This is a genomic window from uncultured Tateyamaria sp. (genome assembly GCF_947487805.1).
Classification (GTDB): Bacteria; Pseudomonadota; Alphaproteobacteria; order Rhodobacterales; family Rhodobacteraceae; genus Tateyamaria.
In genome coordinates this window covers 1-56208 of the sequence record NZ_CANKXW010000002.1, presented here as the reverse complement: position 1 = coordinate 56208, position 56208 = coordinate 1, and the positions used below count along the sequence as shown (strand labels likewise).

Below are 56208 nucleotides of genomic sequence, written 5' to 3'. Positions count from 1 at the left end.
TTTGCCGAACAGCCGATGGACGGCATGGGCTTTGGCATCGGCGGAGCGGTCGTGCTTGACCCCGCGCGCAGCCGCGTGCCTTCCTCGGTCGGGGATTTCAGCTGGGGTGGTATGGCGTCCACCTTTTTCTGGATCGACCGGGTACACGACATCAGCGTCGTCTTTTTCACCCAGCTCAGCCCATCCTCCAGCTATCCCGCACGGGCCGAGCTCAAGGCGCTGGTACATGGTGCGTTGATGTGAGAGGCAAAGGTCAAAGAGGCCGGATCGGAACAGCACAATGACAGATGCACACCAGACATTGATGAACCTCCTCGCGGTCGAACGCCTTGAGGTCGACATGTTCCGCGGCACCGGGCAGGGGGGCGAGACGCCCACCCGCATCTTTGGCGGGCAGGTGATCGGACAGGCGCTGGCGGCGGCATACCAAACGGTCGAGGACCGCTTGTGTCACAGTCTGCACGCCTATTTCATCCGCCCCGGTGATCCTGAAATTCCGGTGATCTATCAGGTCGACCGTGCCCGCGACGGGGGCAGTTTCACAACCCGCCGCGTGGTGGCGATCCAGCATGGGCGGCAGATCCTGAACATGTCAGCCTCGTTCCACGTGCAGGAAGACGGCTGGCATCACCAGCATCCCATGCCCGACGTCGAGGGCCCCGAGGACCTGGCCGACCGGACGGCGCTGCGGCAAACCGTGGTGGACCGTATCCCGGAGAAATACCACACCGAATTCCTGCGCCCCCGTCCCATCGACATCCGCGAAGTGGCGCCGCGCGACTTCTTTACCCCCGAGCCTACGGATGATCGCAGCCACTTGTGGTTCCGTATGGCGGCCGCGCGGGGCATCAGCCCGCAATTGCAGCATTGCCTGTTGGCCTATGCCTCGGACCTCAACCTGCTGGGCACAGCGCTGCGCCCGCATGGGCAAACGTGGTTCACGGGGCGCGTGATGGCCGCCAGCCTCGATCACGCGATGTGGTTCCATGCGCCAGCCGAATTTTGCGACTGGCACCTCTATGCGATGGATAGTCCCTGGTCGGGCGGCGGGCGCGGGTTCAACCGGGGCATGATCTATGATCGCCACGGCCAGCTTGTTGCCTCGGTCGCGCAAGAGGGCCTGATCCGGCCCGTGACGCCCAAGCCAGAGGCCTAGCTGCCGTAGACGCGGTTGAGCTTGCGCATGCCCCCGATCCAGCGGTCGTAATCCGCGGTCTTGAGGCGCATGTAGTCCAGAACATTTGCGTGCGGCAGCACAAGGAAGGTTTCGGCCTTGATCGCGTCCACGCACGCGCGCGCGGCGTCGTCCGGCTCCAACATGCCATCGATGGCCGCGACGTGGTCTTCGAACCCTTCGGTCATGGCCGTCCGCACGGCCTGGGGGCACAGAACCGACACCTTGATCCCGTCATCGCCATGGGTCATTGCCAGCCACTCGGCAAGGCCCACCGCGGCATGTTTGGTCACACCATAGGGCGCCGATCCGATCTGGTTCAGCAGACCTGCGGCCGATGCAGTGTTTAACAGGTATCCCCCGCCGCGGGCGATCATCCGGGGCACAACGTGGCGAGCCGCCCAGACATGGGCCATCACGTTGATCTCCCACAGCCGCTGCCACGCATCATTGGGCGCATCAACGCCGCCTTCGACCAGAACGCCAGCGTTTGAACAAAAGAGGTCGATGGGGCCTATGGTATCCTCAACCTCTTTCACGAGGTCTGCGATCTGATCTTCATGCGACACATCAACCGCCTTGGGTATCCCATTGATTTCCTTAGCGGTAGACGCCGCGCCATCTGCATCAAGATCAGCACAGACCACATGTTTCGCCCCTTGGGCGGCAAAGGCCAGACACAGCGCGCGCCCGATCCCGCTGGCTGCCCCCGTCACCACGACTGTCTTGTCCCTGATCTCCATATGCGGCCTCCCTGGGGCATGTGCCACAACTTGAACACCGCCCGCCGCCCGGTGCAAGAAAATGCGATGCCGGACCGCAGATGCTCTTGCGTACGCCAAGCCTGCGGTGACAATGGCACGGAAGGCACCCGCATTCAGGAGACCCACATGAGCAACAGCGCCTATGACCCCGGGGCCGAAGGGGCGAAGATGCAGTTCGGGGATGCGATGTCTTATGGCGACTACTTGCATCTTGACCGGGTGTTGTCCGCCCAGCATCCGCAAAGTCGCGCGCATGATGAATTGCTGTTCATCATCCAGCACCAGACGAGCGAACTGTGGATGAAACTGGCCATTCACGAGATGAACGCCGCCCGCGATGCGCTGATCCGGGGAGACATGAGCCACATGTTCAAGATGCTCGCACGGGTCAGCCGGATATTTGAGCAGCTCAACAGCGCGTGGGATGTATTGCGCACAATGACGCCCGCGGATTACACAACATTTCGCGCGGCTCTTGGCCCGTCGTCGGGATTTCAGTCACACCAGTACCGCATGATCGAATACGTGCTGGGCAACCGCAATTCCAACATGATCAAGCCGCACGCCCATGTGCCCGAAGCAGTTGCCGCACTCGAGGCGGAACTGGCGCGGCCCAGCCTTTATGACGAGGTCGTGCGGCGGCTGTTCCATGATCTGGACGGGTCAGAGGGCACAGCACCTGCGCCGGTGCTGGATGCGCCGCACCCGCATGACCCGGAGATCCAGGCGCGCTGGAAAACCGTCTACGAAGACGTGGACAGGTATTGGACCCTTTATGAACTGGGCGAAAAGCTGGTCGATCTTGAGGACTATTTCCGCCGCTGGCGGTTCAATCACGTCACTACCGTGGAACGGATCATCGGCTTCAAACGCGGCACGGGTGGTACATCCGGCGTGCAATATCTGCGCCGCATGCTAGAGGTCGAACTGTTTCCTGAACTTTGGCACCTGCGCGGAGAGCTTTGACATGACCACATCCCTTCCCAAGCGGGCGCTATTCGATATCCCGGAGGACATCATCTATCTCGACGGCAACTCGTTGGGCCCGTTGCCGAAAGGGGCGGCCGCGCGTGCCAATCAGGTCATCACCGAGGAATGGGGCGGACAGTTGATCCGCGCCTGGAACAGCGCCGGGTGGATGGCATTGCCCACAAAGGTGGGCGACCGGATCGCGCATCTGATCGGCGCGCCCGACGGGTCCGTGGCCACGGGCGACACGTTGTCCATCAAGGTCTACCAGGCGCTGGCCGCAGCGCTCAAGATGCGCCCGGATCGGCGGGTGATCCTGTCCGATGACGGCAACTTTCCCACCGACCTTTACATGGCCGAAGGCCTGATCAAGACGATCGACAAGGGATATGAGCTGCGCACACCTGCGCCCGGCGATGTGCTGGCCGCGATAGATACGGATGTGGCTGTGGTGATGCTGACTCATGTGGATTACCGCACGGGCCGCTTGCACGATATGGAGACGATCACCCGCGCCGCACATGCCGCCGGTGCAGTGATAATCTGGGATCTGGCGCACAGCGCTGGCGCGCTTGCGCTGGACATCGCGGGCAGCAACGCGGAATTTGCCGTCGGCTGCACCTATAAATACCTGAACGGCGGGCCGGGTGCACCTGCGTTCATCTATGCGCGGCCCGATCTGACGCTTGATCTCGAACCGGCGCTGGCGGGCTGGCTGGGGCATGACGCGCCCTTTGCGATGGAGCGGCATTACCGTCCTGCAATGTCTGCCGAACGGCTGCGTGTGGGCACGCCGTCCGTGGTGCAACTGTCCATCCTGGACACGGCGCTGGACGTCTGGGACGGAGTGGACATGAACGACATTCGGGCCGCATCCATTGCGCTGTCGGATCTGTTCATCACAGAGGTAGAGGCGCGGTGCCCCGATCTCGCGCTTGCGTCGCCGCGGGATGCGCAGGCACGCGGGTCGCAAGTGTCGTTTGGCTTCGAACACGGGTATGCCGCGATGCAGGCGTTGATCGATCACGGTGTGATCGGTGATTTCCGCCAGCCCAACATCATGCGGTTCGGTTTCACGCCGCTCTATATCGACCGGGGCGACGTGGTCCGTGCCGCCGAAATTCTGGAAACCGTGATCCGCGACCGGCTGTGGGATGACCCCAAATACCAGACCATGTCGCGGGTGACCTGACCCTGTCAGAAGGTCACGTTCACCTTGATCGCCTGGCTGCGGTCCGAGGCGAGTTCAAAGGCCGATGTCGCATCGTCGATGCCGATCCGGTGCGTGATCAGCGGTTTCACATCCAACCTGCCGCAACGCATCATGTCGACGGCGGTTGTGAACTCCTCGTGAAAGCGGAACGACCCTTTGAGCTGTAGCTCTTTTGCGGTCATCGCCTGCATCGGCAGGGTCATGTCGCCACCCAGGCCAAGCTGCACGATGGTGGCCGCAGGGCGCAGGGCAGGAACCGCCGAGGCAAGCGCCGAGGCCACGCCGGAGCATTCGAACAGAACGTCAAAGTACCCCTTGTCCGCAGCATATGCGCCCAGCGGGTCAGTTTCGGTCGCGACATTGATCCCGCGATCCGCGCCCACTTGCCGTGCCTTGCGGAGCGTAAAGTCGGCAATGTCCGTCGCCACGATATCTACGGCCCCGGCGGCACGTGCAACCAGCACGGCAAGCAGACCGATAGGGCCGCACCCCGTTACCAACACGCGTTTGCCCATCAGATCGCCCGCATGGCGCGCGCCATGCAGAACCACGGACAAGGGTTCGGCCATCGCCGCCTCTCCGGCGGTCAGGTCGCCCGCATCGGCACATTGGGCAAGATCGGCAACAATGAATTCACGAAATGCGCCCTGAATGTGTGGGAATGGCATGGCTGAGCCGTAAAACCGCATGTTGAGACAGTGATTCTGTTGCCCCTTGGCGCAATAGGCGCAGTGCCCGCATGGTCGCGACGGCGACACAGCCACCAAGGCTCCAACCGACAGGCTATCGACGCCAGCGCCCAACGCATCCACGTGGCCCGCAACCTCGTGCCCGAGGATCATCGGTTCACGCAGCCGGATGGCACCAAAGCCGCCATGGTTGTAGTAGTGCAGGTCGGATCCGCATATCCCGCCAGCGGCCATCTTGACCCGCACCTGACCTGGCCCCGGTTCCGGCATCTCTCGGGTTTCGACGCGCAAATCCTTGGCTGCGTGGGCGACGATGACTTTCATTGTTGGGCCTTTCGGAACTGTAAGGGTGCGCAGGTTCACGCTGGGTCATGGCTTAGACTGGGCCGTGTCCTACCGAATGTCACCTTTTGATTGCCGGCGTTTCACATTCTGTACGATTCCACGATTGACAGCCGATGTTATCGGTATCATGTTATCGATACCATTCGGGTGCCGTCAATCCCGCACCCCTCAATTCTCGGAGTGTTTCATGTCCAGCCTCTTCTCCCTTACCGGCCGTCGCGCGCTGATCACCGGATCGTCCCAGGGCATCGGCTTTGCCCTTGCAAGCGGGCTGGCAGAAGCCGGGGCAGAAATCGTTCTGAACGGGCGGGATGCGGCCAAACTCGACGCGGCGGCTGCGGCACTGCGCGAAAAGGGCGCCAAAGTGTACACTTTGGCCTTTGATGCGACCGACCACGATGGCGTCCGTGCCGCCGTCGACGCGTTCGAGGCGGATACCGGCCCGATTGATATCCTGATCAACAACGCGGGCATGCAGCACCGCACCGAGTTGGAAAATTTCCCCGCCGACGCGTTCGAGCGACTGTTGCAGACCAATGTGGCAAGTGTCTTTCACGTCGGGCAAGCCGTGGCGCGGCACATGATTGGCCGCGGGGGCGGCAAGATCATCAATATTGCCAGCGTCCAGACCGCGCTGGCCCGACCGGGTATCGCGCCCTACACCGCAACCAAAGGTGCCGTGGCGAACCTGACCAAGGGGATGGCGACGGACTGGGCCAAACACGGGTTGCAATGCAACGCCATTGCGCCCGGATATTTCGATACGCCTTTGAACGCGGCCCTGGTCGCAGATCCGGAGTTCTCTGCCTGGCTCGAAAAACGTACGCCAGCAGGCCGCTGGGGGCAGGTCGAGGAACTGGTGGGCGCGGCGGTGTTCCTGTCTTCGGCAGCTTCAAGCTTTGTCAACGGCCATACGCTTTATGTGGATGGCGGCATTACGGCGTCCCTGTGATGCGGTGCTATGTCCTTATGGGGGTTTCGGGCTGCGGCAAGTCATCGGTGGGCACGGCCCTGTCGGCGATTTGCCAGATGGATTTCGTGGACGGGGACGATCTGCACCCGCGCGAAAACATCGCCAAGATGACCAGTGGCGCACCGCTTGATGACAATGACCGTGCACCCTGGCTTGCGGATGTGGGCCGTTGTCTTGCCAACCATGGCGGACCAATCGTGATCGGGTGTTCCGCACTCAAGGTCAAATACCGTGATTTGATCCGCGCGCAGGTCCCGGAACCTGTGCACTTCCTCCATCTGGACGCACCGCGCGACGTCTTGGCACGCCGGGTTGCGCTGCGTCCGGGGCATTTCATGCCGACCCAACTGCTCGACAGCCAATTCGACGCGTTGGAGCGGTTGCAGGACGATGAGTGGGGCGGTGAGATCGACATCTCGCGCCCGTACGGGGACGTGGTTGCGCAATCGGAAAACTATGTCAGGGAAACGATGATATGAGCGAAAAGATCGCATTGGTCGGCGCAGGCGCCATGGGCGGCGCCATCGGCGCGCGCCTGCTTGAGACCGGCAATTCCCTGAAAGTGTTCGATCTGGACGCGGACCGGGTGGCGGACATGGTCGCGCTTGGTGCTGTTGCCGCGCCCACCGCTGCTGATGCAGCACGAGATGTGGATTTCGTGATCACCAGCCTCAACGCCTCGCGCATCGTGGGCCTTGCCGCCTTTGGCAAGGACGGGATCGTCGAAGGCGCGGCCCCGGGCACGGTGATCATCGACATGTCCTCGATCGAACCCGATGCCACGCGGAAATTTGCGAAGATGGCTGCGGAACGCGGACTGGCATGGGTCGACAGCCCGCTGTCGGGCGGCGCGCCCAAGGCGCTCTTGGGAGAGCTCACGCTGATGGCCGGCGGTGCGCCCGAAGATGTCGACCGCGCGCATGTTGCGCTCAAACATGTGGCGTCGAACTATACGCATATGGGGCCATCCGGCGCGGGACAGACAACCAAGCTGATCAATCAGGTGCTGTGTGGTCTGGGCTTTCTTGCCGTGGCAGAAGCCACACAGCTGGCGCTGGATGCCGGGGTGGATGCGGAAAAGATCCCGCTGGCGCTTAAAGGAGGCAGGGCGGATTCTGCACTGTTGCAGGAATACCTCCCGCGCTTCGCCACCAAGGATTACCGGCGCACGGGCCGGATCGATAACATGGTCAAGGATCTGAACGCGGTCAACGATCTGGCCCGGCAAACGGGGACATCCATGCCCATGACCGCGCTCTGCGCCGAAATCCACCGCATGCTGACCGCTGCGGGACTGGGTGGCGAGGACCAGGCGGCCGTCATGGAATTTTTCAAAGGCGCTCAAGAGGAGATCACAGCATGATCACGCGTTTCGCACTGTTCGAAGGTTCGGTGAAACCGGGGCAGGAACCGGCCTTTCGTGCCGCGGTTCTGGACCGTCTGGTGCCCTTGTGGCGGCAGTTTCCGGGCAATTCCGATGTCCGCGTGATGTTCAGCGATGACCGCGATCCCGGCGCGCCGGAATTCCCGCTGATCCTTGCCATCAGCTATCCAGACGAGGCGGCGATGACCGCAGCGCTCGACAGCCCGTTTCGCGCCCAGTCGCGCGATGTGACGGGCGAGATCGTGGCGGAACATTTTGACGGTCGCATCCACCACCACGTGACCGAACGGCACGAATTCGTGGGCTGAGCGATGGGTAACGCGCGCATCACCATGCGGGATGTCGCACAGGCCGTGGGCATGTCGCCCATGACGGTCAGCCGCGCATTGCGCGACGACAACACCGTCAGCGCCCAGACGCGCGCGCGCGTGCGGCAGGTGGCGCAGGAACTGGGCTATGTCTATGACAGCACGGCGCAGGCGTTCCGCACCCAGAAAAGCGGGTTTGTCGCCGTAACCCTGCCATCGGTCAACAACGCCAACTTTGCAGAGACGTTTCGCGCGCTGAGCAACGGCTTGGGGCAGGCGGGGGTGCAACTGCTGTTGGGCAGCACGAATTACCGCGTTGACAAGGAAGAAGAATTGGCGCGCCAGTTGCTGACGCGCAATCCCGAGGCGCTGATCCTGACCGGGGGGCATCACACGGACGCGACGCGGCAGTTGATCCGGGGCAGGGGTCTGCCGGTGATCGAGATGTGGGACCTGCCCGCCGATCCGCTGGGTCACGTGGTGGGGTTCTCGAACGCGGATGCCATGGGCCATATCGTGGATCACCTTGTGCAGACGGGCCGGCGCAAGCTCGCCTTTGTCGGTGCGTCCGAAGGGGCGGACATGCGCGGGGTCGTGCGGCGCTCAGGTGCTGTGGACCGTGCGCGTCATCACGGATTGCCCGAGATCGATTTCATTGACGCAGGCCCCGCCCCGGTGTCGATGCGCCACGGCCATGCCGCAATCGAGGCCTTTGGTCGGGACATCGCGCGCTATGACGCGCTTGTATGCGTGTCGGATCCGGTGGCGTTCGGCTGTCTCAGCGCCCTGCAACGCCTGGGTCTGACCGTTCCGGACGATCTGGCGGTCACGGGCTTTGGTCATTTCGAGGTGGCCAAGATCTCGAACCCGCGGATCACGACCGTCAATGTGCGCGCCGAGGACATCGGACATCAGGTCGTGGCGCTTTTGCAGGATATTTTTGCCGGAGCAGTCGCCGATCAACGCAGTGTCGATGTCGGATCCGAACTCGTTATCGGCGAGACAAGCTAGGCCGAACGGTCGCGCACTGTAGATCCGGGGATCAACCGAAACCCGATGTCGACGCAAGCGGGCACGGGCTCGTCCGTGAGACGGCCCATCATCACTTCGGCGGCTTTCTGTCCCAGTTTCAGATGCGACACGTGGCAGGACGTCATGCGACGTTTCATCACCGAGGCAATCGGCAAATCCCCCCAGCCTGCGATGCCGATGTCGTCCGGCACCTTCAGCCCCTTGCCGGTACAATATTGCAGTCCGCCAAAGGCCATCGCGTCATTCTGATAGTAGATACACTCGACACCACGCGCCGCGGCCAGCAACTGTTCGGTCCCATAAAACCCGGGGTAGTAGGTGGCGGTGTCGTGCAGGCAGAGCTGCTTCACGACCTGTCCGCCTGCGCCCTCAACCGCCTTGCAAAACCCGTTCAGCCGCTCTGTTGCGGCGTTCGCCGTGTCGTGGGACGTGCCGACATAGCCAAGGTTGCGGTAGCCCAAGTTGGTCAGATATCGCCCCATGTCAAAGCCACAGTCAAAGTGGTTGATACCCACGCTCATGTCGAGCGGGCTGGAGTTCAGATCCCAGATCTCGACAACCGGAATTCCAGCGTTGCGCAGCATCTCGGTGGCGCGCGGAGAGTGGTAGCGCCCTGTCAGGATAAGCCCCGCAGGCTGCCAGGATAGGACAGTCCTGATCCAGTTCTCTTCCTCGTTCAATGTGTGCTGCGTAAGCCCCAGAACCGACTGGTATCCGAAGGTCCCGAGCTTGCGATCTATGCCCTCCAGAACCTGTGCAAACACCTCGTTACCGAGGTCCGGGATCGACACGCCGATGAAGGTGGAGCTTTGATCGCCCGCAAAAACCGTCGCCAAGCGATTCGGCAGGTAGCCTAGTGCGTCGACCTGCGCCATGACCTTGATGCGCGTTTGTTCGGAATACCCGCCCTCGTCGCGCAAAACACGGCTCGCAGTCATTTTGGACACGCCCGCCGCCCGAGCGACTTGTGACAGGCTTACCTTGTTGTTTTTATTCTGTTTATCCACGGTCTACGCCATCTTACGTTACGGGTAACTTATGCCTTGACAGTACATGCGATCTGACCCGATGCTAGCGTAACGTTACGGGTAACTCAACGGGGAGGTTGAGACGCGTAACAGGGAGGATATGCCATGCCAGACCTGCAGTCAGGTTTGTTCTTTGACAGCATCGACAAGCACTTTGGGGGCACATACGCGCTCAAGGATGTGTCGCTGACTGTGGGCCGCGGCGAGATCGTCGCACTGCTCGGAGAGAACGGCGCAGGCAAGTCCACATTGATCAAGGTTCTGGGCGGCATCCACACCCCGGACGCGGGCCGGGTTCTGATTGACGGTGTCCCTTATCAACACAAGACCGCAGGTTTTGGCGAACGGCAGAAGGTCGCGTTCATCCATCAGGATCTCGGGCTGATCGAATGGATGACAGTGGCCGAAAACATCAGCCTTGCGCTTGGGTTTTCGCGCAAGAATGGCCTGATCCGCTGGGACAATGTGGAACGGTTTGCGGCGGATGCGTTGGCCAAGGTGGATTGCGCATTCGATCCCACGACCCGCGTCGAGGACTTGTCGCGCACGGAAAAATCGCTTGTTGCCATTGCCCGCGCCTTGGCCGTCGACAGCGAATTCCTCGTGCTGGACGAACCGACTGCCTCCTTGCCCGCGGACGAGGTCGAACGGCTCTTTGCCGCGATCCGCCCGTTGCGGCAAAAGGGCGTGGGCATGATCTATGTCTCGCACCGGCTGGATGAGATTTTCCAGATCGCGGACCGGGTCGCGGTATTGCGTGATGGTGCCATGGTTGGGGTGCGCAGCATCGATCACACCACACCCGAAGAACTGGTGCAAAAGATCGTGGGGCGCAAGACGCGCGAAACGGTCAAGGCACCGGGCGATGCAGGTGCGCCTGTTTTGTCCTTGCGCGACTTCGAAGTGCCGGGGGTTCAGCCGCTGAACCTCGATCTGCAAAAGAATGAGGTTCTGGGCCTTGTCGGGCTGCGCGGGGCAGGGCACGAGGCAATCTCGCGCGCGCTGTTCGGGTTGGTTCCGTTCGAAGGGTCGGTGACACTGGCGGGCAACACCCCCGATCTGTCCTCGCCGCAAGCGGCACTTCATTCCGGCGTCGGCCTCGTGGCAAAGGACCGGACGGAGGAATCGGTGGCGATGAGCCTCAGCATCCGTGAGAACACGTTCCTGAACCCCGACGGCATTGGCCGCAAACTGTTCCACATCCTGTCGCCCAAGACCGAGGCGGATCAGGCGGCCATCATCGGTGCCGAACTGGGTCTGTCGCCCAATGATCCCAGCCTCGCCATCGAGGCCCTGTCGGGGGGCAACCAGCAAAAAGTGGTCATCGGCCGCTGGCTCGCCACCAAGCGCCAACTGCTGATCTGCGAAGATCCAACGGCCGGTGTCGATGTCGGGGCCAAGTCCGAGATCTATGCGCTGCTGAACCGCGCACTGGCAGACGGCGTCGCGATCCTGATTATGTCCACGGATTTTGAAGAAATCGCAACGATCTGTCACCGCGCCATCGTGTTTAGCCAGGGCGCGATTGTCGATGAGCTGACAGGCACGCGGCTGACCACAGAAAACCTGATCCAGTCGGCATCCGCCGGGAATATCAAGACAGAAGGGAGCGGTGCGAATGCAGTCGCTTGAATCCAGTGCACTCGAGCCGACCAAGGCCGAACTTAAAGGCTTGCCAATGAGCAGACGCGTGATGCGGTTCCTTCCTGTCTATGGGTTGGTGATCCTGACCGTGTTTCTGATCGGTCTGTTTTCTGTCCTCCTGCCCAACACATTTCCGACGATGCTGAACCTGCGGTCGATTATCTCGGACAAGGCGATCATCGCGCTTTTGTCGCTGGGGGCAATGATCCCGATGGCGGCGGGTCGGATCGACCTGACCGTCGGCTACGGGATCGTGCTGTGGCACATTCTGGCGATCAGCTTGCAGACGATGCTGGGTCTGCCGTGGCCGATTGCGGTTGCCATCGTGCTCTTGCTGGGCGCAGTCACCGGGTTTTTGAACGGCTTGCTGGTGGAAGTCGCCAAGATCGACAGCTTTATCGCCACACTTGGCACCGGCACGGTGCTGTACGCGCTGGCTCTGTGGCACACTGGCGGGCGGCAGATGGTCGGGCTTTTGCCGGATGGGTTTTACGCGCTCAACACCACCTTTGTCTTTGGCCTGCCCATCACCGCCTATTACCTGGTCGTCATCACGGTCGTGATGTGGATCGTTCTCGAATACACGCCGGTGGGCCGGTACCTCTATGCCATCGGAGCGAACCAGCGGGCCGCGCAGCTGAACGGTATTCCCACACGGAAATACGTGATCGGCGCCTTTGTCGCATCCGGAACAATGACGGCTTTGGCCGGCGTGCTGCTGGCCGCGAAACTGCGGATCGGGCAGGCGTCTGTTGGGCTCGAGTTCCTGCTGCCTGCTCTTGTTGGCGCATTCCTCGGTTCCACCACGATCAAGCCCGGACGGGTCAATGTGTGGGGCACTGTCGTGGGTGTCGTCATCCTCGCGGTCGGCATTTCAGGCATTCAACAATTCGGTGGCTCCTTCTGGGTCGAGCCGCTGTTCAACGGAGTTACCCTGCTGGTTGCCATCGGCATCGCAGGCTACGCGCAGCGCAAAAAAGGTGCAGACAAGCGCTGAGCAATCACGATTGCAAAGGGAGGATACTATGCAAAAACGTACATTTCTGGCCGGGTTGATCGCCACAACGATGATGACCGCGGTCCCGGCTTTGGCCGAATGGGACGGCCCCACAGCCGGACCTACGGCGGCCGAAGGCAAGTCCATCGTCGTCGTCGCGGGCGACCTGAAAAACGGCGGCATCCTGGGGGTGACCACGGGGGTCGAAGAAGCGGCTGAAAAGATCGGCTGGGACGTGCGCGTTCTGGACGGCGCCGGATCCATTCAGGGCCGTACGGCTGCGATTGGTCAGGCGCTGGCGCTGAAGGCCGACGGTATCATCATCAACGGCTTTGACGCTGTGGAACAGCAAGCCGCACTGGAAGGTGTGGTCGCTGCTGACGTGCCCATGGTTGCTTGGCATTCAGGGCCGAAGATCGGATGTGACGCGCCCGGCGGTATCTTTGCCAACGTGTCGACAGATGCGATGACAGTGTCCGAAGTGGCCGCCGAATGGGCCATCGAAGATGGTGGCACGGACATCGGCGTCGTCATTTTCACCGACAGCACCTACCAGATTGCCATCGACAAGGCCGACCGCCTGAAAGAAACGGTCGAAGCGGCGGGCGGCAAGGTTCTGGAATATGTGGACACACCCATTGCCGATACATCGACACGCATGGGGCCGCTGACAACGTCGCTGTTGCAGAAATACGGGGAAAGCTGGACGCATGCGCTGGCGATCAACGACCTCTATTTCGACTTTATGGGTCCATCTCTGGCCGCGGCCGGACTGGCACCCGATGCGGGACCTCAGGCGGGCTCTGCCGGGGATGGGTCAGAGGCCGCGTTCCAGCGCATCCGGTCGAATGGCTACCAGGCCATTACCGTGGCCGAGCCGCTGAACCTGCAAGGCTGGCAGCTTGTAGACGAGCTGAACCGCGCCATTCAGGGCGAGGCCTGTTCGGGCTATGTCACGTCGCCTGCGCTGGTCACACCCGAAGGGCTGGCCAAGATGGGCGACAGCAACGCGTTTGACCCCGACATTCCCTACCGCGACGCCTACGCGACGATCTGGGGCAAATAAGGGTTTCTCCCCGCAGGGTCCCGGAGTGAGTGACGGGGCCCTGCATTAATCGACCTATCGATCCGGCGCAAAGCGCCACCCATCCGAGTTGGCGGAGGATAACGCCATGGCACAGACACCGCTTGTCCAGATGACAGGCATCACCAAACGGTTCGGCGGCGTGACCGCCCTGCAGAATGTCGATCTTGCTGCCTATGGCGGAGAAGTCCTTGCCATCGTGGGCGACAACGGCGCCGGAAAATCGACCCTAATCAAGGTCCTGACGGGCGTTTATCAACCGACTGAGGGGGACATTTACCTCGATGGTGAAAGGATCGAATTTTCGAACCATGCTGACGCCGCACGGTCAGGTATCGACGCCGTCTATCAGACACTTGCGCTGGCTGATCACCTTGATCCCGCAGCCAACATGTTTCTGGGCAACGAGCTGACCAAGAAAGTGTTCGGCATCACTGTGCTCGACAACAAAAAGATGCGGTCCGAGACCGAGCGGGTGCTGATGGAACGCCTTGGCGTGCGCCTGAAATCACTGGATGCCCCCACCGACAGCCTGTCGGGCGGGCAGCGACAGGCCGTGGCCATTGCGCGCGCCGTATATCACGAAGGCCTGCGGGTGCTGGTGATGGATGAACCCACCGCCGCCTTGGGTCCGCAGGAAACAGCGCGCACCCTGAAACTGATCAAGGCGCTCAAGGCTCAGGGCCTCGCCGTGATCCTGATCAGCCACTCGCTGGATGACGTATTCGAAGTGGCCGACCGCGTTCACGTGCAGCGCCGGGGACAATGCGTTGGCGTGGTGCTGACCTCTGAAAGCTCGACCCAGGACGTGCTGGGCATGATCGTTGGCGCCAAGGAGGACGCAGCATGAACACCGCAGTTGACGCAGACTATAAGCCGCCGCTGAGCGAACGGCTTGAGCCGTACATGGCTGTCATCGCGCCGATGGCGATGATTGCCGCCATTTTCCTGTTCATGGCCGTGGCCTCGCCCGAACGGTTCTACCGGATCAGCAATCTTGAGCTGATCCTGCAGGACGCGGCCCTCTATATGCCGATGGCGATGGCGATGACCTTTGTGATCACCCAGCGCGGCATTGACCTGTCTGTCGGATCGGTTGCCGTTCTGTCGGCCATCATCATGGCGTTTCTGGTCAAGCAATTCGGATTCTCGATCTATGTCGGCATTCCGATTGCGCTGTCGATTGGCGCTCTTCTGGGCCTGATCAACGGTCTGATCATCACGCGCCTGAACGTACCTGATCTGATCGGAACGCTCGCGATGGATCTGGTTTACAAGGGCCTCGCGCTGCTCTTGGCCAAGGGTCTGGTGCTGGCGCGTTTTCCGGACGTGTTGACGGAAATGGGGCGCGGTCAAACGCCGTTCTTTATCCCCACGCCTGCCGTGATCGGGATTCTGACGATGATTGCGGGCTATTACATCCTGCAGCGCACGCATTTTGGCCGCTACACCGTCGCCATCGGGTCCAGCCCGGAATCGGCGGAACTGACCGGCATCGGTGTAAAACGTCACAAGGTCTATGCCTATGTGTTGTGTGGTGCCTGTGCAGCGCTGGCGGGTCTGATGCTGACCGGTAAACAAAACGCCATTCAAGCGACGATGGCCCCATTCTTTAACCTGCACGTCATTGCGGCGGTAGTTGTGGGGGGCACGTCGCTGTTTGGTGGGCGGGCATCCATTATCGGGTCGTTCTCGGGCGTCCTGCTGCTCGCCATGATGCTGAATGCACTGGTGACACTGCGGATCGAGTTCTTCTGGCAGCCGGTGGCGTCGGGCTTTGTGATCATCAGCTCTGTGGCGCTCTATGCCTGGATCCAGAAAAAGGATCGTGACGGCGGGGGCGGCTGGTTTGCCGACCTCAAAACGGCCGAAGGCCAGAAACTGGTGCGGTTTTCCGCACTCATAATTGGCGTGCTGATTGCCTTGCTCGCAATCGGTGGCGTCTTTGCCGGGGACACCGTGAACAGCGGGTAAACGGCCAAATGCGGGGTGGTCGGGCCGGGGGTGCAGCCCCAGCCCAACCGATGGCTCCGCTCTCATTGCAAAGGGAGGAACCAAGATGAGACTTTTAGCAACCACAGCCCTCGTGGCAACCGCCGTAACAGGCATGGCACTGGCGGATGGCCATGCAACCCTGCCACTGAAGGAACTGCCCGGTATCGAAGATCGCGATTACTGGGTGCCGCTTGAGGTAAATGCCGAGGGCAAGCTGGAGGCCATGCAAGCGGTCGTCGGCGGTGACGCCGTGAAATTCAGCGGCACGCAGGACGGGCCCATTCAGATCGCGCTGATCTATCCGTCGTCGGATACCTCGGATTTCTGGGCCCGCAACTATCTGGCCATGACCAAGCGTCTGGATCAGTTGGGCATCGAATACGAAACGACCGAATTCGCATCGCGTCAGGTCGAACACTCGTTGCAGACGACCTATGCAAACCAGGTGGTTCTGGACAAGGACATCTATGACTACGTCATCTTTGGCCCCTCGGAACTGGCCATTCAGGCTGACAACATCTCGAAACTGGCGGCGGAGACCGACGACCTGACCACATATGTTTGGGCGTTTCACACACCGCTCAAGGATCTTGAGCACCAGCCCGCCGCATGGTTCGACTTTTCGTCGGCCGCCGGTGCGTTGACCATGTGCGACTATATGATCGGTCGTCTGGGCGAAGGCGTCACAATGGCGATGAACCGGGGTATTCCGGGCATCACCGACAACCAGCGCTCGGGCGATTTCAAAGCCTGCGTCGAGGAAAAAGCAGGCTGGACCACCGTTTATGAACACTACGGTGAGTATCAACGCGAAGGCGGCTTTGCCGGCACATCGCTGATCCTGCAATCCTATCCGGAGGCCAAGATCATCCACAACGCCAACACCGCCATGGCGATGGGCAGCGTTGAGGCACAAGTGTCGGTCGGCAAAGAGAAGGAGATCTTCTCGACCGGTTGGGGCGGCACAGGGCTGGAACTGGATGCCATCCGCCGCGGCGAACTGGACGCCACACCCATGCGCATGGGTGATGACGTGGGCGCGGCAACAGCCGAAGCGATCAAGGCTGATCTTGAGGACCGCGCAGACGAGCTGCCCTTTGTCTTCCTAGGTCGGATCACGGTCGCCCATGACCAGATGAGCGCCGAGGAAATCGATGCGCTGGAGCAGGAAGCATTCCGCTTCTCGGGCGTTGGCGCGCTTGATCGCTGAACAATGCGGACGTCACCCTTGTATTGGGGGTGACGTCACCCTGCCTGTGCTATCTGACCGTCATGCCGCAGGCGGCCAACAACGTTTCGGCAAAATCACGGCGAAAGGTGCGGATTGCATCGAAATACGGCCCCTTGGCATGGTGGGCAAAGACCACCGACGCACCATCACCGTGATCAAGCCAGCCGACATACCACCCCTCGAACGCGCCTGAATACCGCCGCTCCCTGCCAGGTCCGGCACCGGTTTTTCCATGAAGCACGGATGCCCCCAGCGTTCCGGCGCGGGCCGCCATCGACAGGTCATCAATGTGGTGGCGTGCGACATCCAACCGACCCGTCAGCAGCCTTTCCAGAAACGCCACCTGTTCGGTCACTGACACCATGAGCGGACCGCCGAGCCAAAACGTATCGGATCCATTCGGGACGATGGCATTGCCATACTCCCAAGCCGTCAGAGTTGTGCGGTACTGCTCTGCCCCCACATCCTGCGCAACATCCTGAAAATACCACACCGCCGACCGCTGAAACGCGGTTTTCAGCGTCTGCCCCTGCTTCCATGCGTCCGGCCAGAACGCGGCCTCGGGGCGGCGCGCGCGATCCCAATCGCGCCAATCATCAATGCCTTTGGCAGTGTTTGTGCGCAGCGCGATCAGCGTGTTCGGTATCTTGAAGGTGGACCACGGCGCGTGCCGTGTTTCCAGGTCACTGCCTTCGAGAATGCAGGTTTGCCCAGTGCTGAGATCACGCGCCAGAAAACTGGACTGACGGGTGCCAATCTGGGCCGAAAAGGCGTCGCGTTGCAGAATCGTATCCGCAACAGATGCCGTGGTGCGCATGAACAGCAGGCCCAGAAAAACAGCGGAAACCAGAGCAAAGCGCAGCAATGAATTTCCCGACACCATGCTTGGCCCCCTGACTGAGCATCTGGCGTAAACTTAGGCGCGGGCAGCCGGTTGTGCAATTCGCCGCGCGTCGTCTCGTTGACGACCAAATGAATTTAGCGCCTTGACGCGCGCTGTGACCGGGCACAACCTGCGGCACATGTCCCAATCGCCTTCCAAGTCCTCTGGTCCAGTCACCATGCGCGACGTTGCCCGCGCTGCGGGCGTGTCACGCATGACGGTCAGCCGGGCTTTGAAGAAAGACAGCCCCATTTCGCAGGAAACCCGCGAGCGGATTCTGAAGGTCGTGCGCGACATGAACTATGTGCCCGACCACATGGCGGGCAGTCTTACAACCAAGCGGTCCGGGTTTGTCGCCGTCCTCGTGCCATCGCTGAACAACTTGCATTTTGCGGAAACCGTACAGGCGCTGACCGAAGAGCTGGAGCAGATTGGCCAGCAAATCCTGCTGGGCCATACGGATTACTCGATCGAGCGAGAGGAACAGCTTGTCGAAGACATGCTCAAGCGGCGACCCGAGGCGATCGTGCTGTCCTATGACGGGCATTCGGACCGCACTATCGCATTGCTGAGCGATGCGCATGTGCCTGTGGTTGAGCTTTGGGAACGCCCCGAGGACCCTATTGGCCACACAATCGGCTTTTCCAACCGACAAGCGGCGGCAGACATGACCCGCGCGCTGATCGCCAAGGGCTATCGCAACATCACCTTTCTGGGCGAGGCGGACGATGATTGGACGCGGGGGGCGGCACGGCGCAAGGGCTATATCGATGCGATGAAAGAGGCCGGCCTGCCCACCGACCGCGTTCTGAAAATCGGTAAACCGCCTTTGTCCATCGAAGACGGGGCCGCCGCCGCGGGGCGCCTGTTCGACAGCTTTCCCGACACCGATTGTGTATTTTGCGTATCCGACGCGCCGGCCTTTGGTGTTCTGTCGGTCATGGCGAAATTCGGCAAATCTGTTCCCGACGATATTGGCGTCGCGGGCTTTGGGAATTTCGAAGTGTCTCGCTTTGCCACGCCGTCGATCACCACGGTCTCCGTCGACCCCAAGATCATTGGAAAAGAGACCGGGCAATTGATCGGCGCATTGCTGTCGGAGACAGGCAAACCGAGTCGATCCCTCGTGTCCGTACCGGTTGAGTTAACCTTCCGTGACAGCACAAAATAGCTAAGCCGCTGGTTTTGCATGACTTTGGCTTTGGGTTTTTTCTTGTGTTACCGGTCACAATTGTTAATGTGACCGGTAACAAGATTGGAAAATGCTCATGCCAACCATCCGGCTCGAAAATCTGGTGAAACGATACGGCAACGTCGAAGTGTTGCACGGCATCGAACTCGAGATGGCCGACAACGAATTTACCGTGCTTGTCGGACCGTCCGGATGCGGCAAATCGACGACCCTGCGTATGATTGCAGGGCTGGAGGATGTGTCCGAGGGCGAGATCTATGTGGATGGAAAACCGGTCAGCCATCTGGAGCCCAAGGAACGCGATCTGGCGATGGTGTTCCAGGACTATGCGCTTTATCCGCATATGAACGTGGCACAGAACATCAGCTTTGCCCTGCGCCTCGCGAAACGCCCGAAATCCGAAATCAACGCCAAGGTCAGGGAAGTTGCCGATATGGTTGGCTTGACCGAATTCCTTGGTCGCAAGCCGGGTGCCTTGTCCGGTGGACAGCGGCAACGGGTCGCGATGGCGCGCGCGCTGGCCAAGGACAGCGGCATTTTCCTCTTCGACGAACCTCTGTCGAACCTTGATGCAAAGCTGCGTGGACAGATGCGCGCGGAATTGGCGCTGATGAGCCAGCGGGTGCAAAAGAACATGATCTACGTCACCCATGACCAGATCGAGGCGATGACGCTCGCAGACCGGATCGTCGTCATGCACGGCGGCCACATCCAGCAGCAGGGCACGCCCGAAGAGCTGTTCAAGCGGCCTGTGAACAAATTCGTCGCGGGCTTCATGGGCATGCCACCGATGAACTTTCTGGACGGGCAGATCGAAGAGCAGGGCGGCGAGATCTTTGTCACCGGAGACGGATTCAAGCTGAAGCTCGACGACGCCAAGGCAAACACCGCCCGCATGCATAGTGACCGCGCGGTGACGCTGGGCATCCGGCCCTCTGACCTCAACTTTGACAATGACGCCGACCCCGAGCGGGCGCTGACGCTGGATGTTCAGGTGTCCGAATATGTCGGCGCGCAATCGGTGCTGCTGTGCAAATGCGGCGGCGCGCAGGTGATGGTCGAAGTCAACTCGGAAAGCCCGGTGGCCTTGGGCCAACGGCTGACCTTTGGCGTCAACCCCCGCGGCATTCACCTGTTTGATCGCACCAGCGAGCGCGCACTTTAACACAATAAACGTTCTAGGGAGGAACACATGCTAAATGGATTGAAATCAACGGCCGTCGGTTTGACCACCGCGGCATTCATGGCGGGGGCCGCGTTTGCCAACCCGTACGAGGATTACGCGGGCACAACCGTGATCGTGAATTTCCCGGCCCACCCGCATTACAACGCGGTGATGAAGGTGCTGCCCGAGTTCACCAAGGAGACAGGCATCGAGGTCGAGGTCGACCAGCTGCCCTATCTCAAGATGCGCGAGCGTCAGACGCTCGAGCTGGCACAGGACGAAGGTGAATATGACCTGATCTCCTACGTGGTGTTTTCCAAGGCGGACTATGTGTTCGCCGACCAGCTGGAAAACCTGGCCAAGTACTTCATGAATCCGAAACTGTCGGACCCCAGCTATGACGCCGACGACCTGATTGACGGCTATGTCCAGAACATCGGCGTTGCAGGCGGCACCAAGGGTTATCTGCCCGGCCCAACCGGCTCGCTCTTTGGGATCCCGTTCGGGTCCGAGACATCCGTCCTGGCCTATCGCAAGGACATCTTTGACAAGCATGGCATCGCCGAGCCCGAAACATATGATCAGCTTCTGGATGCGGCCTGCAAGATCCCCGAGGTCGAGCCGGGCATGGGCGGCATGGCATCGCGTGCGGCCTCCGGTCACCAGGCAAGCCACGCGTTCCTGCTGCATCTCGCACCCCTTGGCGGTCGTGTCTTTGACGACCAGTGGAACCCGATCATCAACAACGCCGCAGGCGTCGAGGCGGCCAACGCGCTTAAAACAATCGTCGATTGTGGCCCCGAAGGCGCGATGAGCTTTGGCCCGTCCGAGGCCGCAAACGCATTTGCCAACGGCGATGCGGCGATGTTCATGGACTCGATTGCCTTTATGCCCGGCTTTGAAAACCCCGAGCGGTCCAAGGTCGTCGGCAAGGTCGGTTACGCCATGCACCCGATGGGTGTGCGTCGTGGCAGCCAGACAGGTGGGTTCGGCATCGCCATCCCCAAGAACGCCGAGAACAAGGAAGCGGCCTTCCTGCTGATGCAATGGCTGACCTCGAAAAAGGGTGACCTGATGGTGGCCATGGAAGGCGGCAACCCCTCGCGGTTCTCGACCTACCAGGATGCGGGCCTGAACGAGAAATTCCCGTTCTCCGCCACATTTGGTGAAGCGCTGAAATATGCTGACCCCGACTGGCGTCCGATCATCCCCGTCTGGGGCAAGATCAACGCGGATATCGGCACCACCATGTCCAAGGTCCTGACCGAAGACCTCGACATTCAGGAAGCCCTGGATGGTGTGGCCGAGCGCACGCGCGCCGTCATGGAAGATGCCGGCTATTACACCTGGCAGTAACGCCTTCCTCCTGCCGGGGTGCGCATCGCGCGCGCCTCGGCTCTTTTCTCCTCTCTGACCAAAGGCAAGACCCATGCGGACTGCGATGGCGAACCGACTGACGCCTTACATGTTCATGGCACCGGCCGTGATCATCATGGCCATCGCCCTGATGTACCCGTTGGGCTACATGATCTGGGGATCGTTCCGCGACTGGAACCCCAGCCAGACCATCGGCGAGGCCGAGTTTGTTGGCCTTAAGAACTATATCTTCCTGTGGTCGGACCCGAATTTTCACGAAAGCCTTGGCGTCACGCTACGCTTTGCCTTCTTTGTGGTGTCCATCGAGATGGTGATTGGCGTCGGCCTGGCCCTGCTCTTGGATCGCGACATTCGCGGCATTTCCGTGCTGCGCACCATGTTCATCCTGCCCATGATGATCGCCCCCGTCGTTGTGGGCCTCATGTGGCGTTACATGTACCACCCGACCGTGGGCACGTTTAACCGCTTTCTCGACAGTGTCGGATTGCCCCGCGTGGACTGGTTGGGCGATTACGCACTGATGAGTGTGATCATCGCCGACATCTGGCAGTGGACGCCGTTCATCTTCATCCTCGCGCTGGCGGCACTGCAATCGCTGCCGCGCTCCGCGCTTGAGGCCGCGCGGATTGACGGTGCAACCCCATGGCAGCAGATCGTCCATATCAAGCTGCCCCTGATGATGCCCGTCCTGATCGTGACCGCATTGTTGCGCTTGATCGACGCGTTCAAGGTGCTCGAGGTGATCCTCGTTATGACCGAAGGGGGGCCGGGCCTGTCGACCGAGATCCTTGCCCTGCGGATCAGCCGAACCGCCACGGAGTTCCGCGAGCTGGGCGTCGCTGCGGCCATGTCCAACTACCTACTGATCCTGCTGCTTCTGCTCACCGTGGCGATGTTCGCCTTTAACCGCTGGCAAGAGGCGCGCGCTGCCCGTCTGAATGCTGAAATTCAGGAGGAAAGCTGATGTCCTCGCAAAACACGCGCACGAACCCCGCCTTTTACGCTGTTATTGCCTTGCTGGTATTCATGTCGGTGGGCCCCGTCATCCTGATGTTCATGAACTCGTTCAAACTGGACGTGGACATTATTTCAGGCACCTCCGGGCTCATCTTTCTGCCCACCATCCAGAACTATGAAAAGGCGCTTTGCGATGTGCTCTGGTACGAGCCGGACCATATCGACTTCTGCTCGCTGAAATTTGGCGGGGCCTTTATCAACTCGCTGATCATCGCGCTGGTCTCAACCGTGCTGACGCTGGTGATCGGCTGCATGTCGGCCTATGCGCTGGTCCGGTTCCGGTTCATGGGGCGCGATACTGTATCCTTGACGACACTGATGGTGCGCATGGTGCCACCCGCAGTGCTGCTGGTGCCGGTCTTTGGCCTGTGGAACAATGAATTTTGCCTCGACCGCGATGGCCTAATCGGCGGCGCGATCCGTGATACGTTCGGGGGCAGGGGGGACGTGTGCCTGGCCGGGACCCATTCGGGCATCATCCTGATCTATGTCGCCATGAACCTGCCTTTCGTGATCTGGATCCTGCAAAGCTTTATCGTCCAGGTCCCCCGGTCACTCGAAGAAGCGGCCCGTGTCGACGGCGCAGGCCCGTTTCAGGTGTTCTTCAAGGTGGTGCTGCCCCTGATCAAACCCGGCCTTGCCGCGGCGGCGATCTTTACCTTCCGCATTGCCTGGAACGAATACCTTCTTGCCTCGGCGCTCAGCGACCGTGACACGAAAACCGTGCCGATCCTGATCGTGAACAACATGTCGGAATTCAACGTCGAATGGGGCGTGATCATGGCCACGGGCATGCTGCTGGCGATCCCGCCCATCATCTTCACCCTGCTGGCATCGCGCCAGATCATCACGGGCATGACCGCCGGAGCGGTCAAAGGCTGATGGACTGGTTGCTGGCCCCGATTGACCCAACCCGTGCACACGAGGTGGGTCTGGCCATTTCATGGCATGCGCGGCTCATGGTGCTGGGCTGGGGCATTCTGGCGCCGCTGGCAGTGATCATCGCACGGTTTTTCAAGGTGATGCCCGGGCAGGACTGGCCGCGGACGCTGGACAATCAGGTCTGGTGGCGCAGCCATTGGATCGGGCAGTCGATTGTTGTGGGTCTGTCCTGCATCGGCCTTGCCCTCGTCTTGCCAAGCGACCTGGCGGCGATGAGCCTGCACAACTGGCTGGGCTACGCAGTGCTGACGGGGGCCACACTGCAAATCCTGCTGGGGCTCTTTCGCGGCTCCAAGGGCGGGCCTACGGACACTGAATTGCGCGGTCACCACTATGACATGACCCCATGGCGCCGCATGTTCGAGGCGTCCCACAAGCTGATCGGCTATGGAACAATAGTGCTCGCCATGTGCACAATTGCGTTGGGGCTGTGGAAAGCCAACGGACCGGTCTGGATGTGGCTGGCTTTGGCGGTATGGTGGACCCTGCTGGTCATCGTGTTCGTCCAGTTGCAGCGGCGCGGGATGGCCATCGATACCTATCAGGCCATCTGGGGCACGGATCGCGCGCATCCGGGCAATCAGGGGCCCGCACCGGGTTGGGGCATGACACGCCTCGGGGACAAGACAGAAGGAGAGGGCGATGTACGGCGTCATCGAGGGGACGGGGTTCGAAGTCATTGAGCCGGAATTTGAGGCGTGCTTTGTTGGCCATGCGCGCGTCGAACGGTTGTGGACGGGCGCGCGCTGGTCCGAAGGGCCAGTGTGGTTTGCGGCCGGCCGCTACCTGCTTTGGTCGGACATCCCGAACAACCGCATCCTGCGGTTTGACGATACCGATGGCAGCGTCTCGACCTTTCGCCAGCCCTCCAACAACACCAACGGTCACACGGTCGACCGGCAGGGCAGGCTGGTGTCCTGTGAACACCTGACGCGCCGCGTGACGCGGACGGAGCTTGATGGCAGCATCACGGTTATTGCGGACCAGTATGAGGGCAAGCGGCTGAATTCGCCCAATGACGTGGTGGTCAAGTCGGATGGGTCGATCTGGTTCACCGATCCCAGTTACGGGATCCTCATGGACTACGAAGGCAACCGCGCTGACAGCGAGATTGGGGCCTGCCATGTCTACCGCGTGGATCCGTCGGGTGAAATTTCGATCGTGGCCGACGACTATTACAAACCCAACGGCCTTGCGTTTTCACCGGATGAGCAGTTCCTTTATATCGCCGACACGGGCATCACCCATGATGCGGAGGGCCCCAAACACATCCGTCGCCACAGCGTGAACGCCGACGGAACCCTCGGTGGTGGCGACGTGTTTGCAACATGTACCGAAGGGCTTTTCGACGGGTTCCGGCTGGACCGGGACGGCCGCATCTGGAGCTCCGCTGCGGATGGCGTGCATTGTCTGAACGCCGATGGCACGCTGATCGGCAAGGTGCACATCCCCGAACTGGTCGGGAATGTGTGTTTTGGCGGGGAAAAGCTGAACCGGCTGTTTATCGCCGGGACAACTTCGCTCTATTCAGTGTTCCTGAACGTCAACGGCGTCTCACCCCTGTAGGTGCTGATCCAGCCACGGCCCGTGATGCGCACCCTCCGCGTCGGTGCGTTCAAAGCTGTGCGCGCCGAAATAGTCGCGCTGCGCCTGAAGCATGTTGGCCGTCGTCCGCGCACTGATCAGCGTGTCGAAATAGTTCAGCGCGGCAGCGAGGGCAGGGACCGGCTGCCCGGCTGTCATGGCCACGACGGCCACCTTGCGCAGCCCTGCGATATTGTCCTCAAGGATCTTGTGGAAATAGGGGGCGAGAGCCAGGTTCTGATCCGGCGCGTCAGACAGTGCAGCCGCCATGTCATTCAACATCGCGGAGCGGATGATGCACCCCTCGCGCCAGACCTTCGCAATCTCGGCCATGGGCAGGGACCAACCATAGTCTGTGCTTGCCTTGCCCAACAGGTCAAAGCCCTGTGCATAGCACAGCACCTTGCCCGCAATCAGCGCCTGTTCCAGATCGCCAAGCGTCAGCGCATCCTCGGCAATCGTTCGGTCGGGCGTGCCAAAGGCCGCAGCACCCGCCAGCCGCAAATCACGTGCTGCGGACATGTTGCGCGCAACCACCGCCGCCTCGATCACCGGAACGGGGGTGCCCAGCATCTGGCTTTCTATCACCGTCCAGCGGCCAGTGCCTTTTTGCCCTGCGCGATCAAGGATCATGTCCAGCATGGGCGCGCCTGTTTCGGGATCCGTCGCCTCGGCAACCTTGCCCGAAATCTCGATCAGGTAACTTTGCAGCGGCCCTTCGTTCCATTTGTCAAAAATGCTGGCACAGGCCGCGGCATCCTTGCCCAGACCATCGCGCAACACGCCGTAAGCCTCGGCAATCAGCTGCATGTCCGCATATTCGATCCCGTTATGTACGGTTTTGACGAAATGCCCGGCGCCACCTGCGCCCATATACGTGGCGCAGGGGTGGTCTTCGTATTTGGCGGAAATCTTTTCGAGGATATGAGCGACGCGATCCCATGCCTCGCGGGTGCCACCCCCCATGATCGACGGGCCAAACCGGGCACCCTCGGCACCGCCAGAAACACCGATGCCCAGGTAGGGCACCCCGGCGTCCTCGGCATCCTTCGCGCGGCGTTGTGTGTCGTGGAAGTTCGCATTGCCCGCATCGATGATCATGTCATCTTCGTCCAGAAGCGGCCGCAGCTGTGCAATCTGGGCATCCACGGCATCACCCGCAGGGACCATCAAAACGATGTTACGCGGTTGTGCCAGACCTGCGACAAAATCCTCCAGTGTCGCGTGCCCGGTGATCCGCTCTCCCAGAGGGCCTGCCATGTCCATGAACTCGGGAATGCGTGCGGCCGTCCGATTGTGAACCGCCACCGAGAACCCGTTATCCGCAATGTTCAGCGCCAACATGGCACCCATAGTACCCAGACCGATCACGCCAATCTCTGCTTTGGACATCTGCTTTTCCTCTGTGTTCGAAGCTGATATGTTACCGATAACAAATCAGATCAGGGGAGGGAACCCATGTTCACTCAAAACACGATCCAGCTCACTCATGCCGCAACACTCGCGATGCTGACTGCGGCGGTACGCGGGGCCGAAAGCATGGATCAACCGCAATGCATCGTCATTGTTGATGCCAGTGGCGTCACATTGGGATCGATCCGAATGACCGGTGCGAAATATCTCAGCCTGAAAAGCGCCGAAGCCAAGGCGCGCACGGCCGCGTCCATCCGCGCGCCCAGCGACGCAATTCCTGAACATGTGGCGCCTGCAATCGCGGCAGCGACAGGCGGTGACGTGACGCATCTGGGTGGTGGGATGCCCATCGTAATTGACGGTGAATGTGTCGGCGGGATCGGGGTAGGCTCTGGTTCGTCAGACCAGGACATCGCCGTATGCGAGGCGGCGCTGGCAGCGTTGGCGCAATAAACCTCAGCGCACGTTCAATTGCCCTATAATCCACATTATGTAAAATTTTCAGACAGCCAAAACTGACATTACAGCATCAATTACAACATTCTACGGCGTCAACTTCACCCAAGCGAATAACCAGCGCCACGCACCGTTCGTACAGGATCACCGCCACCGTGTGACGTCAAGGCCTTGCGCAGTCGCCCGATGTGGACATCGACCGTCCGCGTGTCAACGTAGATGTCACGTCCCCAAACCCGGTCCAGCAACTGCTCGCGGCTCCAGACGCGACCGGGTTTTTCCATGAATGTGCTCAGCAGCCTGAACTCCGTCGGGCCAAGACGGATTTCGTCCGATCCGCGCGTGACGCGGTGGCTTTCTGAATCCAGAACGATGTCGTCAAATTCCAGTGTCTGCCCCACCGTCGACGGACGCACGCGCCGCAATTGACTGCGCACGCGCGCCATCAGTTCGATGACGGAATACGGTTTGACCACATAATCGTCTGCGCCTGTTTCCAGCCCGCGCACCTTGTCGACCTCTTCGGTCCGGGCCGACAGCATGATCACCGGGATGGACCGTGTCTCTGGCCGGATTTTCAACCGCCGACAAACCTCGATCCCGCTAAGGTTCGGCATCATCCAGTCCAGGACAATGATGTCCGGCAGGTCTTCATCCACCAGTAGCAACGCCTCTTCACCGTCTTGCGCACGGCTCACGGAAAACCCTTCGGCCTCAAGGTTGTAGGCCAGGACCTCGCGCTGTGCCGGTTCATCCTCGACGACAAGCACTCTGGGCTGATCGGCAGACATTCCCGTGATCTCCTCAGGCTTGCAACGACGTCTCGTCGGCTTTTTGCCGGATTTCGTCCGGCGTCGCGCCAGTGACCAGATACACGACCTGCTCCGCGATGGATGTGACGTGATCACCCATACGTTCGATGTTCTTGGCGATGAAATGCAGATGCATGCACGCGGTGATGTTGCGCGGATCTTCCATCATGAAGGTCAGGAACTCGCGGAACAGCGCGTTGTACATCTGGTCCACATCCGTGTCGCGATCAATCACGTCCTGCGCCAAGGCCGCATCCCGTGCGATATATGCATCCAGCGCATCCTTGAGCATCCGCTCCACTTCCTTGGCCATACGGCGCAGCGCACCCGCACTGTCATTCACCGGGGCCAACTGCGACAAGACGCTTGTCCGCTTGGCGATGTTTTTTGCATAATCGCCAATACGTTCCAGGTTGGCGCTCACCTTGATGATGGTCAGAACAAGGCGCAAATCAACCGCCGTCGGGGCACGCAGTGCGATCACGCGCGCGGCCTCTTCATTGATCAGCTCTTCGAGCGCGTCTATGGCCTTGTCCGCCTTGCGGACGGCTTCGGCACGCTCTTCGTCGCGGGTTTCGAGGCTGATGGCTGCTTCGAGGATGGCGTTTTCGACCAGCCCGCCCATTTTCATGATCTGCGCCTGGATTGCTTCCAGATCGCGGTCAAAGGCCGATGCGATGTGTTGGTCTTGCATGTCTCTGCTCCTCAGCCGATGCGGCCAGTGATGTAGCTTTCGGTGCGTGGATCGACGGGATTGGTAAAGATCTGGCCGGTTTCGCCAAACTCGACCAGATTGCCCAGATGGAAAAACGCGGTCTTTTGGCTGACCCGTGCGGCTTGCTGCATGGAGTGCGTGACGATCACCACCGAATAATTCTTGCGCAACTCGTCGATCAGCTCTTCGACCTGGGCGGTGGCAATCGGGTCAAGCGCCGAACAGGGTTCGTCCATCAACAGAACCTCAGGTTCCGTGGCCACGGCACGCGCAATGCACAGACGCTGCTGCTGACCGCCGGACAGGCCTGTGCCGGGTGCATGCAGCCGGTCCTTAACCTCGTTCCAGATGGCGCCACGACGCAGGGATTGTTCAACGATATCATCCAGATCCGCCTTGTTCTTGGCCAAGCCATGGATCCGGGGGCCGTAGGCCACATTGTCATAGATCGATTTCGGGAACGGGTTCGGTTTCTGAAACACCATGCCGACCTTGGCGCGCAACTGCACGGGATCGACCTTGGCGTCATAGATGTCATCGCCGTCGATACGGATGTCGCCTTCGACACGGCATACATCAATTGTGTCGTTCATCCTGTTGATACAGCGCAGAAAAGTCGACTTTCCACAGCCCGATGGGCCGATAAAGGCGGTCACTGTCTTGTCTTCGATATCGACGCTGACATCCTTGATGGCGTGGTTGGTGCCGTAGTACACCTGCACGTCCTTGGCCGCGATCTTGACCTCGTTGGTTTTCACGTCTCTCTCCACAATTCTCATGTCATTCATGGCGGTGCCCCTACCAGCGGCGTTCAAAGCGGCGCCGCAAGATCACGGCGATTGTGTTCATCGTGATCAGGAAGAGCAGCAGAATGATAATTCCGCCCCACGCTTTTTCATAGAAGCCCGGATCAGCACGGCTGGCCCAGGTGTAGATTTGCGCGGGCATGGCCGAGTTGGCGTCGGTAAAGCCCGCGATAAACCCTTCGGGATATTCCCGCGCGACAAACCCTACCATCCCGATCAGCAAGAGCGGCGCGGTTTCACCCAGCGCCTGCGCCAGACCGATGATCGTGCCGGTCAGGATGCCGGGCATCGCGAGCGGCAGCACGTGGTGGAACACCGACTGCATTTTCGACGCCCCTACCCCCAGTGCCGCATCCCGGATCGACGGCGGCACCGCGGCCAGCGACGCGCGGGTCGAGATGATGATCGTGGGCAGCGTCATCAGCGTCAGCACCAGGCCACCCACAAGCGGTGCCGATTGCGGCAGCCCGGCAAACTGGATGAAAACGGCAAGGCCGAGGATACCAAACACGATGGACGGCACAGCGGCCAGGTTTGAGATGTTCACCTCGATCAGGTCGGTGAACCGGTTTTTGGGCGCGAATTCCTCTAGGTAGATCGATGCCGCGACCCCGATGGGCAGCGACAGGAACAGCACCACAAGCATCATAAAGAACGACCCGATCACCGACGCGCCAAGGCCTGCGCCGCCGGGATTGTCCACGCCGCTGTCCTTGCCGGTGATGAAATTCCAGTTAAAGGCCGACTGGATGATCCCGGCCTCCTTCAGCGCATCGACCAGATCCAGATCGGTCAGTTGCAGAAACCGGCTGTCGACCAGGGTTTCGCGCGTCACCCGGCCGTTGAAATAGCCATCCACGCGAGACGAGGCGGCAAGCTCAAAGGCAACCGGCTTGCCGATATCGCCGGGGTTGTCCTTGAAGTGGGACCGGATTGTACCGCCAGTCTTGCCCACAATCCGCTCAATGGCCTTGGCGTCGAACGCGACGTCGAGCGCGCTCGCTTCCAACTGCGATTGCAACGCGGCGATAAAGAAATTCTCGTAGGCCTTGGTCTTGAGCATTTTGCTTTCGGCGTCGTCCACGTCCGCCTGGGACATGGTGAATTCGACGCTGACGATCGTGTGCGTGAACGCGGGAAGGCCCGATTTCAGGATCGATCCGAAGAGGAACAAAAGAAACAGAAGGCCCAGGCCGATGGCGGCCATTCCATAGGCGCGAAACCGTTTTTCGGCGGCGTTGCGCTTGCGTGTGCGTGCGTCGGTGACGGTCAGGCCCGACTTGGCCGGGCGTGCGGCGGGATCCATGCTTGCGTCAGTCATCAGTCATACTGCTCCCGGTACTTGCGCACGATATACAGCGCAAAGATGTTCAGCCCCAGCGTCAGGACAAAGAGGGTCATGCCAAGCGCAAAGGCGACCAGCGCCTCCGGCGATGCGAAATCGGCGTCCCCGGTCAGCTGGCTGACGATCTTGGCAGTGATGGTGGTCATGGCCTCAAAAGGGTTCAGGCTCAGCCGGGCCGCAGCCCCTGCCCCGAGGACCACGATCATGGTCTCCCCGATGGCGCGGCTTGCCGCCAGCAGGATCGCGCCCACGATGCCGGGCAGCGCCGCAGGCAGGATCACCTGGCGGATGGTTTCGGACTGCGTGGCACCCAAGCCGTAAGATCCGTCGCGCATCGCCTGCGGCACCGCGTTGATGATGTCATCGGACAGCGAGGACACGAATGGGATCAACATGATCCCCATGACCAGGCCCGCAGTCATCACCGCCGTTCCACCCGACATCCAGCCAACCGTTTCCTTGCCAAAGAGTGACACAAGGATCGGCCCGACCGTCAGCAGAGCGAACAGGCCGTAAACGATTGTCGGAATACCGGCGAGGATCTCGATCAGTGGCTTGGCGATGCTGCGCACACGCGGGCTGGCATATTCCGACAGGTAGATGGCAGAGAACAGGCCCACCGGCACGGCCACCAGCAGTGCGATCAGCGAGATGTAGAACGTGCCCCACAAGAGCGGCAGCACACCCAGATCCGACGCGCCGCCCCGGCCGGAAAAGCTGGGCGCCCAGCTGGTGCCGAAGAAGAAGTCCGACGCAGGATAGAGGCGGAAAAATTCGATTGTGTTGAACAACAGGGCAAAGACGATGCCGATGGTCGTCAGGATGGCGATGGACGCGGCCCCGATCAACAGCGCCAGAACACCGCGCTCGACCACGTTGCGCGCGCGGAACTGTGCGTTCGAGCGCGACCAGGCAAAAGCGGCACCGCCCAGGGCGATCAGCAACACCAGCACGGTCATCACCAGACTGCCGGTCGCATTCAGCCCACGGTAAAGCTGTGCCGCGGTCAGCACTTCGGCGCTGACGGCCGATCCAAGTGCTACGCCCACATCGCCCAGCATCTCCCGAATGTCCGTCGTGCCGACGTCCATCGTATCGGCCTCGGCGCGGCTGACCGCTCCTTGGGCAATGGCCGTCTCAAGGCCCTCGGCTACCCGGCGCACATCGCTCATCACCAGCCCGACGGAGCTGCCTTCGGCCACGATGCTGTCAGGCAATGTGCCCAGCACCTGGCCGTTTACGAAATAAGGCTGCGCCAGCAGCCAGATGATCAAAATCGCGCTGGCGGGCACAACAGCCCACATCCCTACGTAGGCCCCATAGTAACTTGGCAGGGAATGCAGATCGCGGGCGTCGCCATTCGCGCTTTGCAACGCACGGGACCGTCCCAGCACATAGCCGATGGCCGCGATGGCAAGAATAACGAGGATGAGCCAGGAAAGGGGCATGACGGCTCCGATGCAGCAAGGGTCAGTGTCACGTCCGGCAGATAGACGCATTCATTGGCATAGAAAAGGGGGCGGCAGTAACGCCGCCCCCCATTGGGTTACGGCGCCTTAGCTGCCGCCGCCCATTGTCGATTCGTTGGCAACCGCGTCCTGTGTCTGGGACAGCTCGGGATCGGACACCAGACCGTATTGCGCCAGCGGGCCGTCGGGGCCGGCAATCTCGTCGGCAACAAAGAAAGATGCGTATTCCTTCAGGCCGGGGATCACGCCGATATGCGCTTTCTTCACGTAGAAGAACAGCGGACGCGACACAGGGTATTCACCGGTCGAGATCGTCTCTGTCGACGGGGCAACGCCGCCCATGGTCGCGACCTTCAGCTTGTCTGTGTTGTTCTCGTAGAACGCCAGACCGAAGATGCCGATGCCGTTGGGGTTGGCGTCGATGCGCGCCAGCGTCTCGGTATAGTCGCCATCGATGTCCACGGACTTGCCGTCCTGGCGCACGTCGATGCAGGCGTCTTCGGCGTCATCTTCGGACATGCCGGCTTCCATCATGGCGGCCATCGCGCCGGTGTCTTCGCAGCCTTTCAGCAGCACCTTGTCTTCGAACACTTCGCGTGTGCCGTGCTTCGTGCCGGGAATGAATGCCACGATGTCAACGGCAGGCAGGTCGGCGTTGAAGTCGGCCCACTGGGCGTGCGGGTTGTCGACGATAGCACCGTCAACCAGAACCTTGGAACCCAGCGCGTTGAAGATGTCGGCAGGCTCGAAAGCGGTATAGGCCGGGCCGTCGATCTGGCTGGCGAAGACGATGCCGTCATAGCCTATGCGCACTTCGATGATGTCGGTGACACCCGCTTCGGCACAGGCTTTGATCTCTTTTTCGCGGATCTTGCGCGACGCGTTGGCGACGTCGATGGTGTTTTCGCCAACACCTTCACAGAAACGCTTCAGGCCCGACGATGACCCGCCCGATTCCACAACCGGTGCCGGAAAGTCAAAGTTGTCGCCAAAAGCTTCGGCCACGATCGAGGCATAGGGCAGAACGGTGGACGAACCGGCAACCTGCACCTGGTCGCGTGCCGCGGCAGCGGTGGCAGCAACGGCGGAAATGGCCAGAGCCGACGTCGTGAGTTTCACAAAGGACATGAATGTCTCCTGTTAGAACAGTGTCAATTGATCCCCCCAGCGGGGACCTCGCCGCCCGTCTAGGCAGGTCTCGCAATGCTTTTGTGACAGTTACGTAACAGTTTTACGACAGCGCCCGGGATGCCCCTACGTCGCTAGGGATTTTCCTGCACCGGCAGGATCACGGTAAAGGTAGCGCCCTCGCCCGGTACGCTTTCCACGCGCAACCGGCCCCGGTGGCGGTTGATGATATGCTTGACGATGGCAAGGCCAAGACCGGTGCCGCCCAGGGCCCGGCTGCGATGATCATCAGCGCGGTAGAACCGTTCGGTGATCCGCGGCAGGTGCACCGGATCGATGCCGGGCCCATAGTCGATGATCTGGACCCGCACACCCGGCGCGCGCAAGGCGGCTTCGTGCGGGCTGGGCATGATGCGCACGGTAATCCGCCCGCCAGCGCCGCCATATTTAATTGCGTTTTCAATAAGGTTGGTGAAGACCTGCTTGAGCTGATCGGCGTCGCCCATGAGCGTGACAGGCGTATCCCCGAACTCAGACTCCAGCGATACACCGGCCTCCGTGGCAAGGTTGCGCATCGTCCGCAGGGTCGAATCGAGAATGTCGTTCAAAACGACGCGCTCGGTCGGGCGCACCCTTTCGTCGCCCTCAACGCGGTTGAGCGACATCAGATCCCCCACCAGACGGTTCATGCGCTCTGCCTCGTCCTGCATGATGTCGAGGAACCGTTTGGCGGCGACAGCATCGTCACGGGCGGGGCCGCGCAGGGTTTCGATGAACCCCATCAACGCGGTCAGCGGCGTGCGCAACTCGTGGCTGACATTGGCCACGAAATCCCGCCGCATCTGCCCGGCCTGTTCGACGTGGGTGACGTCTTCGAACGACAAGAGCGCCACACCTGCGCCCCCTGCCCCCACACCCGCCGCCGCACGGCAGCTCACGCGAAAGGTCGTGTCCTGCGCGCCGTCATTGCCCAGATACCGCGTCGTGCGCGGGCGACCGTCCAGCAGCGTCGCCTCGATCGCATCCAGCAAGGCTGGCTGGCGAAGCATCGTGACATAGTTCCGTCTCAGCGCCTGCTGCCCGATCAGCGTCAGCGCCTCCGTATTGGCGGCGATGATCCGCTCGGTCCGGTCTATGGCCAGCGCGGGCAGTGGAATGGCCGACAGGACTGTGCCCAAAAGGTCGTCGCCCATGTCGGCGTCCCCCCGTTCTACCCGGTCGCGGCCTGAATGGCGGCAGTGAACACATCGCACAGCGCCTGCGGCTCTTCGAGGCCCACGGAAACGCGAAAGAACCCCTCGGACATGCCCAGTTCGGCGCGCTTTTCTGGCGTCAGCGCCCGGTGCGACGACGACGCAGGATGCGAGATCGTCGTGCCCACGTCCCCGAGTGTTGGGGCAAAGCTCAGGCCCTCTGCGCCTCGCGCCAGTGCGTTGGCCGCCTCGCGGCTGCCATTGATCTCGAAACTGACCATATTGCAGTACTGGCCCTTGAGAAGCGCCTGCGCTCGCAAATGATCTGGGTGGTCATGGCGAGATGGGTAAATGACCCGCTTGACCCCCTCCAATCCGGCCAGATGCGTGGCCAGCGTCTCGGCGGTGGATTGCGCCCTGTCAAAGCGCAGCGCAAAGCTCAGCATCCCACGTTCCGCCAACCAGCAGTCGAACGGGCTGGGCGTCATACCCGTCGTCACGGTAAACACCCGCAACCGGTCGTTCAGCGCTTCATCCCTTGCCGCGACATAGCCCAGCATGACATCCGAATGCCCTGCCAACAGCTTGGTCACCGAATGGATCACGATATCGGCCCCGTGATCGAATGCACGAAAACCGCGCGGCGTGGTGAACGTGTTGTCGACGACCAGCAGGACGCCGGTTTCGCGCGCCAGCGCAGACAGGCCGAGGATATCCGCCACTCGTAACGTGGGGTTGGACACGACCTCGACAAGGATCAGCTTGGTCTCGGGCCGGATGGCCGCCCGCACCGCGTCCACATCGCCGGGATCCACCATGGTGGTCTGCACGCCCAGACGCGGCAGATCCTCGGTCATCATGCGCAGTGACCGACCATAAAGCTGGTTGCCCCCGATGACATGATCGCCCGCCTGCGTCAGACCAAGCAACACGGCCGATACCGCCGCCATACCACTGGAGGTGACGACGCCCATATGCGGCGCACCTTCCATTCGGTCGATGGCTTGTGCCACCACGTCCGCATTCGGATGCCCCTCGCGGCTGTAGGTATAGCCATGCAGGTCGCCCTCGTACTGGGCGTCCAGCATATCGGGCGTGTCCGAGGCGTAGACAACCGAGGGGCTGAGAGGTGTGGCCACTGGGCGCGACGCGCTGTCGGGCAACGGATCGGGGCGCATGATCGACCCCTTGCTGTTCGAGATCATTCCAGAAATTCCGTGTGATAGGTCGCAGTGCTATAGGTGATGTCGACGCTCAGCCAGCAGGGGCGCGGCAGATGGGCCGCGATGCGCTGAACCAGATCGGCTTGCAATGCCGCCGTAAACGCGGCCCCACGGTGCGGCTTGGACAGCAGCGCAACGGACGCCTTGAGATGGCTGTGATGGAACACGGGCGCCGGAAAGGCCCGCCCCTTGGTCTCTCCTGCGCCCTCATCATGGGACAGGATGCAGTCTTCGACTTCGGCCAGAATGGCCTTGGCGTCTATGCCAAGGTCGTCGGAATAGCTCAGTTCACAATGCGGCATCAGCCATCCACCTCGACCATCGTGTCGCGAAAACGGCGCATGTTTTCCTGGTAATGCAACGCCGAGGCGCGCAGCCCCTGAATGGCCGCCTCATCGAGGCTGCGCACAACCTTGCCCGGCACCCCCATCACCAGCGACCCGTCCGGGATGTCTTTGCCCTCGGTGATCAACGCGCCCGCACCAATCAGGCAGTTCTTGCCGATCGTGGCCCCGTTCAGCACCGTGGCCCCCATCCCGATCAGGGAATTCTCGCCAATCGTGCAGCCGTGCAACATGACCTTGTGACCGATTGTACACCCTGCGCCGATCGTCAGCGGGAACCCCATATCAATGTGCATCACACAGTTTTCCTGCACATTCGTGCCGGCGCCGATGCGGATCTCTTCGTGATCCGCGCGGATCGTGCAGCCGAACCAGACAGAGGCTGCCTGTTCGACCACGACCTTGCCGATCAGGTTGGCATCGGGCGCGATCCACGTGTCTTTGGCGATCTGCGGGCGGTCGTCGCCCAAGGCGTAGAGTGTCATGTCTGTTCCTCGAATTCCGATTGCAACCGGCGCACATGCTCGGTCAGTTGCGGCTGCTGCAACCGGCGCAGCCGCGTGGCGGAAATGATGGTTTTCAGGCGTGCCTCGGTCTCGTCCAGATCGTCATTGACCAGCACGTAGTCATAGCTGCCCCAGTGGCTGATCTCGTCCCAACTCTTCTGCATGCGCCGCGAAATCGTCTCTGCTGTGTCCTGTCCTCGGCTTTCCAACCGGCGCCGCAGTTCCTTGATCGACGGCGGCAGGATAAAGATCGACAGCGTGTGCTGCCCCAAGCCTGAATTGGTGATCTGCTGTGCGCCCTGCCAGTCGATGTCAAAGAGCACATCGCGCCCCGCCTCGATGGCGGCCTGCACCGGCCCCTTGGGCGAGCCGTAGAAATTGCCGAACACATGCGCGTGTTCCAGCATCTCGTCCTCGGTTACCGCAGATTTGAAAGCGGCCTCGGAAATAAAGTTGTAGTGTTCGCCATCCGTTTCGCCGGGACGCGGCGCGCGGGTGGTGGCCGACACGGAAAAACTCAACGCGGGATCCCAGACGCGCAAACGCCCCGCCAGCGTGCTCTTGCCCGCGCCGGACGGAGAACTGAGGATGATGAGAAGCCCGCGACGGGTTTGCGTTTCAACCAAGGTGTTCATTCCACATTCTGTACCTGTTCGCGCATCTGGTCGATCAGCGCCTTGAGCGCCAGCCCGACCCGTGTCAGTTCTGCGTTCTGCGCCTTGGAACACAGGGTGTTGGCCTCGCGGTTGAACTCCTGCATCAGGAAATCCAGCTTGCGCCCCACAGGTCCACCATCTGTCAAAAGCGCGCGCGCGGCCTGCAAATGGGCGTGCAGCCTGTCGATCTCTTCGGTGACGTCCGCCTTGACTGCCAGAAGGGCCAGTTCCTGCGCCACCCGGTCCGGATCGGCCCCATCGGTGTTGTCCAGCACGCGGGCGAGGTTTCGTTTCAACGTCGTTGCCACCTCATCCTTGCGGGCCTCGGCCAGGGCGGCAGCCTCCTTGGTCAGCGCCTCGATCTCGTCCAACTGACCCAGCAGCACCGTCAGCAGGGCCGCGCCCTCCTCGCACCGCATCGCGTCAAAAGCGTCCAGCAACGCGGGCAGCTCGGACAGCAGCGCCTTGCGCAGCGGGGCCGGATCATCCTGCATGGTGGACTGCTCCATCACGCCGCGCATCATCGCGATGTCGCTGGCTCGTGCGGGCGCAAGCGACAGGCCCATCTCCATCGCCTCCGCCTCGATCGCCAGCAGGCTGGCCACGGCCGCCTTCATCTGGGCCGTGTTGAGCGCGGACACCGCCGCCGCATCGTCACGCGACACCCGCAGCGACAGGGTGATATTTCCACGCTTGGCGTGGGCGGCGACCTGGGGCCGCACGGCGGCCTCCAGCCCTTCGATCCAGTCGGGCATGCGCAACCGAAGGTCGAGCCCCTTGCCGTTCACGCTGCGGATATCCCAATTCCATCGGAACGGGTCAGCGCCACCGGTTGCAGCGGCAAATCCGGTCATCGACCTCAAGGCGGGGGAAACAGGGCGGTTGGTCATACCCCAGCGTTTAGGGTGTCCGGACAGGTCAGGCAAGTCAGACCCGCCACGCATCTCCAGCGCAGGTCGGTTAACCAAAGGTTAGGAAATGTCGTGGAACTCCGCGAGAATTTGATACGTTTTGTGCAAGTTAAATGAGTTTGTGGCGCAAATGCGCATACAGGATGAGTGAAAGACGCAAGCAATGGACAAATCAGACCTGAACCCGCACAATATTACCAATATGACAGAGTTTCGCGCAGAAGTCGGATATTCCGCCATTTCCCAGGTTGAGGCCTATTGGGAAGGGCTGCGTGGTGCGCGGCTGATGCCCAAGCGGTCCGAGATTGATCCACGCGGGATCGAATCCGCGCTGGAATACACTTTTGTTCTGGAGCGGATCGCGCCGGGCATGGCCCGCATCCGCATCGCAGGCAGCCATCTGAGCGACCTGATGGGCATGGAAGTGCGCGGCATGCCCCTGACGTCGCTGATCAGCCCGCCCTGCCGCCGTCAGATCAATGATGTGCTCGAAGACGTGTGCGAACGCCCCGCAGTGTGCGAATTGCGCATGAATGCCGAAACCAGTGCGACCAAGCCGCATCTGGACGCGCGCCTGATCCTGTTGCCGCTCAAGAGCGATCTGGGCGATGTCAGCCGCATCTTGGGTTGTCTGGTGGCCCAAGGCGACATCGGCCACACCCCGCGCCGCTTTGACGTTGTTGGCGCCAAGATCCGCCCGATCACAACATCTGCGGCCATGCCCCGCGAACCCATCGCGGAACCTGTCGAGAAACAGGTCGCTCCGCTGCGCGGCTTTGCCGAACCTGCGCCCGAGTTCAAGAGCCGCACACCCCGGCCCGATGTCCCCTACCTGCGGATCGTAACATCAGACGACTGAAACGCACCCAGAAACGCAAAACGCGCCAGGCAGAACCGCCCGGCGCGTTTTTTCGTGTCCGTGCCTTGATGCCTTAGCTCGCGGCACGCTCCGCGTTGCGTGTGTTTCGCAGATCCGACAGCTCTTCGGCCACGAGGAACGCCAGTTCCAGCGATTGCGACGCGTTCAGACGCGGATCACACGCGGTGTGATAGCGATCGCTCAGATCCTCTTCGGTCACCGCACGTACACCGCCGGTGCACTCGGTCACGTCCGACCCGGTCATCTCGAAATGCACACCTGCGGGTGTCGTGCCTTCTGCCGCATGCACGCCAAAGAATTCCCGCACCTCTCGCAGAACACTGTCAAAGGGCCGCGTCTTGTAGCCGGTGGACGACTTGATCGTGTTCCCGTGCATCGCATCGCACACCCAGGTGACTTCGGCGCCTTCTTCGCGGACCGTGTTGATCAGGCGCGGCAAATGCTCGCCCACGGCCCCTGCACCAAAACGCGCAATCAGTGTCAGGCGCCCGGCTTCGTTCTCGGGGTTCAGCTTGGCCATCAACAGTTTAAGGTCTTCGCTGGTCATCGAAGGGCCGCATTTCAGGCCGATGGGGTTCTGCACACCTCGGGCAAATTCCACATGCGCGCCGTCCGGCTGACGTGTCCGGTCGCCGATCCAGATCATGTGACCGGACCCGGCGAGCCACTTGCCGGTGGTGCTGTCGATGCGTGTCAGCGCCTCTTCGTATTCCAACAGCAGCGATTCATGGCTGGTGTAGAACTCTACGGTCGAGAATTCATGCGTCGTGTCGGAATCGATGCCCGCCGCCGACATGAAATCGATAGTGTCCTGAATGCGCGCCGCGATCTCACGGTATTTCTCGGCCCCGTTGCCATCGGCAAAGCCAAGCGTCCACGAATGCACCCGGTGCATGTCCGCGAAACCACCTGTCGAAAAAGCCCGCAACAGGTTCAGCGTCGCCGCCGCCTGCGTGTAGGCCTGCAACATCTTTTTGGGATCGGGAATGCGCGCCTCGGGGGTGAAATCGAGCTCGTTGATGATGTCACCGCGGTAGCTCGGCAATTCGACGCCGTTCACGGTCTCCGTGGGCGCCGAGCGCGGCTTGGCAAATTGCCCGGCCATCCGGCCCAGTTTGATCACCGGCACCTTGGCGCCGTACGTCAGCACCATCGCCATCTGCAACATCACCTTGAAGGTGTCGCGGATGCTGTCGGCGCTGAACTGGTCGAACGCCTCGGCACAGTCGCCACCTTGCAAAAGGAATGCATCGCCACGCGACGCCGCAGCCAGATGCGCCTTGAGCCTGCGCGCTTCACCGGCAAAAACCAGCGGAGGATATTTGGAAAGCTGCGCCTCAACCGCGTTCAAGGCCGCAGCGTCGGTATAATCGGGCATCTGGACCCGGGGCTTGGCGCGCCAGTCAGATTTTGTCCAATCGCTCATCTCGTTTCTCCGCAAAAATATGTTAGCGATCCCATGATCGCGGACCCTCTATACAAAAGGCACTGGTCGGTGACCATATCACAAATGCACCCTCTTGACGTATGTTCAGGTGCGTGATCATGGTCCCAGAGGCAAAACATTTCGTCGCGTCACCTGAGGCGGCTGACAAACCAGGATCCATGCCGCGATGTCCATTCAGCGCCCGGCGACACAGACCCGCCAAGAGGTCGACAAAACCAAACGTTTTGTGTTTGTCCTGCTCGATAATTTCACCATGCTGTGCTTTTCGGCCGCACTGGAAAGCCTGCGGATCGCCAACCGCATGGCGGGGCGCGAGATCTACAGCTGGAAGATCATCGGCGAGGGTGGCGACTATATCAACTGTTCGGCAGGCACCGGGTTCAAGCTCGACGGTGATCTCGATGACCTGTCGCGCGATGACGTCGTGATGGTCTGTGGCGGCATCGACGTACAAGTGGCCTCGACCAAGCGCCTTCTGGGATGGCTGCGCCGCGAGGCCCGCAAGGGCGTGCCGGTCGCGGGTCTGTGCACCGCCGCCTACACACTGGCCAAAGCCGGCCTACTCGACGGCAAGCGCGCGACGATCCATTGGGAAAACCAGGACAGCTTTACCGAAGAATTCCCGGATGTTGAGCTGACAAAATCCGTCTTTGTCGTCGATGACAAGCGCCTGACAACCGCCGGTGGCACATCCTCGATTGACCTGATGCTCAAACTGATTGCCGACGACACCGACGAACAACTGGCCAATGCCGTGGCCGACCAGCTGATCTATTCCTCGATCCGCACCGATCAGGACACCCAGCGGCTGTCGGTGCCCACGCGCATCGGCGTTCGGCACCCCAAGCTGAGCCAGGTCATCCAGATCATGGAACAGAATATCGAAGAGCCGATCAGCCCCTCGATCCTGGCCAAGGACGTGGGCATGTCGACGCGCCAGTTGGAACGCCTGTTCCGCCGCTATCTGAACCGCAGCCCCAAGCGGTACTATATGGAATTGCGCCTGCAAAAGGCGCGCAACCTGTTGATGCAGACGGACATGAGCGTGATCAACGTGGCGCTCGCCTGCGGGTTCGCGTCGCCGTCCCATTTCTCCAAGTGCTACCGGGCGCATTACGACACGACACCGTATCGCGAACGTGGCACCCACGCCGCGCGCCTGTCCATCTGAACGCCACCTGCCCTGAATTGGCCCCAGAGCGGTCTTTGCCCGGCCAGATTGCGACGATATCGGGCGGTCCATGACCCGATTTGCAACCCAAATGACCCCGCATATGCGCCTGTTCGAGCTTATTCGACAGGAGACGCTCGCGGCCGAACGTGCGGGCAAGCCCTCTGCATCTGCGGCCGGGGACGTCTTTGCACTGCTGAACCGGGCACGCCTGTCGCTCCGGCGGTAACTGCACCGACTTTCGGCAAACAGGGTCTTTTCACCCTGTCTCCATACGGAATCGTATTAACTTTCTTGAAACAATCGTAGATTCGCGTATCCTCAGTTCCCGTCGGGCTGCTCCGACATCTGCTCAAACCGATTTTTTGTTACTCTGTTCCAAGGTTGCTGTTGCCATGTCATTTCACGACCCTCAAAACCCGCGCCATCAACGTATTTTCGAATTATTACGCCAGACCGACGCCGCCGTTGATACCACGCAGACGTTGCAAACACGCCCGACCCGCAAGCTGGACGTGGATGAAATCAGTGCGGTGCAGAAAACCGCGCTAAAGTCGCTGGAGCGCTCAGGCGTCTCCGCGAAACCCGGTCGCTACCACAAATTTTTCTGAACTGTCCGCCCGCGACGCAGGCGGCTTGACGTTCGCGACCTTGTCGAACCGCTGCTTGAGCAGCTTTTGCAGGCTGCCCTCGGCACCGCCCGCCAGCACCTTGGCGACGAATGTGCCGCCTTCATCCAGCACGTCAAAGGCAAAATACGCCGCCGCCTCGCACAGCGAGATGATGCGCAAGTGGTCGGTCTGCTTGTGGCCCGAGGACGCCGCGGCCATGTCCGACATGACCACATCCGCCTTGCCGCCAAGCCATTCCTTGACCTTCAGGTCGGCGTCGTCCTCCATGAAATCCAACTGGTGCAATTCGCAGCCAGCAATCGGCTCCATCTCCTGAAGGTCGATGCCGAGGATCGTGCCCTTGGCCTTGCCGGATTTCTCGCCCAGCACGTTGCAGCGCTTGACCGCAACCTGGCACCAGCCGCCCGGTGCCGCACCCAGATCGACAATCCGCGCGCCGGGCACCAGAAACCGGAACTTGTCGTCCAGTTCGAGGATCTTGTAGGCCGCACGCCCCCTGTATCCTTCGGCTTGGGCGCGTTTGACATAGGGATCGTTCAACTGCCGCTGCAACCACCGCGTCGACGACAGCTTGCGCCCGCGCGCAGTCTTGACCTTGACCTTCAGGTCGCGCTGACCGCGGCCCGATGTGTTCTTTCCTGATGGGGTCTTGGCCATGCGGGGCCCTCGTTTTGCGAATGTGACGCCCTATCCTGCCGGGCGCGGTGGTTCAAGCGGATTGGTCGTCAAGCACGCCGTCGGCGCTCATCTGCGCATAAAGCAGCCCCTCGCGCAGGCCCCTGTCCGCAACTGACAGCCTGTCGGTGGGCCAGCACCGCATCAACGCCTGAAGGATCGCGGCACCCGACATGATCAATGCGTGCCGGTCTGACCCGATCCGCGGATCCGCACGCCGTCCCCCCGGCCCCATCGACAGATAGGACCGGATCACCGCGTCGATCTGGTCAGAGGACATGCGCAGCCCGTCCACCTTGGTCCGGTCATAGCGGCGCAGCCCCAGATGCGACGCTGCCACGGTCGTGACCGTGCCGGAGGTGCCGACGATCTGGAATCGCTCAGTCGGTTCTGTGGCGTGATATGGGGTGAAATCGGCGAGGTTTTCCTCGAAAAACCAGCTCATCAACGCGAACCGTGCGGCGTCGTCTTCGACATCGTTGAACTGTTCGCGCAAGGTCGCGACGCCGAGCGGAACACTGATCCAGTCGACAACCCGCGCCTCCGGCACATCGCTTACCGCGCGGATAAACCCGGAATGCAGCCGCATGATCGCCTGCGGGCGGTCCTTCTTGGCGACCGCCGACAGATCGATCCACACCAGCTCGGTTGATCCACCGCCAATGTCCACAACCAGCAGATTCTCTGTCTTGGGGCTGACCAGCGGCGCGCAGGAGATCACCGCAAGGCGCGCCTCCTCCTCCGGCTCGATGATATCAAGTTGCAGTCCGGTTTCGCGGCGCACCCGTTCGATGAACTCGCGCGCATTGACCGCACGCCGGCACGCCTCGGTCGCGACCAGGCGCATCCGCCGCACCTTGTGCCGCTTCAGCTTTTGTTGACAGATCCGCAGCGCCTGCACCGTGCGCGCCATGGACCCTCGCGACAGACGGCCGGACCGTTCCAGCCCTAGCCCCAGCTGCACCGATTTCGAGAAACTGTCGACAACGTGAAACCCCGCGCCTCGCGGCTCGGCGATCAACATACGACAACTGTTCGTGCCCAGATCCAGCGCGGCATAAAGCTCGGGCGATCCTGGGGCACGTGGCACGGGCTGGGACCCCAGCCTAGGGTCCCGCTTCTTGAGCGCGCCCGCACCTTGGGGACGCTTTGGCGCCATACTTTGCGCCTTTCATTACGAGTTGTCCCAAGGATATGGATTGCGACCGCACCGCGCAAGGGGATTGACCGCAATCGGCATATGTCCGGGGCGATCGCGGCAAATGCGATATCTTTTATGAATTATTTGACGTTTACCCATGCGCCGCTTTGCGCGAAGGGTGCTGCGTGGAGGTGCACCAGCGGGTGCCGCCGCGCTGACTGTCCACGCCGCACGTCGCAACAGTGGCCGGTTTTGTCGAAATTGGGCCGTGTGACGGTCGGTCCGTGCCGTATTCAAGATCAACTCAGATGGAGGAATCAGATGCCTGACGTCACGATCGTTTACTGGCGCGATATCCCGGCCCAGGTCATTGTGGGCAAGGGGCGTCGTGGGTCCAAGCGGCAGCTGGCCGAACGGTTCGAACAGGCCATCGACCGCGCCGCGATGAAGGTGAACGCCAAGGACGCGGATGCCTATCTGGCCGAGTGGCGCAAGGCCGATCCCTACCCGGTCGACGGAGAGCCCGACGCCGTGGCCGAGGCCGAGGCCGTCCGTTTGGAAACCGAATATGACACCGCGCGGATCAAGGCGCTGATCGACAACGAAGGCTGGGCCTGAGGCCCAATCAGAGGAGAAATCCCATGGCATTGCTGAACTTCAAGAAAGACGATGGCCCGGTTCCGGGCAGGCTCAGCCCCGAGGTTGAGGCGTTCCTGCAAGGCTATTCCATCGAAGTGATGCCGCGCACCGCCCAGAAGGTCGATGACTTCCGCGCGATCCTGCCCGCCGGCACCCGCGTCTACATCGCCCATATCGAGGGCACGCCGATAGCGGACATGGTGGCCACCGCCAAGCGTCTCAATGCCGAAGGTTTCCCGGTCATGCCGCATTTTCCCGCGCGCATCATCAAGGATGCGGCCACGCTTGCCGACTGGATTGCCCGCTATCAGGGCGAGGCTGACGTGGATCAGGCCCTGCTGTTGGCCGGGGGCGTGGACACGCCGCATGGCGACTTTCACAGCTCGATGCAACTGCTCGAAAGCGGGCTGTTCGACAAGGCCGGTTTCAAGAACCTGCACGTGGCGGGCCACCCCGAGGGCAACAAGGATATCGACCCCAACGGCGGCATGCAGAATGTCGAAGACGCGCTGCGCTGGAAACAGGATTTCTCGACCCGCACGGATGCGCAGATGGCCATCGCCACCCAGTTCGCCTTTGAGGCGGGGCCGATTATCACTTGGGCCAACAGCCTCAAGGCCGCGGGCATCGATCTGCCGATCCATATCGGCATCGCAGGCCCGGCCAAGCTGCAAACAATGATCAAATTCGCCATTGCCTGCGGCGTGGGTCCCTCGCTGCGCGTGCTGCAACGCCGGGCCAAGGACGTCACCAAGCTCTTGATGCCGTTCGAGCCCACCGAGGTCATCTCCGAACTGGCCGCCCACAAGGCCGCAAACCCCGATTTCAACATCACCCAGGTGCACTTCTTCCCGCTGGGCGGGATCAAGACCAATGCCAACTGGGCCATCGAGAACGGTGGCGCCGCTGCCGTTCCTGCCACCGCCTGAAGGACCCCAACATGGTACGCACCGTCGTCGAATCCAAAACCAAGACCGCGCTGATCGGTTTTGACCAACCGTTCTGCGTGATTGGCGAACGCATCAATCCCACGGGCCGCAAGGTCCTGAACGAAGAGCTGGAGCGCGGCGATTTTTCCCGCGTGCAGGCGGACGCCATCGCACAGGTCGCCGCCGGGGCCACGGTGCTCGACATCAACTCCGGCGCGGTGTTCTCCAACAAGATGGCCGAAGACCCGCGTTACGCCGACAACAACTTTGTCGAGCCTGAGCTGATGCGCCAACTGGTCGAAACCGTGCAGGCCGTGACTGACTGCCCGCTCTGCATCGACAGCTCGGTGCCCGGCGCGCTGGAAAACGGGCTGGCCGCTGCCGAAGGCCGTCCGCTCCTGAACTCCGTCACCGGCGAAGAGGAACGGCTCGAACTGGTGCTGCCGCTGGTCAAAAAATATAACGTGCCCGTGGTGGCCATTTCCAACGACGACACCGGCATTTCCGAAGACCCCGACGTCCGTTTTGCCGTCGCCAAGAAGATCGTGGAACGTGCCGCCGATTTCGGCATCCCCGCTCATGACATCGTCGTTGATCCGCTGGTCATGCCCATCGGCGCCATGGGTACTGCTGGATTGCAGGTCTTTACCCTTGTGCGCCGTCTGCGCGAGGAACTGGGCGTGAACACCACCTGCGGTGCGTCGAACATCTCTTTTGGCTTGCCCAACCGGCACGGCATCAACAACGCCTTCCTGCCCATGGCCATGGGCGTGGGAATGACGTCTGCGATCATGAACCCGGTCGCTCTGCCCGTCGGACCGACCAAGATCGCCGAGAAACGTGCCGAGATCGAAGCCGCGGGCATCGTGCTGCCCGAGGGCATGGACGACGAAACGCTGGTCACGCTGTTTGGCATGGGCTCAACCCTGCCCCGTGCGGGCAAGGAAATGGAGGCGATCCGCGCTGCGAACTTCCTGACCAACAACGATGAGGGTGGCGGTGAGTGGATCAAGTTCAACCGTGTCGCCCCCAAGGCAGGGCAGGAGAACCGGGGCCGCGCGGGCCGCACAGGTGGACGCCGCCGCCGCGCCTGACCCTTTTCAATTCTAGACATTTCCATTGCACCCGCGTCGCGAAATCGGCGCGGGTGCACCTGTTTTCCGAGGCCGTGCCGCCTGGAAACGCCGCCAATTGACCATGAACAGTAACGCGGTCTTAACGGACCGTCCGCTACACCGCCTGCACGTTTTGCAGATACGAGGTCAGGTTATGAGGAATTGCAGGTGCCACACCGGGCGGAGGGGTCATGCCTGACCGCTTGATGCTTCCCCCACGGCTTGATGCCGCAACGGTCACTGCGCTGACCGCCGAATTGAAGGATGCCGTGGTCAACGGCGTCGTGCGCCTCGATGCCTCCGAAGTAACCCATATGGGCGCTCTTGGGGTACAGGCGCTGATCAGCGCGGCGCGCGCCGTCACTGAGAACGGCGGCGTCTTTGAGTTCACGGCACTGAGCGACAAGGCCGGCGCTCACCTCGTTCACATGGGCCTGACACCCGAAATCATTGCGGAGGGCGCGTTATGAGCCTTGAAATCCTTGCGGTCGATGACAGCCGCACAATGCGCGACATGATCCGTCTTGCGTTGGAACCTGCCGGGTTTACCGTGCACACTGCCGATGACGGCATTCACGGGACCGAGGTGCTGGCCGATACTGCGCCGGACGTGATCATCACAGACATCAACATGCCACGCATGGACGGGTTCGGTTTTATCGACGCCGTGCGCGATCAGGCGGGACACAAGACGACGCCCATCCTGGTGCTCACAACCGAGGCCGCGCCCGAGCTGAAACTCCGCGCCCGCGCCGCCGGAGCCACAGGTTGGATCGTCAAACCGTTTGATCCGGCCAAGTTGGTCAAGGCCTTGCAAATGGTCGCCGGGTAGGAGCACCGCAATGTCGTCACCCGATCCAATGGCCGAAATCCGCGCCTCTTTCTTCATCGAATGCGAAGAGCTGTTGGAGGCAATGCAGGACGGTCTGCAGATGATGGATGACGGCACGGACGATTCCGAAACGATCCATGTCGTGTTCCGCGCCGTCCACTCGATCAAGGGGGGCGCTGGCGCCTTCGGGCTCGAAGCGCTGGTGCGCTTTGCCCACAAATACGAAACCGTGCTGGACGGGGTCCGCGCGGACCGGTTGAAAACAACGCCACAGTTGCTCAAACTGTTCTTTCGTGCCAGCGACCATCTCTCGGACCTCGTGCGCGCCTGCCGTGATGATACCCCCCTTCCCATCCAGAATGGCGAAGGGCTGCTCGAAGAACTCGAGTCGTTCATCGCGACCGAACCCAGTCTCGCCGAACCCGAGCCAGAGATCGATTTCCGCCCTGTCGGCCTGACGCTGGACCTTGACCTAGGAGAGACCGACGACGCACCCGCCGCATCCCCCGCCTACAAGATCGTGTTCACTCCGGACACGGAAATGTTCGAAAACGGCAATGACGCCTTCCCGATCCTGCGCGCCCTCTCCGATCTCGGCCCCTGCCAGATCACCTGCGACACCAACCGGGTGCCGCCACTGGATCAACTCGCGCCCGAAACCTCCTACCTCTCCTGGACCGTGATCCTCGAAACCGCGGCGGATGAGGCAGAGATCAACTCGGCATTCGAATTTGTCGATGGGCTTTGCACCTACTCCGTCGAGCAGACGGACGCACAGGCAGAACTGCCCATCCTGCCCGCGCTGGTCGACCTGCCCCCGGCGGCAGAGTTGGACCCGACCCCCGATCCGGATGTCACCACAAGCAACGCCAAACCCAAGGAAGAGGCCCGCACGCCGACTGTCGCGCCCAAGTCCGTGGTGCGCGTCGATCTCGAGCGGATCGAGCGGCTCGTCAATCTTGTGGGCGAACTGGTGATCAATCAGGCCATGCTCGCCCAAAGCCTGCAAAGCGCGGGCCTGTCTCCTCATTCCGATGCGATGAATGGCCTCGAAGAATTCCAGCGGCTGACCCGTGACATTCAGGACAGCGTGATGATGATCCGCGCACAACCCGTGAAGTCCCTGTTCCAGCGCATGTCCCGCATCGTCCGAGAGGCGTCTTCCGCTGTTGGCAAGGACGTGCGTCTCATCACCGAAGGCGAAACCACCGAGGTGGACAAAACCGTCATCGAACGGTTGGCCGATCCACTAACGCACATGATCCGCAACGCCGTGGACCATGGCCTCGAAAGCACTGCCGACCGGCTCGCCGCCGGCAAACCGGCAGAAGGCATCGTGCGCCTGCTCGCCGCGCATCGCTCCGGTCGGGTGATCATCGAAGTGTCCGATGATGGCGGCGGGATCGACCGCGCGCGGGTCCAACAGATCGCCATGGACAAAGGGTTGATCCCGAACGATGCCGTCCTGAGTGATACAGAGATCGACAACCTGTTGTTCATGCCCGGTTTTTCAACTGCGAGCACTGTGTCCGACCTGTCCGGTCGCGGTGTCGGCATGGATGTCGTGCGCACCGCTATCCAGGCCCTCGGCGGCCGGATTTCCATCACATCGACGCAAGGCGCAGGCACCACGTTCTCGATCTCCCTTCCCCTGACGCTGGCCGTGCTGGACGGCATGGTCGTCGAAGTTGCAGGCGAGACGCTTGTTCTTCCGCTGAACATGGTCGCCGAAACCCTGACGCTGACGCCTGAAACACTCGACACGATCCAACCCGGATTGCACGTGGTCCGCGTGCGCGACGGCTTTGTGCCGCTTTTTGATCTGGGTCACCTGCTCGGCTACCGCCAGCGTCAGGATGACTATACCGACAGTGTCGCACTCCTCATCACACACGAGGACGGAAGGTCCGGCGCACTCATCGTCGATGAAATCCAGGATCAGCGACAGGTGGTGATCAAGGGGCTCGATGACACGTTCTATCGCGCGCCCGGCATAGCGGCGGCAACGATCCTCGGCGATGGACAGATCGCCCTGATCCTCGACCCCACCGACATCATCGCGCAAACGCCGGATCAATCACAGGCCCTGCGCGCCAAATCCAGAATGGAAGCATGACATGTCAGACACGCATCACCAGGAAACGATAGAATTGCTGACCTTTCGGCTCGGGGATCAGGAATATTCGCTCGACATCATGTGCGTCCGCGAAATTCGCGGATGGACCAAGGCAACGCCGCTGCCTCACGCGCCCAGCTTCATGCGTGGCGTTATCAATCTGCGCGGCACCGTCCTGCCGGTCATGGATCTGTCCGAACGTTTGGGCCTGCCGCCGCGCTCCCACTCTGACCGAAACGTCATCATTGTTGTCATTCACGAGGAAACGATGACCGGGCTGCTGGTCGATGCGGTCTCGGACATCATCACGCTGCCGAAATCCGATTTGCAACCACCGCCGGAGGCCACGAGCCAAGGATCCTCTGCCGTGATCAAGTATCTCACGCTTGTGGACGAACGTATGACCCGCGTGCTGGACTTGCCGAATATCGTCGCGTTCGAGCAAAGCGACGCCGCCTGATGGACCCGACCAAGGCCAAGTCCGACCTGAATCCGGACGCCTTCAACGACCTGGCGAGGCTTGTTCATACTGCATGCGGGCTCAAGCTCGTGCCGGAAAAGATCATGATGGTGCAATCGCGGTTGCGCCACAGGTTACGTGCGCTCGACATGTCGAGCTTTGATGCCTATGTGCGCCTTCTCTGTTCTCCGGCGGGCATGGACGAGAAACAGCATATGATCTCGGCCTTGACGACGAATGTGTCGCATTTCTTCCGCGAGCCGCATCACTTCGACGTGCTGACGACCGCCATGCGTGACGAGTTCCGGCGCAGAATTTACAAAAAGGAGCGCATTCGCATCTGGTCGGCGGGCTGTTCGAACGGTCAGGAGCCCTATTCCATCGCCATGCACTTGCTCGGCGAAATTCCCGGCCTGGCGGATGCGGATTTCAGGATCCTTGCTACGGATGTCGACAAGAGGGTGATCCAGTTCGCGCGCCGGGGGCAATACGCATTGCAACAGGTCAGCGGCATACCGGAACAGCACCGCCGCGCATTCACACATATTGATACGGCCGACGGTCAATCCGTGACGATAGGCGCTGCCGTAAAGTCCCTGATTTCCTTTCAGGAACTGAACCTGATTTCCGATTGGCCGATGAGGCACCCGTTTGACGCCATCTTTTGCAGAAACGTGGTGATCTATTTTGACGCGGAAACGCAAAACCGGCTTTGGCCCAGATTTGCCAATGCGCTCCGGTCAGACGGCTTCTTCTTTCTTGGCCACTCCGAACGGGTTAACGCGCCCGACACATTTGGATTTTCTTCTATCGGACCAACCGCTTATCAACGTACCGGGCATTCCCTGCCCGGCTTTCAGAAACGGGGGCACTTGAATGGCACTGCGTGATCAAATCAGAATCATGGTCGTGGACGACATGTCGACCAGTCGTGGTATCATCACGCAAACGCTGGACAGCTTTGGCATCAGTCACATTTCGACCGCCGAAGATGGGGCAAACGCGCTCCAGATTCTTGCCCGCGCCCCGGTTCATCTGGTGATCTCGGATTACAACATGCCCAAAATGGACGGGTTAAAGTTGCTGCACAGCCTCCGTTCGGGCCCCAAGACCAAGTCGATTGGCTTCATTCTGATCACGGGTCGTGCAGAGCAGGAAATCATCGACTACGGGCGCAAATTGGGAATGAACAACTATCTCAAGAAACCGTTTGCGGCACAGGATCTGCGCAAATGCATCGAGAGCGTGGTTGGACCGCTGTGAGACAGCCCGAAGAGATCGAGCTGTCGGAAATCCGGCGCGTCCTGCGCAACATGGCGGACCATCTGTCCGAACTTGCCGGAGAGGTCACCGATGTCTCCGAGGTTGTCTCAGCGATGTTGACGATCGGATCATCCGCGCCGTCAGAAACCGACATACGCGAACTGCAAAAGATGGACCGGTTGGAACAATCACTTGATGACCTGGCGCGTCTGTCCCACGGTCTGGCAACAGATGGGTTGGGGCTTCAGGACATGCTGACATCGCTTCGGCTGTCGGCAACACAGCGCATCTTGCAAGACACCACCGCAGTACCGGACACGCAGGCCGGCCACGTCGAACTGTTTTGACAGCTTTCTCTGCCGGATTTTGTGACGTTTGCCGTATCGCTCGCGCCCCTAGAAGAGCTCCACACCATGCCCGGGCGCCGCAACTGGCGCCGTTTCAACGTCGACAACCCGCGTATCCGTCAGCTTTTGCATGACGCGGCCCGTCGCGGGCCAGAACCGGAGCGTGCGCGCATGCGTGCCCCCCAGAGATTGCGTCACAAGCGGGATACACTCTTGCGACAGGTAGCCAACGGTGAATTCCGCGTTCTGTGAACCGATGTCTGACAGCCCCTTGATCATACGAGCGCCTCCGAACGCCTTGGCGGACAATCGATCCTTCCGAGCACCCTGTTTGATCAGATCGTTGATCAGCATCTCCATAGCGTGGATGCCAGACAAGGTGCGCACGGTCGCCGCGGGTGATTTCGCCAGCAGCATGTGGTTCATACCGCCGACGCCCGCAACCGGATCCCACAGGCAACAGGATACGCAGGACCCCAATAGCGTCGAGATGTACACGTCGGGCACCGACGCCGTCGCGTATTCGCCTTGCGTGATGTGGATGCGCTGCTCGGTCACCGTCCCGCATCCTGACCCCTTGCGCGGTCCAACCGCGCAATGATGGCCGTCCCGATCTCTTCGATCGGCATTTCATCTTCGGACGCGTTCATCGCCAGCGCCGCACCCGGCATGCCATAGACCACGCAGCTGTCCTCGGATTGGCCCAGTGTGCGCGCGCCGTTTCGGCGCAAATCGAGCATCCCCTTGGCCCCGTCACGGCCGAGGCCCGTCAGCAGAACCGCCCCAACCTTGTCGGCCCATGGGACGGCAGAGGCAAACAGGATATCGACAGACGGACAAAACACGTTTTCATATCTGTTGGGCGTGAACTGCAGGTGCCACGCCCGACTGTGCCACGTCATGCAGGTCTGGTATCCGCTGGATGGTGCAATCCGAATATCCCCAGCAGAGAGCCGCATGCCGTCTTCGGCAAATGACACGTTTTGCGGCACGAGTCGGTCCAGGCGCCGTACAAAACTGCTCAGGAAGCTCTGGGGCATATGCTGCGCAATCACCACCGGCGGCCCGTTCGCGGGCAATTGCTGAACAAAGGTTTCGATGGCGGCCACGCCGCCCGTGGACGCACCGACAAGCACGAGGCTGTCGACCTGATCCAGCGCGGCGATGGGATCTTTGCGCCGATGGCGCCCTGACCGCTCGACAGTATCCACAAGCGTATCGCACAGATGCACCATGTCGGTTTTCGAAGCCATGACCGGCTTGGGCAAGCAGACTGAGGCCCCAAGCTCCAGGGCCCGTTCCTCAAACGCCTTGTTGGTGCTGAACCCCGCGGCGAACATCACCACGGGCATCGGGCGCAAGCGCATGAGATGGCCGAGGAAATCCAGCCCGTTCATATGCGGCATGTCGATGTCCAGGGTCAGGACATGCGGGTTCGTCGCCTTGATGATCGCGCGGGCCTCCTGTGCGGACGCAGCCGCACCGGCAAGTTCCAGCCGCGCATCCGTAGCGATGGCCGATGCCAGCCATCGCCGCATCGTACGCGAATCGTCAATGGCCACGACCTTGTATCTTTCATGCGCCTGCGCAACCGCGACCATGCCGACCTTACCCCACACGCCGCACGAGGTCAGGGGCCTGTCGGGTCTCGGTCTGTTCAAAGCGTTTGAGCGTCTGAGACAACGCGGCCGACTGCGCACGCAGGATGCGCCCGGTTTCTGACGCCCGCTCGAACATCGCGACATGAGCCTGCGTGGACTGATCGATATGCGCCAGCGTTTCGTTAACTTCGGCGATCGCAAGGGATTGATCGGCACTTGCATTCGCGATGTCGCCCATTTGCGCGTTGATCTGCTCCACCGACTGGGAAATTTCGCTAAGGGCGCGCCCGGTTTCTCGAAACAGTTCAACCCCGCGCGCGACGTGATTGTCACTGTTTTGTACCAGCGTATCAATCTGCGACGCCGCCGCGGCACTGCGCTGCGCCAGCGCTCGGACCTCCGATGCGACAACCGAAAAACCGCGCCCCGCCTCCCCGGCACGCGCCGCTTCCACGCCGGCGTTCAGCGCCAGCAAATTGGTCTGGAACGCGATGTCGTCGATCACGGACACGATATGTGTGATTTCACCGGCACTCGCCTGAATGGCGTGCATTGCAGCCTCGGCATCATCCAGAATGGAGATCTGCTGGCGGGCATTTCGGCTGGTTTCAGCCACCATTTCGCTGGACGAATGCACCTTGGCTGCGGCCGAGCGCACGTTCTGAGTCAGCTGATCCAATGTCATGGACGTCTGCTGCAGCGCCGCCGCCTGCGTTTCCCCTTGCGCAGCCAGCCCTTCGGCGGCCTCTGAAATATCATCACTCTGCGCCCGTATCGTGTCACTGCTTTGGGCGATGTCGCGCATCGCCAGCGCCAAGGACTGCGACGTCGCGTTGAAATCCAGCCGCACCTGCTCGTATTCGGGCGAAAACGGATCGGTGATCTGTGTGCTCAAGTCCCCGCGCGACAGCTGCGCCAATCCACCGCGCAGACTGTCGACAACCGCGCTCTGGTTTGCCTGCATCCGGTTGCGCTCATCAGCCGCGACACGCACCGCCTCTTCCGCCTCCGTGACGTCCGAACCCAGGAAAACAAGGCGCAACAGGTCGCCTTGGGGATTATGGAGTGGAGAAACACTGCCCCGCAAGATCCGCACGCCATCTCCGGCAACCACACGGATATGCCCCGACCAGGTCGCAGCTCCCAGAATGTTTTGCCACAATCCCGCGTCATCTGCATGCACCACCGCCTGCCAATCCAGACCCAGACAGTCCTGCCCGATCAATCCGGTCAGCTTTTCGTTGATGCGGATAATCCGCCCACCGGGATCGAAATCCAGCCGCACTTGATGATGATCGAGACTGCGCAACACCGCCTGATGGCGATGCGCGTCCGTCACGTCGGACATCTCCAGCACCCAGCCCGTCAATTGCCCGCCTGGACCGCAGATCGCATCAAGTCCAAGGGCGATCGAGACCGCCCCGATGACCGTTTCGCAATGTGTGCTTTCCGGTTGCCCTGTCTCCAGCGCCGCGCGCATCGTCTCCGGCAGCATGGAGCGAACCTCCGCGCCGTCGTCATTCATTCCTATGCGCCCGAGCAGGGCGCGAGCCGCCTGGTTCCGGTAATTTACAGCCCCGTCCCGCGTCAGCACCAGCATCGCCGCCGAACTTGCATCCATGGCGGCACTTTTGACGCGACTGTCGACCATCGCCGCTTCTCCGTCGCGCAACGCCTGCTGTACTCGGTCCAGGGTGCGCGCCATGTCGCCAATTTCGTCCCGGCGGGCCACCTCCGGCACAGGCCGGGCGTAATCCCCGTCGCGAATATACCGCATCGCCTGCCGCAGACGGTTCATCGGCTGTGCTATGCCGCGCGCGGTGAACACCCCTGCCAGAGCCATGACACACAGAACAATCGCAGCCTCCCCGATGATCGATTGCAGCACCAGAATGGCCGGCGCGATCAGGAAAGACATCGGTTCCCGCGTCACGATCTGCCACTGCGCCTCGTCCACTTCCAGCAGGTCCTGCGCCAGCACGTCATCTGTAGGCGCGTGGATATCGACAACGTCCGCCCCGCCGCCAAATGCGGCAATCACCAGATCATCGCGGCCCAGAACATAGGTCAGCCCCATGTCACTCAATCCCACCGAATGCCTCAGGATCTGTGCAATCGCGTTGCCATCGGTACGGTAGACAAGCGTGCCGATCGGATTGCCACCGCCATCGCGAATCGTGCTGGCAAAATGCGCCATCGGCGCTCCATCCTGGGACAGATGTTCAAAATCAAGGAACACGCTTGCAGTGCCTTGCGGACCGCCTGCGCGGACGACCGCGCGAGCCAAGACCGGGGACAAGCTTGTCTGTGCGAAATCCGGGCCCTTGAAAACGGAATAGTACACGGCACCATCGCGCCCGATCAGGAACACGTCTTCGTATTCCCGCTGGCGCGCCATGGATTGAAAGAAACCGTGATATTTTCGGTGATTGCGGGAGTAACCGGACCTGTCATCGGGATAGACGAGGGCATCCCGCTCCGCAGCGTCATGGGGGTTTTGGGTCACAAACACGTCGCGCAAATAGGCGGTTGGATCCCCTTCAAGCGTCGACCACGCCCCGTCAAAGGATCGCAGCGCGTTGACGACATTCGGGTTTTCCGCCTGAAAGGCAATGTCATCCAGCGTCCATTGGATCCATTCGGATACCTCGACAGCACGCGCCTGCGTCGTTGCCTCCAACCGGTCCAGTCCCTGGGCCACGAGGGCCGACTTGGCCACGCGGTAGGCCACGAAACCGGTCGCGATCATCGCAATGGCGGCCATTGCAAACATCAGCAATGGCAACTTCAAAGACAGTCGTGAGGCGCGGGGCCAGGTCAAACGCATCGCTCGGATCCACAAGTGAGTGGATGCACGATACGGGGTGAGGAATGAAGACGGCCTTAATGCCTGCGTAGGCCGGCGCGATCAGGCACCGGCCCTTTTCATCAGCTTGCGACGGCCTTCATGAACCTGTGCTTGATCACCACGGGGTCCATCGTGATCACGGGCA

60 protein-coding genes (1 of these 60 only partly in view) are annotated in these 56208 nt (G+C 61.1%); 37 read left to right on the top strand and 23 right to left on the bottom strand.

The annotated features are described in order from the left end of the window. Together Q0949_RS05925 and Q0949_RS05920 are read left to right on the top strand one after the other, a co-directional pair. Positions 1 to 243, top strand: the 3' end of a protein-coding gene (locus tag Q0949_RS05925; protein WP_299369642.1) for a serine hydrolase domain-containing protein. 966 nt of this gene lie to the left of the window's left edge; the window shows 243 of its 1209 coding nt (coding positions 967-1209); its start codon lies beyond the left edge, outside the window; its stop codon occupies positions 241 to 243. 37 nt (positions 244 to 280) lie between these two features. Next, a complete protein-coding gene (locus tag Q0949_RS05920; protein WP_299369640.1) occupies positions 281 to 1156 on the top strand; it encodes an acyl-CoA thioesterase II in 876 nt (291 codons plus the stop codon). Here Q0949_RS05920 and Q0949_RS05915 read toward each other — a convergent pair. Continuing rightward, positions 1153 to 1917 (bottom strand): SDR family oxidoreductase, encoded by a 765-nt coding sequence (locus Q0949_RS05915; RefSeq protein WP_299369638.1) that lies wholly within the window; start codon positions 1915 to 1917, stop codon positions 1153 to 1155. The genes Q0949_RS05920 and Q0949_RS05915 overlap by 4 nt on opposite strands. Positions 1918 to 2064: 147 nt before the next feature. Here Q0949_RS05915 and Q0949_RS05910 point away from each other — a divergent pair, with 147 nt between their 5' ends. Then, entirely contained in the window at positions 2065 to 2904 is an 840-nt protein-coding gene (locus Q0949_RS05910; protein ID WP_299369636.1) for a tryptophan 2,3-dioxygenase family protein, read from the top strand. A 1-nt stretch (position 2905) separates the two neighbouring features. After that, positions 2906 to 4099 (top strand): kynureninase, encoded by a 1194-nt coding sequence (gene kynU, locus Q0949_RS05905; protein ID WP_299369634.1) that lies wholly within the window; start codon positions 2906 to 2908, stop codon positions 4097 to 4099. 5 nt (positions 4100 to 4104) lie between these two features. Here the strand turns inward: kynU and Q0949_RS05900 are convergent, their stop codons facing one another. Then, a complete protein-coding gene (locus Q0949_RS05900) occupies positions 4105 to 5133 on the bottom strand; it encodes an L-idonate 5-dehydrogenase (protein WP_299369632.1) in 1029 nt (342 codons plus the stop codon). A 208-nt stretch (positions 5134 to 5341) separates the two neighbouring features. Here Q0949_RS05900 and Q0949_RS05895 point away from each other — a divergent pair, with 208 nt between their 5' ends. The 5 genes from Q0949_RS05895 to Q0949_RS05875 are packed head-to-tail and all read left to right on the top strand — an operon-like array spanning position 5342 to position 8830. Further along, a complete protein-coding gene (locus Q0949_RS05895; protein WP_299369630.1) occupies positions 5342 to 6106 on the top strand; it encodes an SDR family oxidoreductase in 765 nt (254 codons plus the stop codon). Then, positions 6106 to 6606 carry a gluconokinase gene (locus tag Q0949_RS05890; RefSeq protein ID WP_299369628.1) on the top strand — a complete coding sequence of 167 codons (501 nt, stop codon included), beginning with the start codon at positions 6106 to 6108 and terminating at the stop codon, positions 6604 to 6606. Before Q0949_RS05895 ends, Q0949_RS05890 begins: the two co-directional genes overlap by 1 nt. After that, on the top strand, positions 6603 to 7490 hold the full coding sequence (locus Q0949_RS05885) for an NAD(P)-dependent oxidoreductase (RefSeq protein WP_299369626.1): 888 nt from the start codon (positions 6603 to 6605) through the stop codon (positions 7488 to 7490). The genes Q0949_RS05890 and Q0949_RS05885 overlap by 4 nt, the downstream gene beginning before the upstream one ends. Further along, on the top strand, positions 7487 to 7819 hold the full coding sequence (locus Q0949_RS05880) for a hypothetical protein (RefSeq protein WP_299369624.1): 333 nt from the start codon (positions 7487 to 7489) through the stop codon (positions 7817 to 7819). The genes Q0949_RS05885 and Q0949_RS05880 overlap by 4 nt, the downstream gene beginning before the upstream one ends. Before the next feature lie 3 nt (positions 7820 to 7822). Beyond that, complete coding sequence (locus Q0949_RS05875; RefSeq protein WP_299369622.1) at positions 7823 to 8830, top strand: LacI family DNA-binding transcriptional regulator; 1008 nt, start codon at positions 7823 to 7825, stop codon at positions 8828 to 8830. On the opposite strand, the gene Q0949_RS05870 is transcribed toward Q0949_RS05875, so the two are convergent. Next, a complete protein-coding gene (locus tag Q0949_RS05870; RefSeq protein WP_299369621.1) occupies positions 8827 to 9858 on the bottom strand; it encodes a LacI family DNA-binding transcriptional regulator in 1032 nt (343 codons plus the stop codon). The two genes, Q0949_RS05875 and Q0949_RS05870, sit on opposite strands and share 4 nt — an antisense overlap. 126 nt (positions 9859 to 9984) lie before the next feature. Here Q0949_RS05870 and Q0949_RS05865 point away from each other — a divergent pair, with 126 nt between their 5' ends. The 6 genes from Q0949_RS05865 (at position 9985) to Q0949_RS05840 (ending at position 16809) form a co-directional block, all read left to right on the top strand. Continuing rightward, entirely contained in the window at positions 9985 to 11511 is a 1527-nt protein-coding gene (locus Q0949_RS05865; protein ID WP_299369619.1) for a sugar ABC transporter ATP-binding protein, read from the top strand. A 46-nt stretch (positions 11512 to 11557) separates the two neighbouring features. Then, entirely contained in the window at positions 11558 to 12520 is a 963-nt protein-coding gene (locus Q0949_RS05860; RefSeq protein ID WP_299369617.1) for an ABC transporter permease, read from the top strand. A 28-nt stretch (positions 12521 to 12548) separates the two neighbouring features. Beyond that, a complete protein-coding gene (locus tag Q0949_RS05855; RefSeq protein WP_299369615.1) occupies positions 12549 to 13586 on the top strand; it encodes a substrate-binding domain-containing protein in 1038 nt (345 codons plus the stop codon). 106 nt (positions 13587 to 13692) lie between these two features. After that, entirely contained in the window at positions 13693 to 14454 is a 762-nt protein-coding gene (locus Q0949_RS05850; RefSeq protein WP_299369613.1) for an ATP-binding cassette domain-containing protein, read from the top strand. Continuing rightward, positions 14451 to 15578 (top strand): ABC transporter permease, encoded by a 1128-nt coding sequence (locus tag Q0949_RS05845; RefSeq protein ID WP_299369611.1) that lies wholly within the window; start codon positions 14451 to 14453, stop codon positions 15576 to 15578. The genes Q0949_RS05850 and Q0949_RS05845 overlap by 4 nt, the downstream gene beginning before the upstream one ends. Before the next feature lie 85 nt (positions 15579 to 15663). Further along, a complete protein-coding gene (locus tag Q0949_RS05840) occupies positions 15664 to 16809 on the top strand; it encodes a substrate-binding domain-containing protein (RefSeq protein WP_299369609.1) in 1146 nt (381 codons plus the stop codon). Between the two features lie 49 nt (positions 16810 to 16858). Here the strand turns inward: Q0949_RS05840 and Q0949_RS05835 are convergent, their stop codons facing one another. Next, entirely contained in the window at positions 16859 to 17713 is an 855-nt protein-coding gene (locus Q0949_RS05835) for a penicillin-binding transpeptidase domain-containing protein (protein WP_299369607.1), read from the bottom strand. A gap of 178 nt (positions 17714 to 17891) precedes the next feature. Here Q0949_RS05835 and Q0949_RS05830 point away from each other — a divergent pair, with 178 nt between their 5' ends. From Q0949_RS05830 to Q0949_RS05800, 7 genes are all read left to right on the top strand, one after another. Then, on the top strand, positions 17892 to 18884 hold the full coding sequence (locus Q0949_RS05830) for a LacI family DNA-binding transcriptional regulator (RefSeq protein ID WP_299369605.1): 993 nt from the start codon (positions 17892 to 17894) through the stop codon (positions 18882 to 18884). 97 nt (positions 18885 to 18981) lie between these two features. Continuing rightward, positions 18982 to 20070 (top strand): sn-glycerol-3-phosphate ABC transporter ATP-binding protein UgpC, encoded by a 1089-nt coding sequence (ugpC, locus tag Q0949_RS05825; protein ID WP_299370815.1) that lies wholly within the window; start codon positions 18982 to 18984, stop codon positions 20068 to 20070. Positions 20071 to 20097: 27 nt separating this feature from the next. After that, positions 20098 to 21426, top strand: coding sequence for an extracellular solute-binding protein (locus Q0949_RS05820; protein WP_299369603.1), 1329 nt, complete (start codon positions 20098 to 20100; stop codon positions 21424 to 21426). A gap of 73 nt (positions 21427 to 21499) precedes the next feature. Next, on the top strand, positions 21500 to 22411 hold the full coding sequence (locus Q0949_RS05815; RefSeq protein ID WP_299369601.1) for a sugar ABC transporter permease: 912 nt from the start codon (positions 21500 to 21502) through the stop codon (positions 22409 to 22411). Continuing rightward, the gene (locus Q0949_RS05810) at positions 22411 to 23346 is read left to right on the top strand and encodes a carbohydrate ABC transporter permease (protein ID WP_299369599.1); all 936 of its coding nucleotides are present in this window, start codon (positions 22411 to 22413) and stop codon (positions 23344 to 23346) included. Before Q0949_RS05815 ends, Q0949_RS05810 begins: the two co-directional genes overlap by 1 nt. Continuing rightward, on the top strand, positions 23346 to 24089 hold the full coding sequence (locus Q0949_RS05805) for a cytochrome b561 domain-containing protein (RefSeq protein ID WP_299369597.1): 744 nt from the start codon (positions 23346 to 23348) through the stop codon (positions 24087 to 24089). The genes Q0949_RS05810 and Q0949_RS05805 overlap by 1 nt, the downstream gene beginning before the upstream one ends. Further along, positions 24049 to 24972, top strand: a complete 924-nt coding sequence (locus tag Q0949_RS05800) for an SMP-30/gluconolactonase/LRE family protein (RefSeq protein WP_299369595.1) — start codon at positions 24049 to 24051, stop codon at positions 24970 to 24972. Before Q0949_RS05805 ends, Q0949_RS05800 begins: the two co-directional genes overlap by 41 nt. Here Q0949_RS05800 and gndA read toward each other — a convergent pair. Then, positions 24961 to 26382 (bottom strand): NADP-dependent phosphogluconate dehydrogenase, encoded by a 1422-nt coding sequence (gene gndA, locus Q0949_RS05795; RefSeq protein WP_299369594.1) that lies wholly within the window; start codon positions 26380 to 26382, stop codon positions 24961 to 24963. The two genes, Q0949_RS05800 and gndA, sit on opposite strands and share 12 nt — an antisense overlap. Before the next feature lie 66 nt (positions 26383 to 26448). On the opposite strand from gndA, the gene Q0949_RS05790 reads away from it, so the two are divergent. Next, positions 26449 to 26856, top strand: coding sequence for a heme-binding protein (locus Q0949_RS05790; protein ID WP_299369592.1), 408 nt, complete (start codon positions 26449 to 26451; stop codon positions 26854 to 26856). Positions 26857 to 26960: 104 nt separating this feature from the next. Here Q0949_RS05790 and phoB read toward each other — a convergent pair whose 3' ends face one another. The 12 genes from phoB to Q0949_RS05730 all read right to left on the bottom strand — a co-directional run bounded on the left by phoB (position 26961) and on the right by Q0949_RS05730 (position 37910). Then, entirely contained in the window at positions 26961 to 27650 is a 690-nt protein-coding gene (phoB, locus tag Q0949_RS05785; RefSeq protein ID WP_299369590.1) for a phosphate regulon transcriptional regulator PhoB, read from the bottom strand. 13 nt (positions 27651 to 27663) lie between these two features. Further along, positions 27664 to 28365, bottom strand: coding sequence for a phosphate signaling complex protein PhoU (gene phoU, locus Q0949_RS05780; protein WP_299369588.1), 702 nt, complete (start codon positions 28363 to 28365; stop codon positions 27664 to 27666). Between the two features lie 11 nt (positions 28366 to 28376). Beyond that, a complete protein-coding gene (gene pstB / locus Q0949_RS05775) occupies positions 28377 to 29174 on the bottom strand; it encodes a phosphate ABC transporter ATP-binding protein PstB (protein WP_299369586.1) in 798 nt (265 codons plus the stop codon). A gap of 10 nt (positions 29175 to 29184) precedes the next feature. Further along, positions 29185 to 30513 carry a phosphate ABC transporter permease PstA gene (gene pstA, locus Q0949_RS05770; RefSeq protein WP_299369584.1) on the bottom strand — a complete coding sequence of 443 codons (1329 nt, stop codon included), beginning with the start codon at positions 30511 to 30513 and terminating at the stop codon, positions 29185 to 29187. Continuing rightward, complete coding sequence (gene pstC / locus Q0949_RS05765; RefSeq protein WP_299369582.1) at positions 30513 to 31985, bottom strand: phosphate ABC transporter permease subunit PstC; 1473 nt, start codon at positions 31983 to 31985, stop codon at positions 30513 to 30515. The genes pstA and pstC overlap by 1 nt, the downstream gene beginning before the upstream one ends. Positions 31986 to 32093: 108 nt before the next feature. After that, on the bottom strand, positions 32094 to 33134 hold the full coding sequence (locus Q0949_RS05760; protein WP_299369580.1) for a substrate-binding domain-containing protein: 1041 nt from the start codon (positions 33132 to 33134) through the stop codon (positions 32094 to 32096). A gap of 134 nt (positions 33135 to 33268) precedes the next feature. Further along, complete coding sequence (locus Q0949_RS05755) at positions 33269 to 34327, bottom strand: ATP-binding protein (RefSeq protein ID WP_299369578.1); 1059 nt, start codon at positions 34325 to 34327, stop codon at positions 33269 to 33271. 17 nt (positions 34328 to 34344) lie between these two features. Beyond that, the gene (locus Q0949_RS05750; protein WP_299369576.1) at positions 34345 to 35532 is read right to left on the bottom strand and encodes an aminotransferase class I/II-fold pyridoxal phosphate-dependent enzyme; all 1188 of its coding nucleotides are present in this window, start codon (positions 35530 to 35532) and stop codon (positions 34345 to 34347) included. Next, the gene (locus Q0949_RS05745) at positions 35529 to 35852 is read right to left on the bottom strand and encodes a hypothetical protein (protein ID WP_299369574.1); all 324 of its coding nucleotides are present in this window, start codon (positions 35850 to 35852) and stop codon (positions 35529 to 35531) included. The genes Q0949_RS05750 and Q0949_RS05745 overlap by 4 nt, the downstream gene beginning before the upstream one ends. Continuing rightward, entirely contained in the window at positions 35852 to 36379 is a 528-nt protein-coding gene (locus Q0949_RS05740; protein ID WP_299369572.1) for a gamma carbonic anhydrase family protein, read from the bottom strand. The genes Q0949_RS05745 and Q0949_RS05740 overlap by 1 nt, the downstream gene beginning before the upstream one ends. Continuing rightward, positions 36376 to 37026, bottom strand: coding sequence for a guanylate kinase (gene gmk, locus Q0949_RS05735; RefSeq protein ID WP_299370813.1), 651 nt, complete (start codon positions 37024 to 37026; stop codon positions 36376 to 36378). The genes Q0949_RS05740 and gmk overlap by 4 nt, the downstream gene beginning before the upstream one ends. A gap of 5 nt (positions 37027 to 37031) precedes the next feature. Continuing rightward, complete coding sequence (locus tag Q0949_RS05730; protein ID WP_299369571.1) at positions 37032 to 37910, bottom strand: YicC/YloC family endoribonuclease; 879 nt, start codon at positions 37908 to 37910, stop codon at positions 37032 to 37034. Between the two features lie 220 nt (positions 37911 to 38130). Between Q0949_RS05730 and Q0949_RS05725 the strand changes: the two genes are divergently transcribed. Next, positions 38131 to 38826 carry a PAS domain-containing protein gene (locus Q0949_RS05725; RefSeq protein WP_299369569.1) on the top strand — a complete coding sequence of 232 codons (696 nt, stop codon included), beginning with the start codon at positions 38131 to 38133 and terminating at the stop codon, positions 38824 to 38826. Between the two features lie 73 nt (positions 38827 to 38899). Here Q0949_RS05725 and Q0949_RS05720 read toward each other — a convergent pair whose 3' ends face one another. After that, on the bottom strand, positions 38900 to 40273 hold the full coding sequence (locus Q0949_RS05720; RefSeq protein ID WP_299369567.1) for a class II 3-deoxy-7-phosphoheptulonate synthase: 1374 nt from the start codon (positions 40271 to 40273) through the stop codon (positions 38900 to 38902). 187 nt (positions 40274 to 40460) lie between these two features. On the opposite strand from Q0949_RS05720, the gene Q0949_RS05715 reads away from it, so the two are divergent. The 3 genes from Q0949_RS05715 (at position 40461) to Q0949_RS05705 (ending at position 42076) form a co-directional block, all read left to right on the top strand. Then, a complete protein-coding gene (locus tag Q0949_RS05715) occupies positions 40461 to 41465 on the top strand; it encodes a GlxA family transcriptional regulator (protein WP_299369565.1) in 1005 nt (334 codons plus the stop codon). 70 nt (positions 41466 to 41535) lie between these two features. Further along, positions 41536 to 41694 (top strand): hypothetical protein, encoded by a 159-nt coding sequence (locus tag Q0949_RS05710; RefSeq protein WP_299369563.1) that lies wholly within the window; start codon positions 41536 to 41538, stop codon positions 41692 to 41694. 166 nt (positions 41695 to 41860) lie between these two features. Beyond that, positions 41861 to 42076: a hypothetical protein gene (locus Q0949_RS05705; protein ID WP_299369561.1), complete on the top strand. Its 216-nt coding sequence runs from the start codon at positions 41861 to 41863 to the stop codon at positions 42074 to 42076. Here the strand turns inward: Q0949_RS05705 and Q0949_RS05700 are convergent. Both Q0949_RS05700 and Q0949_RS05695 read right to left on the bottom strand, forming a co-directional pair. Continuing rightward, positions 42032 to 42754: an RlmE family RNA methyltransferase gene (locus Q0949_RS05700; protein WP_299369560.1), complete on the bottom strand. Its 723-nt coding sequence runs from the start codon at positions 42752 to 42754 to the stop codon at positions 42032 to 42034. The two genes, Q0949_RS05705 and Q0949_RS05700, sit on opposite strands and share 45 nt — an antisense overlap. 52 nt (positions 42755 to 42806) lie before the next feature. Next, the gene (locus Q0949_RS05695) at positions 42807 to 43931 is read right to left on the bottom strand and encodes a Ppx/GppA phosphatase family protein (RefSeq protein WP_299369558.1); all 1125 of its coding nucleotides are present in this window, start codon (positions 43929 to 43931) and stop codon (positions 42807 to 42809) included. 303 nt (positions 43932 to 44234) lie between these two features. Here Q0949_RS05695 and Q0949_RS05690 point away from each other — a divergent pair, with 303 nt between their 5' ends. The 10 genes from Q0949_RS05690 (at position 44235) to Q0949_RS05645 (ending at position 51614) form a co-directional block, all read left to right on the top strand. Continuing rightward, positions 44235 to 44531, top strand: coding sequence for a virulence factor (locus tag Q0949_RS05690; RefSeq protein ID WP_299369556.1), 297 nt, complete (start codon positions 44235 to 44237; stop codon positions 44529 to 44531). Between the two features lie 23 nt (positions 44532 to 44554). Beyond that, positions 44555 to 45481, top strand: a complete 927-nt coding sequence (locus Q0949_RS05685; RefSeq protein WP_299369554.1) for a methylenetetrahydrofolate reductase — start codon at positions 44555 to 44557, stop codon at positions 45479 to 45481. An 11-nt stretch (positions 45482 to 45492) separates the two neighbouring features. Then, positions 45493 to 46575, top strand: coding sequence for a methyltetrahydrofolate cobalamin methyltransferase (locus Q0949_RS05680; RefSeq protein ID WP_299369552.1), 1083 nt, complete (start codon positions 45493 to 45495; stop codon positions 46573 to 46575). Positions 46576 to 46787: 212 nt separating this feature from the next. Further along, positions 46788 to 47066, top strand: a complete 279-nt coding sequence (locus Q0949_RS05675) for an STAS domain-containing protein (protein ID WP_299369550.1) — start codon at positions 46788 to 46790, stop codon at positions 47064 to 47066. Further along, positions 47063 to 47428: a response regulator gene (locus Q0949_RS05670; protein ID WP_299369548.1), complete on the top strand. Its 366-nt coding sequence runs from the start codon at positions 47063 to 47065 to the stop codon at positions 47426 to 47428. The genes Q0949_RS05675 and Q0949_RS05670 overlap by 4 nt, the downstream gene beginning before the upstream one ends. 10 nt (positions 47429 to 47438) lie before the next feature. Further along, entirely contained in the window at positions 47439 to 49544 is a 2106-nt protein-coding gene (locus Q0949_RS05665) for a chemotaxis protein CheA (protein ID WP_299369546.1), read from the top strand. 1 nt (position 49545) lies between these two features. Then, positions 49546 to 50004 (top strand): chemotaxis protein CheW, encoded by a 459-nt coding sequence (locus Q0949_RS05660; protein ID WP_299369544.1) that lies wholly within the window; start codon positions 49546 to 49548, stop codon positions 50002 to 50004. Beyond that, on the top strand, positions 50004 to 50894 hold the full coding sequence (locus Q0949_RS05655; RefSeq protein WP_299369542.1) for a protein-glutamate O-methyltransferase CheR: 891 nt from the start codon (positions 50004 to 50006) through the stop codon (positions 50892 to 50894). The genes Q0949_RS05660 and Q0949_RS05655 overlap by 1 nt, the downstream gene beginning before the upstream one ends. Next, on the top strand, positions 50881 to 51267 hold the full coding sequence (locus Q0949_RS05650; RefSeq protein ID WP_299369540.1) for a response regulator: 387 nt from the start codon (positions 50881 to 50883) through the stop codon (positions 51265 to 51267). The genes Q0949_RS05655 and Q0949_RS05650 overlap by 14 nt, the downstream gene beginning before the upstream one ends. Then, a complete protein-coding gene (locus Q0949_RS05645; protein ID WP_299369538.1) occupies positions 51264 to 51614 on the top strand; it encodes a hypothetical protein in 351 nt (116 codons plus the stop codon). Before Q0949_RS05650 ends, Q0949_RS05645 begins: the two co-directional genes overlap by 4 nt. 48 nt (positions 51615 to 51662) lie before the next feature. On the opposite strand, the gene Q0949_RS05640 is transcribed toward Q0949_RS05645, so the two are convergent. The 3 genes from Q0949_RS05640 to Q0949_RS05630 are packed head-to-tail and all read right to left on the bottom strand — an operon-like array spanning position 51663 to position 55988. After that, positions 51663 to 52172: a chemotaxis protein CheD gene (locus Q0949_RS05640; protein ID WP_299369536.1), complete on the bottom strand. Its 510-nt coding sequence runs from the start codon at positions 52170 to 52172 to the stop codon at positions 51663 to 51665. Continuing rightward, the gene (locus Q0949_RS05635; protein ID WP_299369534.1) at positions 52169 to 53176 is read right to left on the bottom strand and encodes a chemotaxis protein CheB; all 1008 of its coding nucleotides are present in this window, start codon (positions 53174 to 53176) and stop codon (positions 52169 to 52171) included. Before Q0949_RS05635 ends, Q0949_RS05640 begins: the two co-directional genes overlap by 4 nt. A gap of 46 nt (positions 53177 to 53222) precedes the next feature. Continuing rightward, positions 53223 to 55988, bottom strand: coding sequence for a methyl-accepting chemotaxis protein (locus Q0949_RS05630; protein WP_299369532.1), 2766 nt, complete (start codon positions 55986 to 55988; stop codon positions 53223 to 53225). Positions 55989 to 56208 lie beyond the last annotated feature (220 nt).

Coding starts and splice junctions, on each gene's coding strand:
- Q0949_RS05920 (WP_299369640.1), top strand. CDS start 281: ATGACAGATGCACACCAGACATTGATGAACCTCCTCGCGGTCGAACGC.
- Q0949_RS05915 (WP_299369638.1), bottom strand. CDS start 1,917: ATGGAGATCAGGGACAAGACAGTCGTGGTGACGGGGGCAGCCAGCGGG.
- Q0949_RS05910 (WP_299369636.1), top strand. CDS start 2,065: ATGAGCAACAGCGCCTATGACCCCGGGGCCGAAGGGGCGAAGATGCAG.
- kynU (WP_299369634.1), top strand. CDS start 2,906: ATGACCACATCCCTTCCCAAGCGGGCGCTATTCGATATCCCGGAGGAC.
- Q0949_RS05900 (WP_299369632.1), bottom strand. CDS start 5,133: ATGAAAGTCATCGTCGCCCACGCAGCCAAGGATTTGCGCGTCGAAACC.
- Q0949_RS05895 (WP_299369630.1), top strand. CDS start 5,342: ATGTCCAGCCTCTTCTCCCTTACCGGCCGTCGCGCGCTGATCACCGGA.
- Q0949_RS05890 (WP_299369628.1), top strand. CDS start 6,106: ATGCGGTGCTATGTCCTTATGGGGGTTTCGGGCTGCGGCAAGTCATCG.
- Q0949_RS05885 (WP_299369626.1), top strand. CDS start 6,603: ATGAGCGAAAAGATCGCATTGGTCGGCGCAGGCGCCATGGGCGGCGCC.
- Q0949_RS05880 (WP_299369624.1), top strand. CDS start 7,487: ATGATCACGCGTTTCGCACTGTTCGAAGGTTCGGTGAAACCGGGGCAG.
- Q0949_RS05875 (WP_299369622.1), top strand. CDS start 7,823: ATGGGTAACGCGCGCATCACCATGCGGGATGTCGCACAGGCCGTGGGC.
- Q0949_RS05865 (WP_299369619.1), top strand. CDS start 9,985: ATGCCAGACCTGCAGTCAGGTTTGTTCTTTGACAGCATCGACAAGCAC.
- Q0949_RS05860 (WP_299369617.1), top strand. CDS start 11,558: ATGAGCAGACGCGTGATGCGGTTCCTTCCTGTCTATGGGTTGGTGATC.
- Q0949_RS05855 (WP_299369615.1), top strand. CDS start 12,549: ATGCAAAAACGTACATTTCTGGCCGGGTTGATCGCCACAACGATGATG.
- Q0949_RS05850 (WP_299369613.1), top strand. CDS start 13,693: ATGGCACAGACACCGCTTGTCCAGATGACAGGCATCACCAAACGGTTC.
- Q0949_RS05845 (WP_299369611.1), top strand. CDS start 14,451: ATGAACACCGCAGTTGACGCAGACTATAAGCCGCCGCTGAGCGAACGG.
- Q0949_RS05840 (WP_299369609.1), top strand. CDS start 15,664: ATGAGACTTTTAGCAACCACAGCCCTCGTGGCAACCGCCGTAACAGGC.
- Q0949_RS05835 (WP_299369607.1), bottom strand. CDS start 17,713: ATGGTGTCGGGAAATTCATTGCTGCGCTTTGCTCTGGTTTCCGCTGTT.
- Q0949_RS05830 (WP_299369605.1), top strand. CDS start 17,892: ATGCGCGACGTTGCCCGCGCTGCGGGCGTGTCACGCATGACGGTCAGC.
- ugpC (WP_299370815.1), top strand. CDS start 18,982: ATGCCAACCATCCGGCTCGAAAATCTGGTGAAACGATACGGCAACGTC.
- Q0949_RS05820 (WP_299369603.1), top strand. CDS start 20,098: ATGCTAAATGGATTGAAATCAACGGCCGTCGGTTTGACCACCGCGGCA.
- Q0949_RS05815 (WP_299369601.1), top strand. CDS start 21,500: ATGCGGACTGCGATGGCGAACCGACTGACGCCTTACATGTTCATGGCA.
- Q0949_RS05810 (WP_299369599.1), top strand. CDS start 22,411: ATGTCCTCGCAAAACACGCGCACGAACCCCGCCTTTTACGCTGTTATT.
- Q0949_RS05805 (WP_299369597.1), top strand. CDS start 23,346: ATGGACTGGTTGCTGGCCCCGATTGACCCAACCCGTGCACACGAGGTG.
- Q0949_RS05800 (WP_299369595.1), top strand. CDS start 24,049: ATGTACGGCGTCATCGAGGGGACGGGGTTCGAAGTCATTGAGCCGGAA.
- gndA (WP_299369594.1), bottom strand. CDS start 26,382: ATGTCCAAAGCAGAGATTGGCGTGATCGGTCTGGGTACTATGGGTGCC.
- Q0949_RS05790 (WP_299369592.1), top strand. CDS start 26,449: ATGTTCACTCAAAACACGATCCAGCTCACTCATGCCGCAACACTCGCG.
- phoB (WP_299369590.1), bottom strand. CDS start 27,650: ATGTCTGCCGATCAGCCCAGAGTGCTTGTCGTCGAGGATGAACCGGCA.
- phoU (WP_299369588.1), bottom strand. CDS start 28,365: ATGCAAGACCAACACATCGCATCGGCCTTTGACCGCGATCTGGAAGCA.
- pstB (WP_299369586.1), bottom strand. CDS start 29,174: ATGAATGACATGAGAATTGTGGAGAGAGACGTGAAAACCAACGAGGTC.
- pstA (WP_299369584.1), bottom strand. CDS start 30,513: ATGACTGACGCAAGCATGGATCCCGCCGCACGCCCGGCCAAGTCGGGC.
- pstC (WP_299369582.1), bottom strand. CDS start 31,985: ATGCCCCTTTCCTGGCTCATCCTCGTTATTCTTGCCATCGCGGCCATC.
- Q0949_RS05760 (WP_299369580.1), bottom strand. CDS start 33,134: ATGTCCTTTGTGAAACTCACGACGTCGGCTCTGGCCATTTCCGCCGTT.
- Q0949_RS05755 (WP_299369578.1), bottom strand. CDS start 34,327: ATGGGCGACGACCTTTTGGGCACAGTCCTGTCGGCCATTCCACTGCCC.
- Q0949_RS05750 (WP_299369576.1), bottom strand. CDS start 35,532: ATGATCTCGAACAGCAAGGGGTCGATCATGCGCCCCGATCCGTTGCCC.
- Q0949_RS05745 (WP_299369574.1), bottom strand. CDS start 35,852: ATGCCGCATTGTGAACTGAGCTATTCCGACGACCTTGGCATAGACGCC.
- Q0949_RS05740 (WP_299369572.1), bottom strand. CDS start 36,379: ATGACACTCTACGCCTTGGGCGACGACCGCCCGCAGATCGCCAAAGAC.
- Q0949_RS05730 (WP_299369571.1), bottom strand. CDS start 37,910: ATGACCGGATTTGCCGCTGCAACCGGTGGCGCTGACCCGTTCCGATGG.
- Q0949_RS05725 (WP_299369569.1), top strand. CDS start 38,131: ATGGACAAATCAGACCTGAACCCGCACAATATTACCAATATGACAGAG.
- Q0949_RS05720 (WP_299369567.1), bottom strand. CDS start 40,273: ATGAGCGATTGGACAAAATCTGACTGGCGCGCCAAGCCCCGGGTCCAG.
- Q0949_RS05715 (WP_299369565.1), top strand. CDS start 40,461: ATGTCCATTCAGCGCCCGGCGACACAGACCCGCCAAGAGGTCGACAAA.
- Q0949_RS05710 (WP_299369563.1), top strand. CDS start 41,536: ATGACCCGATTTGCAACCCAAATGACCCCGCATATGCGCCTGTTCGAG.
- Q0949_RS05705 (WP_299369561.1), top strand. CDS start 41,861: ATGTCATTTCACGACCCTCAAAACCCGCGCCATCAACGTATTTTCGAA.
- Q0949_RS05700 (WP_299369560.1), bottom strand. CDS start 42,754: ATGGCCAAGACCCCATCAGGAAAGAACACATCGGGCCGCGGTCAGCGC.
- Q0949_RS05695 (WP_299369558.1), bottom strand. CDS start 43,931: ATGGCGCCAAAGCGTCCCCAAGGTGCGGGCGCGCTCAAGAAGCGGGAC.
- Q0949_RS05690 (WP_299369556.1), top strand. CDS start 44,235: ATGCCTGACGTCACGATCGTTTACTGGCGCGATATCCCGGCCCAGGTC.
- Q0949_RS05685 (WP_299369554.1), top strand. CDS start 44,555: ATGGCATTGCTGAACTTCAAGAAAGACGATGGCCCGGTTCCGGGCAGG.
- Q0949_RS05680 (WP_299369552.1), top strand. CDS start 45,493: ATGGTACGCACCGTCGTCGAATCCAAAACCAAGACCGCGCTGATCGGT.
- Q0949_RS05675 (WP_299369550.1), top strand. CDS start 46,788: ATGCCTGACCGCTTGATGCTTCCCCCACGGCTTGATGCCGCAACGGTC.
- Q0949_RS05670 (WP_299369548.1), top strand. CDS start 47,063: ATGAGCCTTGAAATCCTTGCGGTCGATGACAGCCGCACAATGCGCGAC.
- Q0949_RS05665 (WP_299369546.1), top strand. CDS start 47,439: ATGTCGTCACCCGATCCAATGGCCGAAATCCGCGCCTCTTTCTTCATC.
- Q0949_RS05660 (WP_299369544.1), top strand. CDS start 49,546: ATGTCAGACACGCATCACCAGGAAACGATAGAATTGCTGACCTTTCGG.
- Q0949_RS05655 (WP_299369542.1), top strand. CDS start 50,004: ATGGACCCGACCAAGGCCAAGTCCGACCTGAATCCGGACGCCTTCAAC.
- Q0949_RS05650 (WP_299369540.1), top strand. CDS start 50,881: ATGGCACTGCGTGATCAAATCAGAATCATGGTCGTGGACGACATGTCG.
- Q0949_RS05630 (WP_299369532.1), bottom strand. CDS start 55,988: ATGTTTGCAATGGCCGCCATTGCGATGATCGCGACCGGTTTCGTGGCC.